The sequence below is a fragment of the Rhodothalassium salexigens DSM 2132 genome, from assembly GCF_004341375.1.
GTDB lineage: Bacteria > Pseudomonadota > Alphaproteobacteria > Sphingomonadales > Rhodothalassiaceae > Rhodothalassium > Rhodothalassium salexigens.
In genome coordinates this window covers 115343-170239 of the sequence record NZ_SLXO01000006.1, presented here as the reverse complement: position 1 = coordinate 170239, position 54897 = coordinate 115343, and the positions used below count along the sequence as shown (strand labels likewise).

Annotated in this window: 57 protein-coding genes (1 of these 57 running past the window's edge); 31 read left to right on the top strand and 26 right to left on the bottom strand. The window is 70.0% G+C overall.

Annotated elements, in window-relative coordinates:
* Nucleotides 1–1225, bottom strand: partial view of a DUF3089 domain-containing protein gene (locus EV659_RS09530; RefSeq protein ID WP_132708648.1) — the 5' portion only. Its footprint begins 101 nt before the window's first position; only the first 1225 of its 1326 coding nucleotides appear in the window; the start codon lies at nucleotides 1223–1225; the stop codon falls past the left edge of the window.
* Nucleotides 1226–1278: 53 nt separating this feature from the next.
* Nucleotides 1279–1875 (bottom strand): GNAT family N-acetyltransferase, encoded by a 597-nt coding sequence (locus EV659_RS09525; RefSeq protein ID WP_165878816.1) that lies wholly within the window; start codon nucleotides 1873–1875, stop codon nucleotides 1279–1281.
* Nucleotides 1876–1972: 97 nt separating this feature from the next.
* On the opposite strand from EV659_RS09525, the gene gatC reads away from it, so the two are divergent.
* From gatC to EV659_RS09510, 3 genes are all read left to right on the top strand, one after another.
* A complete protein-coding gene (gene gatC / locus EV659_RS09520) occupies nucleotides 1973–2260 on the top strand; it encodes an Asp-tRNA(Asn)/Glu-tRNA(Gln) amidotransferase subunit GatC (RefSeq protein WP_132708646.1) in 288 nt (95 codons plus the stop codon).
* On the top strand, nucleotides 2257–3744 hold the full coding sequence (gene gatA, locus EV659_RS09515) for an Asp-tRNA(Asn)/Glu-tRNA(Gln) amidotransferase subunit GatA (protein ID WP_132708645.1): 1488 nt from the start codon (nucleotides 2257–2259) through the stop codon (nucleotides 3742–3744). Before gatC ends, gatA begins: the two co-directional genes overlap by 4 nt.
* 157 nt (nucleotides 3745–3901) lie before the next feature.
* Nucleotides 3902–4294, top strand: coding sequence for a RidA family protein (locus tag EV659_RS09510; protein ID WP_132708644.1), 393 nt, complete (start codon nucleotides 3902–3904; stop codon nucleotides 4292–4294).
* Between the two features lie 93 nt (nucleotides 4295–4387).
* Here the strand turns inward: EV659_RS09510 and EV659_RS09505 are convergent, their stop codons facing one another.
* Entirely contained in the window at nucleotides 4388–5638 is a 1251-nt protein-coding gene (locus EV659_RS09505) for a polyhydroxyalkanoate depolymerase (protein WP_132708643.1), read from the bottom strand.
* Nucleotides 5639–5889: 251 nt separating this feature from the next.
* On the opposite strand from EV659_RS09505, the gene EV659_RS09500 reads away from it, so the two are divergent.
* Nucleotides 5890–6696, top strand: coding sequence for a 3-hydroxybutyrate dehydrogenase (locus EV659_RS09500; protein WP_132708642.1), 807 nt, complete (start codon nucleotides 5890–5892; stop codon nucleotides 6694–6696).
* Between the two features lie 22 nt (nucleotides 6697–6718).
* Here EV659_RS09500 and EV659_RS09495 read toward each other — a convergent pair whose 3' ends face one another.
* Nucleotides 6719–7138, bottom strand: a complete 420-nt coding sequence (locus EV659_RS09495; RefSeq protein ID WP_132708680.1) for a cytidine deaminase — start codon at nucleotides 7136–7138, stop codon at nucleotides 6719–6721.
* Between the two features lie 44 nt (nucleotides 7139–7182).
* Entirely contained in the window at nucleotides 7183–8568 is a 1386-nt protein-coding gene (gene pgmG / locus EV659_RS09490; RefSeq protein WP_132708641.1) for a phosphoglucomutase/phosphomannomutase PgmG, read from the bottom strand.
* A gap of 215 nt (nucleotides 8569–8783) precedes the next feature.
* Between pgmG and EV659_RS09485 the strand changes: the two genes are divergently transcribed.
* A complete protein-coding gene (locus tag EV659_RS09485; RefSeq protein ID WP_132708640.1) occupies nucleotides 8784–9557 on the top strand; it encodes an enoyl-CoA hydratase/isomerase family protein in 774 nt (257 codons plus the stop codon).
* Between the two features lie 21 nt (nucleotides 9558–9578).
* Here EV659_RS09485 and EV659_RS09480 read toward each other — a convergent pair whose 3' ends face one another.
* Genes EV659_RS09480 through EV659_RS09470 form a run of 3 tightly spaced genes read right to left on the bottom strand, consistent with a single transcriptional unit; the run spans nucleotide 9579 to nucleotide 11974 of the window.
* On the bottom strand, nucleotides 9579–10937 hold the full coding sequence (locus EV659_RS09480; RefSeq protein WP_132708639.1) for a sensor histidine kinase: 1359 nt from the start codon (nucleotides 10935–10937) through the stop codon (nucleotides 9579–9581).
* A gap of 39 nt (nucleotides 10938–10976) precedes the next feature.
* The gene (locus tag EV659_RS09475; RefSeq protein ID WP_132708638.1) at nucleotides 10977–11648 is read right to left on the bottom strand and encodes a response regulator transcription factor; all 672 of its coding nucleotides are present in this window, start codon (nucleotides 11646–11648) and stop codon (nucleotides 10977–10979) included.
* Complete coding sequence (locus tag EV659_RS09470) at nucleotides 11648–11974, bottom strand: PepSY domain-containing protein (protein WP_132708637.1); 327 nt, start codon at nucleotides 11972–11974, stop codon at nucleotides 11648–11650. The genes EV659_RS09475 and EV659_RS09470 overlap by 1 nt, the downstream gene beginning before the upstream one ends.
* A 181-nt stretch (nucleotides 11975–12155) precedes the next feature.
* On the opposite strand from EV659_RS09470, the gene EV659_RS09465 reads away from it, so the two are divergent.
* Both EV659_RS09465 and EV659_RS09460 read left to right on the top strand, forming a co-directional pair.
* On the top strand, nucleotides 12156–13019 hold the full coding sequence (locus EV659_RS09465; RefSeq protein WP_132708636.1) for a universal stress protein: 864 nt from the start codon (nucleotides 12156–12158) through the stop codon (nucleotides 13017–13019).
* A 175-nt stretch (nucleotides 13020–13194) separates the two neighbouring features.
* Nucleotides 13195–15045: an ABC-F family ATP-binding cassette domain-containing protein gene (locus EV659_RS09460; RefSeq protein ID WP_132708635.1), complete on the top strand. Its 1851-nt coding sequence runs from the start codon at nucleotides 13195–13197 to the stop codon at nucleotides 15043–15045.
* Between the two features lie 359 nt (nucleotides 15046–15404).
* Here the strand turns inward: EV659_RS09460 and parC are convergent, their stop codons facing one another.
* Both parC and recO read right to left on the bottom strand, forming a co-directional pair.
* Nucleotides 15405–17672 (bottom strand): DNA topoisomerase IV subunit A, encoded by a 2268-nt coding sequence (gene parC, locus EV659_RS09455; protein ID WP_132708634.1) that lies wholly within the window; start codon nucleotides 17670–17672, stop codon nucleotides 15405–15407.
* Nucleotides 17673–17758: 86 nt separating this feature from the next.
* Entirely contained in the window at nucleotides 17759–18550 is a 792-nt protein-coding gene (recO, locus tag EV659_RS09450) for a DNA repair protein RecO (RefSeq protein ID WP_132708633.1), read from the bottom strand.
* Between the two features lie 322 nt (nucleotides 18551–18872).
* Between recO and hisI the strand changes: the two genes are divergently transcribed.
* The 10 genes from hisI (at nucleotide 18873) to EV659_RS09400 (ending at nucleotide 30470) form a co-directional block, all read left to right on the top strand.
* Nucleotides 18873–19283 (top strand): phosphoribosyl-AMP cyclohydrolase, encoded by a 411-nt coding sequence (gene hisI, locus EV659_RS09445; RefSeq protein ID WP_420877612.1) that lies wholly within the window; start codon nucleotides 18873–18875, stop codon nucleotides 19281–19283.
* A complete protein-coding gene (gloB, locus tag EV659_RS09440; protein ID WP_200287994.1) occupies nucleotides 19280–20092 on the top strand; it encodes a hydroxyacylglutathione hydrolase in 813 nt (270 codons plus the stop codon). Before hisI ends, gloB begins: the two co-directional genes overlap by 4 nt.
* A gap of 194 nt (nucleotides 20093–20286) precedes the next feature.
* Nucleotides 20287–22443: a prolyl oligopeptidase family serine peptidase gene (locus EV659_RS09435; protein ID WP_132708631.1), complete on the top strand. Its 2157-nt coding sequence runs from the start codon at nucleotides 20287–20289 to the stop codon at nucleotides 22441–22443.
* Nucleotides 22444–22757: 314 nt separating this feature from the next.
* Entirely contained in the window at nucleotides 22758–23132 is a 375-nt protein-coding gene (locus EV659_RS09430; RefSeq protein WP_132708630.1) for a DUF6491 family protein, read from the top strand.
* Nucleotides 23133–23386: 254 nt separating this feature from the next.
* Nucleotides 23387–24820, top strand: coding sequence for a siroheme synthase CysG (gene cysG, locus EV659_RS09425; protein WP_132708629.1), 1434 nt, complete (start codon nucleotides 23387–23389; stop codon nucleotides 24818–24820).
* A 49-nt stretch (nucleotides 24821–24869) separates the two neighbouring features.
* Nucleotides 24870–25187: a DUF2849 domain-containing protein gene (locus EV659_RS14860; RefSeq protein WP_132708628.1), complete on the top strand. Its 318-nt coding sequence runs from the start codon at nucleotides 24870–24872 to the stop codon at nucleotides 25185–25187.
* A 90-nt stretch (nucleotides 25188–25277) separates the two neighbouring features.
* Nucleotides 25278–26945, top strand: coding sequence for a nitrite/sulfite reductase (locus tag EV659_RS09415; RefSeq protein WP_132708627.1), 1668 nt, complete (start codon nucleotides 25278–25280; stop codon nucleotides 26943–26945).
* Nucleotides 26932–27456, top strand: a complete 525-nt coding sequence (locus EV659_RS09410; protein ID WP_132708626.1) for a DUF934 domain-containing protein — start codon at nucleotides 26932–26934, stop codon at nucleotides 27454–27456. The genes EV659_RS09415 and EV659_RS09410 overlap by 14 nt, the downstream gene beginning before the upstream one ends.
* Before the next feature lie 24 nt (nucleotides 27457–27480).
* Nucleotides 27481–28215 carry a phosphoadenylyl-sulfate reductase gene (locus EV659_RS09405; RefSeq protein ID WP_132708625.1) on the top strand — a complete coding sequence of 245 codons (735 nt, stop codon included), beginning with the start codon at nucleotides 27481–27483 and terminating at the stop codon, nucleotides 28213–28215.
* 140 nt (nucleotides 28216–28355) lie between these two features.
* Nucleotides 28356–30470 carry a S9 family peptidase gene (locus EV659_RS09400; protein ID WP_132708624.1) on the top strand — a complete coding sequence of 705 codons (2115 nt, stop codon included), beginning with the start codon at nucleotides 28356–28358 and terminating at the stop codon, nucleotides 30468–30470.
* 153 nt (nucleotides 30471–30623) lie between these two features.
* Here EV659_RS09400 and cynS read toward each other — a convergent pair whose 3' ends face one another.
* The 5 genes from cynS to EV659_RS09375 form a co-directional block, all read right to left on the bottom strand.
* On the bottom strand, nucleotides 30624–31064 hold the full coding sequence (gene cynS / locus EV659_RS09395; RefSeq protein WP_132708623.1) for a cyanase: 441 nt from the start codon (nucleotides 31062–31064) through the stop codon (nucleotides 30624–30626).
* A gap of 160 nt (nucleotides 31065–31224) precedes the next feature.
* Entirely contained in the window at nucleotides 31225–31686 is a 462-nt protein-coding gene (locus EV659_RS09390) for a hypothetical protein (RefSeq protein ID WP_132708622.1), read from the bottom strand.
* Nucleotides 31687–31734: 48 nt separating this feature from the next.
* On the bottom strand, nucleotides 31735–32520 hold the full coding sequence (locus EV659_RS09385; RefSeq protein WP_165878815.1) for a CPBP family intramembrane glutamic endopeptidase: 786 nt from the start codon (nucleotides 32518–32520) through the stop codon (nucleotides 31735–31737).
* Entirely contained in the window at nucleotides 32510–33505 is a 996-nt protein-coding gene (locus EV659_RS09380) for a nitrilase-related carbon-nitrogen hydrolase (protein ID WP_132708620.1), read from the bottom strand. The genes EV659_RS09385 and EV659_RS09380 overlap by 11 nt, the downstream gene beginning before the upstream one ends.
* Complete coding sequence (locus EV659_RS09375; RefSeq protein WP_165878814.1) at nucleotides 33502–34587, bottom strand: alpha/beta hydrolase; 1086 nt, start codon at nucleotides 34585–34587, stop codon at nucleotides 33502–33504. Before EV659_RS09375 ends, EV659_RS09380 begins: the two co-directional genes overlap by 4 nt.
* 167 nt (nucleotides 34588–34754) lie before the next feature.
* Here EV659_RS09375 and EV659_RS09365 point away from each other — a divergent pair, with 167 nt between their 5' ends.
* Nucleotides 34755–35810: an alpha/beta fold hydrolase gene (locus EV659_RS09365; RefSeq protein ID WP_165878813.1), complete on the top strand. Its 1056-nt coding sequence runs from the start codon at nucleotides 34755–34757 to the stop codon at nucleotides 35808–35810.
* Here EV659_RS09365 and EV659_RS09360 read toward each other — a convergent pair.
* Nucleotides 35799–36458 (bottom strand): uracil-DNA glycosylase, encoded by a 660-nt coding sequence (locus tag EV659_RS09360; protein ID WP_132708616.1) that lies wholly within the window; start codon nucleotides 36456–36458, stop codon nucleotides 35799–35801. The two genes, EV659_RS09365 and EV659_RS09360, sit on opposite strands and share 12 nt — an antisense overlap.
* A gap of 39 nt (nucleotides 36459–36497) precedes the next feature.
* Nucleotides 36498–37121 (bottom strand): LabA-like NYN domain-containing protein, encoded by a 624-nt coding sequence (locus tag EV659_RS09355; protein ID WP_132708615.1) that lies wholly within the window; start codon nucleotides 37119–37121, stop codon nucleotides 36498–36500.
* Nucleotides 37122–37256: 135 nt separating this feature from the next.
* Between EV659_RS09355 and folK the strand changes: the two genes are divergently transcribed.
* The 10 genes from folK (at nucleotide 37257) to era (ending at nucleotide 45996) form a co-directional block, all read left to right on the top strand.
* Nucleotides 37257–37832: a 2-amino-4-hydroxy-6-hydroxymethyldihydropteridine diphosphokinase gene (gene folK / locus EV659_RS09350; RefSeq protein ID WP_165878812.1), complete on the top strand. Its 576-nt coding sequence runs from the start codon at nucleotides 37257–37259 to the stop codon at nucleotides 37830–37832.
* 147 nt (nucleotides 37833–37979) lie between these two features.
* The gene (gene rpoZ / locus EV659_RS09345; RefSeq protein ID WP_132708613.1) at nucleotides 37980–38273 is read left to right on the top strand and encodes a DNA-directed RNA polymerase subunit omega; all 294 of its coding nucleotides are present in this window, start codon (nucleotides 37980–37982) and stop codon (nucleotides 38271–38273) included.
* A gap of 391 nt (nucleotides 38274–38664) precedes the next feature.
* Nucleotides 38665–40821, top strand: a complete 2157-nt coding sequence (locus tag EV659_RS09340; protein ID WP_132708612.1) for a RelA/SpoT family protein — start codon at nucleotides 38665–38667, stop codon at nucleotides 40819–40821.
* Between the two features lie 84 nt (nucleotides 40822–40905).
* Complete coding sequence (gene pyrE, locus EV659_RS09335; RefSeq protein WP_132708611.1) at nucleotides 40906–41487, top strand: orotate phosphoribosyltransferase; 582 nt, start codon at nucleotides 40906–40908, stop codon at nucleotides 41485–41487.
* A gap of 115 nt (nucleotides 41488–41602) precedes the next feature.
* Nucleotides 41603–42193: a DUF2062 domain-containing protein gene (locus EV659_RS09330; protein ID WP_165878811.1), complete on the top strand. Its 591-nt coding sequence runs from the start codon at nucleotides 41603–41605 to the stop codon at nucleotides 42191–42193.
* Between the two features lie 111 nt (nucleotides 42194–42304).
* Nucleotides 42305–43048, top strand: a complete 744-nt coding sequence (locus EV659_RS09325; protein WP_132708609.1) for a pyridoxine 5'-phosphate synthase — start codon at nucleotides 42305–42307, stop codon at nucleotides 43046–43048.
* A 51-nt stretch (nucleotides 43049–43099) separates the two neighbouring features.
* Nucleotides 43100–43528, top strand: a complete 429-nt coding sequence (gene acpS / locus EV659_RS09320) for a holo-ACP synthase (RefSeq protein WP_132708608.1) — start codon at nucleotides 43100–43102, stop codon at nucleotides 43526–43528.
* Nucleotides 43529–43589: 61 nt separating this feature from the next.
* Entirely contained in the window at nucleotides 43590–44393 is an 804-nt protein-coding gene (lepB, locus tag EV659_RS09315) for a signal peptidase I (RefSeq protein ID WP_132708607.1), read from the top strand.
* A 5-nt stretch (nucleotides 44394–44398) separates the two neighbouring features.
* The gene (gene rnc / locus EV659_RS09310) at nucleotides 44399–45100 is read left to right on the top strand and encodes a ribonuclease III (RefSeq protein WP_200287919.1); all 702 of its coding nucleotides are present in this window, start codon (nucleotides 44399–44401) and stop codon (nucleotides 45098–45100) included.
* On the top strand, nucleotides 45097–45996 hold the full coding sequence (gene era / locus EV659_RS09305) for a GTPase Era (protein ID WP_132708605.1): 900 nt from the start codon (nucleotides 45097–45099) through the stop codon (nucleotides 45994–45996). The genes rnc and era overlap by 4 nt, the downstream gene beginning before the upstream one ends.
* Here the strand turns inward: era and EV659_RS09300 are convergent.
* A complete protein-coding gene (locus EV659_RS09300) occupies nucleotides 45963–46205 on the bottom strand; it encodes a hypothetical protein (protein WP_132708604.1) in 243 nt (80 codons plus the stop codon). The two genes, era and EV659_RS09300, sit on opposite strands and share 34 nt — an antisense overlap.
* Before the next feature lie 266 nt (nucleotides 46206–46471).
* Here EV659_RS09300 and EV659_RS09295 point away from each other — a divergent pair, with 266 nt between their 5' ends.
* Nucleotides 46472–47107 (top strand): TetR/AcrR family transcriptional regulator, encoded by a 636-nt coding sequence (locus EV659_RS09295; protein ID WP_132708603.1) that lies wholly within the window; start codon nucleotides 46472–46474, stop codon nucleotides 47105–47107.
* Between the two features lie 16 nt (nucleotides 47108–47123).
* On the opposite strand, the gene folE is transcribed toward EV659_RS09295, so the two are convergent.
* The gene (gene folE / locus EV659_RS09290; RefSeq protein ID WP_132708602.1) at nucleotides 47124–47774 is read right to left on the bottom strand and encodes a GTP cyclohydrolase I FolE; all 651 of its coding nucleotides are present in this window, start codon (nucleotides 47772–47774) and stop codon (nucleotides 47124–47126) included.
* A 140-nt stretch (nucleotides 47775–47914) separates the two neighbouring features.
* On the opposite strand from folE, the gene EV659_RS09285 reads away from it, so the two are divergent.
* Nucleotides 47915–48370 (top strand): iron-sulfur cluster assembly scaffold protein, encoded by a 456-nt coding sequence (locus tag EV659_RS09285; RefSeq protein ID WP_132708601.1) that lies wholly within the window; start codon nucleotides 47915–47917, stop codon nucleotides 48368–48370.
* A gap of 43 nt (nucleotides 48371–48413) precedes the next feature.
* Here the strand turns inward: EV659_RS09285 and EV659_RS09280 are convergent, their stop codons facing one another.
* From EV659_RS09280 to EV659_RS09250, 7 genes are all read right to left on the bottom strand, one after another.
* On the bottom strand, nucleotides 48414–48596 hold the full coding sequence (locus EV659_RS09280; protein WP_132708600.1) for a hypothetical protein: 183 nt from the start codon (nucleotides 48594–48596) through the stop codon (nucleotides 48414–48416).
* A 300-nt stretch (nucleotides 48597–48896) separates the two neighbouring features.
* On the bottom strand, nucleotides 48897–49331 hold the full coding sequence (locus tag EV659_RS09275) for a VOC family protein (protein ID WP_132708599.1): 435 nt from the start codon (nucleotides 49329–49331) through the stop codon (nucleotides 48897–48899).
* Between the two features lie 39 nt (nucleotides 49332–49370).
* Nucleotides 49371–49886 (bottom strand): GAF domain-containing protein, encoded by a 516-nt coding sequence (locus EV659_RS09270; RefSeq protein ID WP_132708598.1) that lies wholly within the window; start codon nucleotides 49884–49886, stop codon nucleotides 49371–49373.
* A gap of 268 nt (nucleotides 49887–50154) precedes the next feature.
* The gene (gene aroC, locus EV659_RS09265) at nucleotides 50155–51234 is read right to left on the bottom strand and encodes a chorismate synthase (RefSeq protein WP_132708597.1); all 1080 of its coding nucleotides are present in this window, start codon (nucleotides 51232–51234) and stop codon (nucleotides 50155–50157) included.
* Nucleotides 51235–51332: 98 nt separating this feature from the next.
* Nucleotides 51333–52148: an enoyl-ACP reductase FabI gene (fabI, locus tag EV659_RS09260; RefSeq protein WP_132708596.1), complete on the bottom strand. Its 816-nt coding sequence runs from the start codon at nucleotides 52146–52148 to the stop codon at nucleotides 51333–51335.
* Entirely contained in the window at nucleotides 52087–53079 is a 993-nt protein-coding gene (locus tag EV659_RS09255; RefSeq protein WP_132708595.1) for a YihY/virulence factor BrkB family protein, read from the bottom strand. Before EV659_RS09255 ends, fabI begins: the two co-directional genes overlap by 62 nt.
* Nucleotides 53080–53089: 10 nt before the next feature.
* On the bottom strand, nucleotides 53090–54070 hold the full coding sequence (locus EV659_RS09250) for a DnaJ C-terminal domain-containing protein (protein ID WP_132708594.1): 981 nt from the start codon (nucleotides 54068–54070) through the stop codon (nucleotides 53090–53092).
* Between the two features lie 86 nt (nucleotides 54071–54156).
* Here EV659_RS09250 and pdxH point away from each other — a divergent pair, with 86 nt between their 5' ends.
* Nucleotides 54157–54756, top strand: coding sequence for a pyridoxamine 5'-phosphate oxidase (pdxH, locus tag EV659_RS09245; RefSeq protein ID WP_132708593.1), 600 nt, complete (start codon nucleotides 54157–54159; stop codon nucleotides 54754–54756).
* Nucleotides 54757–54897: the final 141 nt, after the last annotated feature.

Genomic DNA, 54897 nt, shown 5'->3' with positions numbered 1-54897 from the left:
CGCCCGGCTCGGCGGCGGGGGCGTCGGTCTCCGTCGCGGGGTCGGGTGCGCCCCCCATGGCCGCCAGGGCCGCCTCGGCGCGGGCGCGCACATTGGCGGCCACAGTCTCGTAGAACAGCGCGATGTCGTAGACGTGATAGTTCTGCCCCGGCAGCAGATAGGTGGCGAAATCGCCGCCCGGCGGCTCGGTCAACGCCAGGATGCCCTCAGGGGTGCAGCGGGCGCCGGTCAGATTGGGGATCGGCTCGCCCAGCGGCGCGCTGCCGATCACCCAGCGCACGCCGCCCCGGTTCGCCGTGGCCGGGACGGTTTCGGTGTCGGTGGTCCAGGACAGCGGGTTGGTGCACAACATGGCCTCGTCGCCGCGTGGCGGCCCGGCCAGCGTCGGGCGCTCGGCGGTCCGGGCCAGAAACGCCCGGTGGAAGCCTTCGGCCTCGTCCGGCCGGTCGGCGAAGGATTGCCAGGAGATCAGGCAGCCGGTGTCGGTGGCGGTACGGCAGACATCGATGCCGGGCAGGGCGGCGGGGTCGCTGTCCACCGCCACCGGCCAGCCGACCACATAGGCGGCGACCAGCCGGTCGGCGAGCGCGGTCCCCGCCACATGGTCGGCGAGCAGGTGCAACAGGTGGCGCGAGCCCTGGCTGTGCCCGGCGAGCACGAACGGCCGGTTGGCCGCGCGCCGGTCGAGGAACGCGGCGAACGCGCGTTCCACATCGCCATAGGCCAGATCGAGCGCCCGGGCCGCCTCGTCACCGCGCTCGGGCCCGGCGAAGAAGGCACCGAAGGCGGCCTGGCGATAGCGCGGGGCGTAGATCGCGCCGGCTTGGGCGAACGCCGACGCCTGGTTCTTGAGCACCGCGCTGTCGAGCACGCGCGCGGCGTCGGGCTCGTCGATGGGGGCGTTCCAGCGTGCGGATTTGAGATAGGTGGTCGGGTGGACGAAGAAGATGTCCACGTCGAGCGGCGGTGCTTTGCTGGTGCCCGCCGGCACCATGGCGGCGAAGCCCGGGCGGCCGGGCAGGGCGGCCCAACTGGCGTCGTCGCCATAGTCGGGGGCGGCCGGCTTGGGGGCTGCGTCGAACGCCACATCCGGGACGGTCTGGCGCAGCGCGAACTGTTCCAGTTGCTTCTGGAACGCCGCGGCCAGGATGGCGAGGGCGACGATCAGCACCACCACCGCCACCACGATCCACAGAAAAATCCGTACCGCCCTGCCTTGTGCCATGGTCCTGTCCGTTTCCGTTGGTCCGCGTGGGATTCTGCCTTGGGGATGTGTGCTTAGACCGGCATGGCTGCCAGGTCGACCCCGGCGGGGTCATAGGCCGCCAGGTCGAGCCCCATGAGCACGTCGTCCATGTACCGGTCGGGGCCGTACTTGATCGCCTTGACGCGCCGGCCTTCCTCGACGAAGCCGAAGCGCCGGTAAAGCGCCCGGGCGCCTTGGTTTTCCGAATGGACGTGCAGTTCCACCTTCTCAAGCGACGGCCGGGCCTGCGCCCAGGCGAGGAAATGGGCGATCAGCGCGCTGCCCAGCCCGGCCTGGCGCCATTCGGGGTCGACCAGCACGCCGAAGGTGCACACATGGGCCAACCGCCGCCGCCGGTCGGACACCGCATCCAGGCTGGCGACCACGCGCGCGCCGGCCATGGCCAGCAACAGCGCGTCGGCGGGGCTGGCCGCCACCCGGCGCAGGATCGCGCGTTGTTCGCCCGCACTGGTGCGCAACTCGTCGGCGGTTTGGATCAGATACGGGCTGTCGGCCAGGCAGCGGCCCATGAAGGTGAGATAGGCGCGCGCGTCCGCCGGCACGCCCGAGCGCAGCGTCAGGCGGCGTCGGTCGGCCAGGATCACGTCGCAGGGCGGCAGTTTGGCCATGGGGTCTGGGTCCAGTTCCGTGCTTGCGTCGCTGTCGGTGGGGCGTATAACGTCCGGCGCATTGTTTATCGCCCACGCCCAAAATACGAGAGTCGAAATGTCAGTGGACCGGGATACGGTGCTCAAGATCGCGCGTTTGTCGCGTATCAAGCTGGAGGACGAGCGGGTCGAGCCGCTGATGGGCGAGCTCAACAACATCCTCGCCTGGGTCGAACAACTCGACGGCGTCGACACCACCGACGTGGCGCCGATGACCAGCGCGGTGGAAACCTCGCTCGCCTGGCGCGAAGACCAGGTGAGCGACGGTGAATGCGCCGAGGATGTGTTGAAGAACGCGCCCGTGTCCGAATACGGCTTTTTCGCCGTGCCGAAGGTGATCGAATGACCGACCTGACCCGATTGACCCTCGCCGAGGCGCGCGACAAGCTGCACGCTCGCGAGATTTCCGCGCGCGAGCTGACGCAGGCGCATCTGGACGCCATCGACGGCGCGGCCGCGCTCAACGCCTATCTGCTTGCCACGCCGGACCGGGCGCTGGCCCAGGCCGACGCCGCCGACCAGCGGCTGGCCGACGGCACCGCCACCGCCATGACCGGCATCCCGCTGGCGATCAAGGACCTGTTCTGCACCCAGGGCGTCGCCACCACCGCGGCCAGCCACATGCTCGAAGGCTTCGTGCCGCCTTATGAAAGCACCGTCACCGCCAATCTGTGGGCCGACGGTGCGGTGATGCTGGGCAAGACCAATCTGGACGAATTCGCCATGGGCTCGTCCAACGAACACAGCTATTTCGGCCCGGTGAAGAACCCGTGGCGGGCGCGTGGCGACAACACCGACCGGGTCGCCGGCGGGTCGTCGGGGGGCTCGGCGGCGGCGGTGGCGGCGCGCCTGGCGCTCGGTTCCACCGGCACCGACACCGGCGGCTCGATCCGCCAGCCGGCGTCGCTGACCGGCATCGTCGGCATGAAGCCCACCTATGGTCGCTGCTCGCGCTGGGGCGTGGTGGCGTTCGCCTCGTCGCTCGACCATCCCGGCCCGTTCAGCCGTACCGTGCGCGACAATGCCATCCTGCTGGCCAGCATGGCCGGCTATGACGCCAAGGACAGCACCTCGGTCGACCGCCCGGTGCCCGCCTATGAAAGCGCGCTGACCGGCGACATCAAGGGCTTCCGCATCGGCGTGCCCAAGGAATATGTGGTCGACGCCATGCCCGAGGAAATCTCCGCGCTGTGGCGCCGGGGCATGGACTGGCTGCGCGACGCCGGCGCCGAGGTGGTCGAGGTGTCGCTGCCGCACACCCAGTATGCCCTGCCGGCCTATTACATCATCGCACCGGCCGAGGCGTCGTCCAACCTGGCGCGCTATGACGGCGTGCGCTACGGCCTGCGCGAGACGGTCGAGGGTGGCGGCCTGGCCGACATGTACGAGGCGACCCGCGGCGCCGGCTTCGGGCCGGAGGTGCAGCGCCGGATCATGATCGGCACCTATGTGCTGAGCGCCGGCTATTACGACGCCTATTACCTCAAGGCGCAGAAGGTGCGCACGCTGATCAAGCGCGACTTCGACGCCGCGTTCGGCCATGTGGACGCGCTGTTGACGCCGACCGCGCCCAACGCCGCCTTCCCGCTCGGCGCCAAGCTCGACGACCCGCTGGCCATGTACCTCAACGACGTGTTCACGGTGACCGCCAATCTGGCCGGCGTGCCCGCCTTGTCGCTGCCGGCCGGGCTGTCGAGTGAGGGCCTGCCCCTGGGATTGCAGGTGATCGGCAAGGCGTTCGACGAGGAAACCGTCTACAAGGTCGGCCATGTGCTGGAGACCGCCGCCGGCTTCGTCGAGGCGCCCGAGCCCTGGTGGGCCGCCACCTAAGCGCGCTCCCGGCGCCGCCCTTGATGCGCCTGGATGCGGGGGGCATCCCCGTCCAGGCGCATTTTTACGCGCAAAAGCTTTAAATATAAAGTTTTCCTGGTCACGGGCCATGGGGGCGCTATGATGGCGGCCCGGCTCGGCAACGAAAGACAGACCCATGACGCCTTTGCAGCCCAAGGGTTGGCCCCGACCGGCCGGGTATTCCAACGGGACCGCTGCGACCGGTCGGCTGGTGTTCGTGGCCGGTCAGGTGGGCTGGGACGTTGACGGGGGCTTTCCCGACAGCTTCGCCGGGCAGTTCGAGCAGACCCTGAAGAACACGGTCGCGGTGCTGGCGGCCGGCGGCGCGCGACCCGAGCATGTGACGCGCATGACCTGGTACGTGACCGATCTGGCCGAATATCGCACCGCCATGCCGGTGTTGGGCGACATCTATCGGCTGCATATGGGCAAGGTGTTTCCGGCCATGGCCGTGGTCGGCGTCACCGGCCTGGTGGAGCTCGACGCCAAGCTGGAGATCGAGACCACGGCGGTGGTGCCCGACGCCTGACCGCGCCGCCCGGGGGCGGCCCCGCGATGACGGCGTGGCGGGCCGGCCAAGCGGGCACCGGTCGGTCAGGCCGGGCCGGTCCGTTGGGGTCGATCAGGCGGCGACGGTCAGATGGCCGCGCGCACCCTGGTCGTGCCGGCGGATGAACGTCTCGACCCGCGGCGCGATGGTTTCACGCCAGCGCCGGCCGTTGAAGATGCCGTAATGGCCCACCTTGGGCGCCAGCAGATAGTCCTTCCGGGCGTCGTCGAGCCCGGTCGCCAGGTCGAGCGCGGCGCGCGTCTGGCCGATGCCGGAGATGTCGTCGCGCTCGCCCTCGATGCACAGGATGGCGGTTTGGGTGATCTTCTCGGGCCGCACCCGGCGCCCGCGCGACACCCACTCGCCCTTGGGCAGCCGGTGGCTCTTGAACACGATGTCGATGGTCTGGAGGTAGAACGGCGCGTCCAGGTCCATCACCGAGCGGTATTCCTCATAGAAGACCCGCGTCGCCTCGGCGCTTTCGCCGTCGCCTTCGACCAGGTGGCGGAACATCTGATAGTGCTTGTTCATATGGTCGTTGATGTTCATGGCCATGAACCCGGCCAGTTGCAGAAAGCCCGGATAGACCGGCCGCAGGGCGCCCTGGTTGGGGAACGGCACATGGGTGATGACATTGTTCTCGAACCAGCTCATCGGCCGGCTTTCGGCGAACTCGTTGACCTCGGTGGGCGCTTTGCGGGTGTCGATCGGGCCGCCCATCAGGGTCATCGACGGCGGCGTTGCCTCATGGTCTTCCGCCGACATGATCGACACCGCCGCCATCACCGGCACGGCGGGCTGGCACACCGCCATCACATGGGTGTTGGGGCCCAAGGCGGTCAGCCAACTGATCAGATAGTTCACATAGTCGTCCAGGTCGAACTCGCCCTCATAAAGCGGGATGTCCCGGGCGTCGCGCCAGTCGGTGATATAGACGTCGTGATGGGGCAGCATGCGCTCGACCGTGCCGCGCAGCAGGGTGGCGAAGTGGCCCGACATGGGCGCCACGATCAACAGTCGCGGATCATCGCGGTCGGTGTGGCGCACGAAATGGCGCAGCTTGCCGAACGGTTTGCGCTCCAGCGTCTCTTCCTCGACCCGCACCCGCTCGCCGTCGATTTCGACGGTGTCAAGGCCGAAGCGCGGCTTGCCATAGCGCCGGGTGACCTGCTCGATCACGTCGAAGGCCGCCGCCATCATGCGCCCGGGCGGCGTGAAGCTGAACGGATTGTAGGGACTACGCAGCATGTATTGGCTCTGATCAACCGCATAACGCATGGGGGCGAAGGCGGTGTGCTGGAGCTCGTACAGAGAGTAAAGCATGCCTCAAGAGGTCCTTTCCGGGGCCGGCGCCGGTCAAATCGTGACAAGGCTATGACAGTTTCCGACTGTCTGGCAATCTTTTGCGCTGCACAATAGCCCGAAAGTCGCATGATTCGAAGCCGCGATCAATTGGCCGCGGGTGCCGGCATCGGCCGCCGTGGCAACCGCGCCGATCGTCGGCATTGCGTTCCGTCCGGCGAAAGCGTAAGCGCCCTGGTTCATCGCGCCGTCGCGCGCAGGAGAGGAAGTCTATGGTAAAATCGTTGACGGGTCGTAACGCGCTGGTGACCGGGTCGACTGCGGGCGTCGGCCTGGCGGTGGCACGGGTGCTGGCCGAGGCGGGCGCCAACATCATCCTCAACGGTCCGCCCGAAAAGGCCGGCGCCAATGGCCGTGCCGAGGAACGCCGCGCCGACCTGGAACAGCGCTTCGGCGTCACCGTGGTGTACGCCTCGGCCAATCTGTCGCAGCGTCGCGATATCGAGCGGATGATGCGCACCGCGCGCAGCGAGTTGGGCGATGTGGACATCCTGGTCAACTGCGCCCATGCCCACCACGACGCGCCGGTGGAAGCGGTGCCCGACGACGCCTGGGAAGCGACCCTGGCGATCAACTGTTCGGCGGCTTTCTACACCACCAAGGCCGCCCTGCCGGGCATGCGCGAGCGCGACTGGGGGCGGATCATCAACATCGCCTCGGCCCAGGGGCTGGCGGCGGTGGCCAACCAGGCTGCCGAAGTGGCCGCCAAGCACGGGCTGATCGGGCTGACCAAGGCGGTGGGGCTGGAAACGGCCGAGGCGCGCAACGTCACCTGCAATGCCATCTGCCCCGGTTATGTGAAAACCGCCGACATGGAGCGCGAGATCACCGAGCAGGCCAAGGAGCACGGCCTGACCGAAGAACAGGTGATTCGCGACGTGATCCTGGCCAACCAGCCGTCGCGCCGCTTCGTCGGCACCGACGAGATCGGCGCCATGGTGCTGTATCTGTGTTCGGATGCCGCGCGCTCGGTCAACGGCTCGGCGCTCAGCCTCGACGGCGGCTGGACCGCGCGCTAGCGCGGGCCGGCGACCGCGGCCTTTACAGCCGAAACGCGCCCGGCAACAGCCGGTCGGGGTCGGTGACCTCGACATCGCCCTCGGCGCGCACCATCAACACCCGGGTGTCGGGTCCGCCCAATTCGGCGATGCGCTGGCGACAACCGCCGCACGGCGGGCAGGCGACCGGCGCGCCGTCGGCCGGGCCGCCGGCCACCGCGATCGCCGCGAGGCGCCGGCCGCCGGCGACCACCAGGGCGCCGATGGCGTTGGCCTCGGCGCACACGCACTCGCCATAGGCGGCGTTTTCCACATTGCAGCCCAGATGCACCCGGCCGTGCTCGTCGCGCGCCGCCGCGCCCACATGGAAGTGCGAATAGGGCGCATAGGCGCGCGCCCGCACCGCCAGCGCCGCCTCGACCAGCGCGCGGTCGTCGTCGCTCAACGGCGCGGCGGCGGCCATGGCGGGCGGCGTGTGGCGGCTGTCGGTCATCGGCGCCTGGTCCTTTAAAGGTCGGCCGGCGGGGTCAGGCCGACGGCGTTCAGATGGTCGCGGGCTTCGGCGCGCAGCCGGTCGAGCCCCTCGGGCGTCCAGGCCTCGACCCGCGCGGTCAGCGCCGGCTGGGTATTGGACGCGCGCACCAGCCACCAGCCGTCGGGCGTGGTCACTCGCACGCCGTCGATGTCGACCACCTGTGCGCCCTGGTCGGCCAGCCGCCGGGCGATGTCGGCGACGGCCGAGACCTTGCGCTCTTCGGGGCAGTCGAAGCGCACCTCGGGCGTGTTGTGGGCGACCGGCAGGGCGTCCTTGAGGGCGGCCAGGTCGCCGCCCTGGTTCGACACCGCCTCCATCAGCCGCAGGCCGGCATAAAGGCCGTCGTCGACGCCGTAGAAGCGGTGCTTGAAGAAGATATGGCCCGACATTTCGCCGCTCAGCGGGCTGCCGATCTCGGCCATCTTGGCCTTGATCAGCGAATGGCCGGTCTTCCACATCATCGGCCGCGCGCCGGCCTTGGCGATCTCGTCGAAGGCGATCTGGCTGGTTTTGACGTCGGCGATCACGGTGGCGTCGGGGATCTCGCGCACCACCTCGCGGGTCAGGATCGCCAGGATCTCGTCGGCCCAGACCACCCGGCCGCGGGCGTCGACCGCGCCGACCCGGTCGCCGTCGCCGTCGAAGGCCAGGCCCAGGTCGCAGCCATGGTCGTCGACCGCCTGCTTCAACTGCGCCAGATTGGCCTCGACCGTCGGGTCGGGGTGGTGGTTGGGGAAGCGGCCGTCGATCTCGCCATTGATCACCACATGGCTGCCGGGCAGCCGGGCGACCAGCGCCGTCACCGCGTCGCCGGCGGCGCCATTGCCCGGGTCCCAGGCGACCTTGAGCGCGCCGCCGCGATAGTCGCCGGCCAGCCGCTCGATATAGTCGTCGAACACCGGCACGTCCTCGACCCGGCCCGCGCCGGTGGCATAGGCGCCGGCCGCCGCGATGCGGCCGATCTCGGCGATCTGGTCGCCATAGACCGGGCCGGCGGCGCGCACCATCTTGATGCCGTTATACTCGGGCGGATTGTGCGAGCCGGTGATCATCACCCCGCCGTCGGTGCCGAGCGCGTGGGCGGCGTAATAGAGCATCGGCGTCGGGCCCAGGCCGATCGCCTTGACCGTGCAGCCGGTGCTGGCCAGGCCGCGGGTCATCGCCGCCATCAACTCGGGCGACGAGGCGCGGCCGTCATAGCCCACCGCCACGGTCTTGCCCGCGCCGCCCAACACGGTGCCAAAGGCGCGGCCGACCGCTTCGGCGTCGGCGGCGTGCAGGGTGTCGCCGACCACGCCGCGGATGTCGTATTCGCGCAGGATGCTGGGGTGGAAGGCGTACGGGGGGGCTTGGGTCATGGGCGAGCCTCGCGAAGGGTTGCGCCGGGCAGCGCCGGCAAACGCGCCCGTGCATACCCCAAGCCGGCGTCGGCGCAAACCCCTGGCGCGCGTCGGGCGGTCGGGGGAGGGCGTGACCGCAGCGGCGGGCGATGGGGGCTGGCCGGCACGCCGACCGGACGCCTAAGCTGGCCGCCGAAACGCTCGATAAACCAACCGAATGGGAAGGAGTGACCATGGTGGCGACCTTGCGACTGGAGATCGACGCCCCGGCGGCGCGGCTGGTCTATGACCGGCCGGCGATGAAGAACGCGTTCAGCCGCGAGATGTGGGCGGCGGTGCCCGACCTGGTCGCCGAGGCGGCGGCCGCGCCCGGCGTGCGCGCGCTTGTGCTGGCCTCGGCGACGCCGGGCATCTTCGCCGCCGGCGCCGATCTGGCCGAGTTCGAGGCGTTTCGCGACGACCCGGCCGGGGCGGCGGCCAACCAGCGCGCCATCCGCGACGCCGGCCGCGCGGTCGCCGGCTGTCCGGTGCCGGTGATCGCCGCCATCGACGGCCCGTGCATCGGCGGCGGCTACATCCTCGCCGGAGCCGCCGACATCCGCCTGGCCAGCGACCGGGCGCGGTTCGGCTTTCCGCCGGCCAAGCTCGGGCTGTTGTACAATTACGAAGACCTGGTGCGGCTGGTCGACCTGATCGGGCCGGGCCAGGCCAAGCGGCTGTTGTTCACCGCGCGGCAAGTGGACGCCGACGAGGCGTTGCGCATCGGGCTGGTGGACGAATGCGCGCCCACGGACGCCTTCGACGCCCGGCTCGACGCCCTGGTGGGCGAGATCGCCGGTCTGTCGGCGGCGTCGGTCCGGGTCTCCAAGGCGCAGGTGGACGCGGCCCTGGCCGGTCAGCGCGCCGAGACCCAGGCCATCGTCGACAGCTTCGTGACCATGCACCAGGGCGCCGACCATGGCGAGGGCCTGGCCGCGTTCCGCGAAAAACGCCGCCCGCGCTTCTGAGCGCGTTCGTGACGGGCGGGGTCAGTCGACCGCCGGCAGGTCGACGGCGGCGTCGAGGCCGCCGAGGTCGGCGCGCGCCAAGGCGATCTGGCCGCCATTGAGCTCGGCGATATCGCGCGCGATCGCCAGGCCGAGGCCGGTGCCGGGCACGCTTTCGTCGAGCCGGCGGCCGCGTCGGAACAGCGTCTCGCGCTCGGCCGCCGGCACGCCCGGGCCGTCATCGGCGACCCGGATGCGCACCATGGCCCGGCGCGCGCCGGTGACCCGGTGCGCGCTGACCCGGACCCGACCGGCGGCCCATTTGCAGGCATTGTCCAGCAGATTGCCGATCACCTCTTCCAGATCCTGGTGGGTGACCGCGACCTTGAGGTCGTCGTCCAGGTCCATCTCCAGGTCGAGCCCGCGGTCGCGATAGATCTTGTCCATGGCGCGCATCAGGCTGGCCAGCGGCTTGTCGATGGCGGTCACATGGCCGAGCCCGCTGCCGGTAGCGCGCGCGCGGCGCAGATGGTGGTCCACATGGGCCTGCATGGCGGCGGTCTGCCGGCGCACGGTCTCGGCCGGCACCGTGTCGGTGGCGGTGGCGTCGTTGACCAGCACCGACAAGGGCGTCTTGAGCGCGTGGGCCAGATTGCCCGCATGGGTGCGCGCGCGCTCGACGATCGCTTCGTTGTGGCTCAACAGGGCGTTGAGTTCGTCCACCAGGGCGCGGATTTCGGGCGGGTAGTCGTCGTCCAGGCGCTGGGCGTGGCCCGAGCGGATGGCGGCGAGGCCCGACTGGACCCGGCGCAAGGGCCGCAGCCCGACCGCCACCTGCAAGCCGACAGCGGCCAGCAGCCCGACGCCCAAAAGCCCCAGGGCGCGCAGGATCAGCGCGTTGAAGCGGTCGATATCGGCCTCCACCTCGGCGATGTCGGTGGCGACCATGAAGCGTAGCGTCTCGGGCGATCCGGGCAGGGTGACGTCGCGCACCGCCGCCTTCAGCCGCTGGCCGTCGGGGCCGTCGAGCAGGCGATAGGCACCGCGTGCCGCCGGCCGGTCCCAGTCGGGGTCCAGGCGCACATCCCACAGCGACCGCGACACCGCCGGGGCGGCATCGGGGCGGGCGATCTGCCAGTAATAGCCGGAATAGGGCTCGCGAAACCGTTCGTCGCCGAGCGCGCGCGAGAAGCTGAGCGGCCCCGGCCCGCCATGTTCGGTGACGCCGATCAGGGTTTCCAGGGTCTGGGTCAGCAAGGCCTCGGCGTCGCGCACCGCATAGTCGCGGAACGCCAGCGACAAGATCGCGCCGCCGGCGGTCAGGGCGGCGACCACCCAGACCCCGGCGACCGCCACCAGCCGCAGCGTCAGCGAGCCCGGTTGCAAAATCGCCGGCCGCATCGCCTGGTCCCCTTATGGTCAAAGAGACGCCGGGCCCGGTCAGCCGGCGCGCTCATCCTCCAGCCGATAGCCCAGCCCGCGGATGGTGTGGATCAGCGGGGCGCCACCGAGTTTTTTGCGGATGCGCGTGACGAACACCTCGATGGTGTTGGAGTCGCGGTCGAAATCCTGGTCGTAGAGATGTTCGGTCAATTCGGTGCGCGACACCACCTTGCCCTGGTGGTGGGCCAGATAGCTGAGCAGCCGGTATTCGAGCGCGGTCAGGCGCACCGGTTCGCCGTCCATGGACACCCGGCCGGTGCGGGTGTCGAGGCGCAGCGGCCCGACCGTGATCTCGGCACTGGCCTGGCCCGACGACCGCCGGATCAGGGCGCGCAGCCGGGCCAGCAGTTCCTCGGTCTTGAACGGCTTGGTCAGATAGTCGTCGGCGCCCTGGTCGAGCCCCGCCACCTTGTCCGACCAACTGTCGCGCGCGGTCAGAATCAGCACCGGCGTGCGGATATCGGCCCGGCGCCAGCGGGTCAGCACCGACAGCCCGTCCATCACCGGCAGGCCGAGGTCAAGTACGATGGCGTCATAAGGCTCGGTGGCGCCCAGATGGTGGCCGTCCTCGCCGTCGGCCGAGACGTCGATGGCATAGCCGTCGTCTTCCAGCGCCGCCTTCAACTGGCGTTGCAGATCCGGGTCGTCCTCGACCAGTAGCACGCGCATCAGTCGCTTCCCTTCACGGTCAGGATCTCGCCCGTCTTGGCGTGCAGGATCACGTCGATCACCGTGCCGTCGCGCCGGATCAGCCGCAGATGATAGCGCGGCGGGCCGTCGCGGGGCTCGGCCTCCAGGCGCTGGTTGACCACCCGCGCGTCGAAGGTCCGTTCGGCGATCTTCTTGATCTCGCCATAGGCCATCAAATCCTTGTCGACCCGCTCGCGATAGGCCTCGCCGCCCTGGTCGCCCCTAAGGCCGGTCCCGGGGGTGGCAGAGGCGGCGGGCAGCAGGGTTAACAGGCCAGCAGCCAGGAGCATGTCCCTAAATGTCATCCAATGGTCCTCAATGGGGCCAGTCGTAGACCTGGCGCGCTGAATATCTTATGAACCGGGCCAGGGCCGGCACGCAACGCCGGGGCCGGCAAGCCCGGCATCCCGCGCCGTGCGCGCCGCCGCCCTCCCGAGCCCGCCGGTTCGGGTCCGCTATGCCAAGCCCGTCTTGAGGAACCCGCCCATGCTCAGAACCCTGATCCTGCCGATGACCGACAAGCCGCCCCGGACCGGCGCCCTGGCCGTGGGCACGAGCCTCGCCAAGGCCTTGACCGCCCATGTGAGCGGCCTGTTCATCCGGCCCGACCCGCGCGGCGCGATCCCGTTTTTGGGCGAAGGCATGACCGCGGACGCGATCCAGGAGCTGTGCGACGCGGCCGAGCGCGAATCCCTGGCGCTTGAAGCCGCCGCGCGCACCGAGTTCGAAGCGGTGGCGCGGGACACCGGCCTGCCCATGGAAGACGGCCTGGGCACCGACCATGCCAGCGCCGGCTGGGAAGTGGTGGTGGGGCTGATCGCCGACCATGCCGGGCGCCGGGCGCGGCTGGCCGATCTGGTGGTCGTGCCCAAGCCCGAGGGCGAGGCCGCCGACGCGCGGGGCGAGTTGCTCAACGAGGTGCTGTTCCGCGCCGGCCGGCCGCTGTTGATGGTCCCCGACGCCGCCACCTCGGCCGATTTCGGCCATGTGGTGGTGGCCTGGAACGGCCGCGCGGAAGTGGCGCGCGCGCTCGCCGAGGCGCTGCCGTTGATGCACCGGGCGGCCAAGGTGAGCGTGCTGGCGCTGGGCGAGGAACACCCCGACCGGCCGTCGCTCGACCAGGTGCGCTGCTACCTGCTGCGCCACGGCATCGACGCCGCGACGGTGTCGCGCGAGGCACCGGCCAAGCGCGAGATGGGCCAGGCGCTGCTCGCCGAATGTGCGGGCCTTGGCGGCGATTTGCTGGTCATCGGCGGCTATTCGCACAACCGCTGGCGCGAGATGGTGTTGGGCGGCGTGACCCGGACCATCGTCGCCGACGCCCAGATCCCGGTGTTCATGAGCCACTGACGCAAGCCGCTCGCGCTTGCCCGGGCGGCCCTTGACCGCCGCCGCCACGCCCCGGAGCGCTGGCCGTGGGCCGCCGCTGCCCCGACAAGGCGGGCGGCCGGGGCAGCGGTGGCGCCCGGGCCCGGCTCTGGCCCCGGCGGTCGCATCACAGTTCTGAATGGAGACACCCCCGTCCATGGCGGCACCGCTGCTTTCGGCCAATGGCCTGACCTTTCACCTGGGCGACAAGCCGCTGTTCGACGGGCTCGACCTGATGGTCCAGCCGGGCGACCGGTTGTGCCTGGTGGGCCGCAACGGCGCCGGCAAGTCGACGCTGTTGAAGATGCTCGCCGGGCTGATCGAGCCCGACGGCGGCGACATCCGCCGGCGCAGCGACGCGCGGCTGGTCTATCTGCCGCAGGCGCCCGAGCCCGGTGACGCCGCCAGCGTGCTCGACTATGTGGCCGGCGGGCTGAGCCCGGCCGAGCGTGACGCCACCCATTTGGCCGAGGAATGGCTGGATACGCTGGGCCTCGCCCATGATGCCGACCCGCAGACGCTGTCGGGTGGCGAGTTGCGCAAGGCGTCGCTGGCCCGCGCCTTGGTCGGCCGGCCCGACCTCCTGTTGCTCGACGAGCCCACCAACCATCTGGATCTGTCGGTGATCGCCTGGCTCGAAGGCCAGTTGGCGCGCTTTGCCGGCGCGTTCGTGGTGATCAGCCACGACCGGGCGTTTCTGGAACGGGTCAGCCGCGGCACGCTGTGGCTCGACCGCGGGCGCATCCGGCGCCTCGACCGCGGCTTCGGCGGTTTCGCCGACTGGTCGCAGAAGGTGCTGGAGGACGAGGCCGAGGCCAACGACAAGCTCGACAAGCGCATCGCCGAGGAAACCCGCTGGTCGCGCGAGGGCATCACCGCGCGGCGCAAGCGCAACCAGGGCCGGCTGCGGCGCTTGCAAAGCCTGCGCGCCGACCGCGCCAACCGCCCGGCGCCGACCGGCAAGGCGGTGGCCCAGACCACCGAGGCGGCCAAGTCCGGCAAGCTGGTGGTCGAGGCGCGCAATATCGCCAAACGCTATGGCGAGCGGACCATCGTCGCCGATTTCTCGACCCGCATCCATCGTGGCGACCGGGTCGGCATCATCGGCCCCAATGGGGCGGGCAAGACCACGCTGGTCAAGATGCTGACCGGCGCGCTGGCGCCCGATGCGGGCACGGTGCGGCTCGGCACCAATCTCGAAGTGCTGTCGATCGACCAGCGGCGCAGCACGCTCGACCCCGAGGCCAGCGTCTGGGACACGGTCACCGGCGGGCGCGGCGACATGGTGGGCGAGGGCGCCAAGGCCAAGCACGCGGTCAGCTACCTCAAGGACTTTTTGTTCACCGCCGCCCAGGCCAAGAGCCCGGTCAAGGTGCTGTCGGGCGGCGAACAGAACCGGCTTTTGCTGGCGCGCGAGTTGCTCAAGCCGTGCAATCTGATGGTCCTCGACGAGCCGACCAACGATCTGGACATGGAGACGCTTGAACTGCTGGAGGAGTTGTTGAGCGACTTCGACGGCACGATCGTCCTGATCAGCCACGACCGGGCGTTGCTCGACCATGTGGTGACCTCGACGATCATGGTCGACGGCCGGGGCGGCGTGGTGGAGTATGCCGGCGGCTTTTCCGACGCCGAGGCACAAGGCGCGGTGGCCGGCTGGCTGGACGGGGCCGGCGGTGCGGCGCGGCGGGCGCGCAAGAAGCCGGCGGCCAAGCAAGCGGCGCAAGCCGGCCCGGCGGCTGCTGGCGACGGCGCCAAGCCGGCGGCGGGCCGTGCGGCCAAGCTCAGCTATCAGGAGCAGCGCACGCTCGACGCGCTGCCTGGCGAGATCGAGAAGCTCGAAGGCTTGATCGCCAAGCTCGAAGCGCTGCTGGCCGATCCCTCGCTCTATGAACGCGACCCGGCCCGGTTCGACAAGGCGACCCGCGAACTGGCGCGTCTGCAAGCCAAGCTGGCCGACAAGGAAGACCAGTGGCTGACCCTGGAGGCACGCCGCGAGGGCGCCTGACGGCGCCCCACCCGGCGCCGCCGGCGTCACCCCTGTCTGGTGTCGATGAGGGGGCATCGCGGGGCGGAAGGCAGCCCGGGGGCGAGCAAGGGTCGCTTCCCTCCCTCGGGGCGTCCGTCCCTTGGGTCGTCGTGAACCAGGCGCTGCCCCCGCTTCGGTCCTTGCGAGCGCAGCGAAGCAATCCAATCGCCGCCAGCCGTGGCCGCCATCGCACCGTCTCGACGCCCGCCGCCGCCGCGCCAGCGTCCCATGGATTGCCGCGCCGCCTGGCGGCGGCTCGCAATGACCGCGGCAGGGCGGCGAACCGGGGGACGGGCGGGCCTTTCGGGGCCGGAACGGGGCGATAACCGGGCCGGCGCCTATCCGTCGAAGCGGTTGGAGCGCGGGAAGCCCTGGGGCGGGATCTTGCCGACCGCGCCGCGTCGGCCGCGCCAGGGCGTCAGGTCGGTCTCGGTGCGCACGCGGCCCGAATTGCCGCCCATGGGCCAGCTTAAGCCCTCGGCCGCCTTGAGAAGGGTCAGGTCGGACAGGGTGGCGTCGCGATACTTCTGCAGGATCACCCCGCGCCCCCGGGTCATGTACGGCACCTCGTCGAGCTCGAACACCAACAGTTTGCGGTTGCGGCCGATCACCGCCACCGTGTCCTGGCCGTCCTCGACCACCAGGCAATGGGTGGCGCGCACGCCGTCGCGCAGGTTCATCAGATGGCGCCCGGTCTTGGTCTGCGCCAGGCACTTCTCGGCCTCGACCCGGAAGCCCCGGCCCTCGGACGAGGCCAGCAACAGGTCGTGGCCCTGTTCGTAGCGCAGAAGCGCGACCAGATCCTCATCGCCGTCGAGTTCGACGATCAGGCGCAACGGCTCGCCATGGCCGCGCCCGCCGGGCAGCTTGTCGGCCAGGATGGTGTGCATGCGCCCGGCCGAGGTGAACGCCAGGATATAGTCGGTGGTGTGGGCGTGGAAGCGGAACCGCTCCTCGTCGCCTTCCTTGAAGGTCAGGTCCTTGTCGGCGTCGAGATGGCCGGCGAGCGCGCGGATCCAACCGCGGCGCGAGCACACGATGGTCACCGGCTCGCGTTCGACCATGGCTTCGAGCGGGATCTCGGCGGCGCGCGCGTCGGCCTCGGCGAAGCCGGTGCGTCGGGCGCCCAAGGGGCTGTCGGGGCCGAAGTCGGCGCGCACCGCGTCCAGGTCGCTGGCCAGGCGGCGCCACTGCCGGCCCGGGTCGGCCATCAGCGCCTGCAACTCCGCCTGTTCGGCCGACAGTGCGTCGTGCTCCTTGCGGATCTCGATCTCTTCGAGCTTGCGCAGCGCGCGCAGGCGCATGTTCAAGATCGCCTCGGCCTGGGTGTCGGTGAGCGAGAAGGCGCGCATCAACTCGGCCTTGGGCTCGTCTTCCTCGCGGATGATGCGGATCACCTCGTCCAGGTTCAGATAGGCGACCAGATAGCCGTCGAGGATTTCCAGCCGCCGGGCGATCTTGTCGAGCCGGTGGTCGGTGCGCCGCTTGAGCACGTCGAGCCGGTGGTCGAGGAACGCTTCGAGCGCCTGGCCCAGCGACAGCACGCGCGGCCGGCCGTCCAGGTCGATCACGTTGAGGTTCAGGCTGTAACGGATTTCCAGGTCGCACAGCTTGAACAGGCTTTCCATCAGCACGGTGGCGTCGACCGAGCGGCTCTTGGGCTCCAGCACCACCCGCACCTCGTCGGTGGACTCGTCGCGCACATCGGCCAGGATCGGCAGCTTGCGCTCGTGGATCAGGTCGGCGATGCGCTCGATCAGCTTGGACTTGCCCACCGAATAGGGGATCTCGGTGACCACGATATGATACTGCCCACGGCCCAGATCCTCGGTGTGCCAGCGCGCGCGCAGGCGAAAGCCGCCGCGCCCGGTGGCATAGGCCTCGGCGATGCTGGCGCGCGGCTCGACGATCAGGCCGCCGGTGGGAAAATCGGGGCCGGGCACCAGGGCGAGCAGTTCCTCATGGGCCACCGGGCCGCGCACGCCGCGCCGCGCCTTGATCAGGACCTGGCAGGCGTCGATCAACTCGGCGGCATTGTGCGGCGGGATCGAGGTCGCCATGCCCACCGCGATGCCCGAGGCGCCATTGGCCAGCAGGTTGGGGAAGGCGGCCGGCAGCACGGCGGGCTCTTCCTCCTCGCCGTCATAGGTCACGCGGAAATCGACGGCGTTCTCGTCGAGCCCCTCCATGAGTCGGATCGCCGCCCGGGTCAGCCGGGCTTCGGTGTAGCGCATGGCGGCGGCGTTATCGCCGTCCACATTGCCGAAATTGCCCTGGCCGTCGACCAGCGGGTAGCGCACGGCGAAATCCTGGGCCAGGCGCACCATGGCGTCATAGACCGCCTGGTCGCCATGGGGGTGATACTTACCGATCACGTCGCCGACCACCCGCGCGCACTTCTTGAAGCCCTTGTCGGGGTCCAGCTTCATCAGCCGCATGGCGTAGAGCAGCCGGCGGTGCACCGGCTTGAGCCCGTCGCGCACGTCGGGCAGCGAGCGCGCCATGATCGTCGACAGCGCATAGGCCAGATAGCGTTCGTTGAGCGCGTCGGCGAACGGCGTGTCGATGATGGCGTCGCCGTCGGTGGGGCTGGGCGTGTCGGTCATGGGGCGGTGGCCTTCAAGCTCGGTCGTCGGTGGCCGTGGCCGGCCGGCGCGATCGGGTCGGTTCGGGATCGGGTTTGGGCCTTGGCTTACTCTGTCCGCGCGCTCGCGTCATCCCCGCCGTCGGTCGCGGCGTCCGAGCCGACCTTGGCAGCCAGCAGGGCGGCGAGCCGGCCGCGCGCGTCGGGCAGGGTGCGGTCGGCCGGGTGCAGGACCAGCCGTTCGAGGAAGAAGCCGGTCAGGCGCAGCCCCGCGCCCGCCGTTTCGGCGGTCACCGGCCCGGCCTGACTGCCGAGCAGAAACCCCGGCAGAGGCAATAACTTGTCGCGATAGGGCCGGCCCGCTTTGCGGCTGACCGCCCGGCCGGTGCGCGGCGACACATAGACCAGGTCGGCGGTGGTGCCGGTGGCCGCACAGCGGCTGAGATCGAGGCCATAGCCCAGGTCGCCGAGCAGCCCCAGTTCAAGCCGCACCAGTGCCGCCGCCATCGCCTCGGGCGCCACCTCCAGGCCCGCCAACAGGTCGAGCACCGCTCGAAGCGCGCCGAACGCGCCGGCATGGGCCTCGCCCTCGGGCAGGGTCAGGGTCAGCAGGGTGCAGGCGGCGCTGAGCGTGGCGAGCTTGGCCGGGTCGCCCAGGAGTGGGCCGGCGCGCGCGCGCACCAGTTCCACCTGGAAGGCGCCCAGATGCTGTTCGAGCCGCGCGCGCCAGGTCAGCGCCACCTCGTTGCCCGGTTCGAGCACGCCGCGCAGCCGCCGCGACGTCGCCCCGCGCACATAGCCGCGCGTCCGGCCCCGGCCGGGGGTCAGCGCGTCGACGATCGCGTGGCCCTCGCCGTGGCGGCGGGCGGCGAGGACGATACCGGTGTCTTGCCATTCCATCGGCGGGCGCGTGGGTCCTTGTGAGCGGCTTGTGGGGCCGGGCTTTCGGCTGCCGCCGGGCTGGGCTTTGGGCTGCCGCCGGGCCGGGCCTTGGGCGGCTGAGCCCTGACCCTTGCCATGCGGTCGGCTTGACCGCGCCGCCCGGGCACCCCACAACATAAGGCGAATACCTCCGGCGATGGAAGACACCGTGACCGACCGCGACAGCGCCCCCCAAACCGCCCCCGATACTGCCCCAGAAGCTGCGCCCGAGACGCTCCCCGAGACGCCCCCCGAGGCAGCTTCTGGTGCCGGCTTCGCCCCGCGCACCGATGTCCAGGCGATCGAGCGCGGCGACCGCTTCGCGCCGCGCTTCGACGCTGCGGGGCTGATGCCGGCGGTGGTCCAGGACGCGGCCACGGGTCAGGTGCTGATGCTCGCTTACATGAACGCCGAGGCGGTGCGGCGCACGCTCGCCACCGGCGAGGCGCACTATTTCTCGCGCAGCCGCAACGCCTTGTGGCGCAAGGGCGAACGCTCGGGCCACGTGCAGAAGCTGGTGGCCATGCGCACCGACTGCGACCAGGACACCGTGCTGCTGACCGTGGAGCAGACCGGCCCGGGGGCGTGCCATGTGGGCTATCGCAGTTGTTTCTACCGCCGGCTGGCGGGCGACCCGCAGGCGCCCGGTCTGGTCACCGAGGGCGCGCCCGCCTACGATCCCGACCGGATTTATGCAAAGGAGGCTCCATGACCGACCGCAGCCCGCCGCGCGCGCCGGTGACCGTGCCCGGCACCGGCTTCGAGATGGTGCTGGTCCCGGCGCTGAACGACAATTACGTCTATCTGGTGCGCGACCCCGACACCGGCACGGTGGCGGTGGTCGACCCGGGGGAGGCGGCGCCGGTGATCGCCGCGCTCGACGCCCGCGGCTGGCGCCCGTCGATCGTCTTCAACACCCACCACCACCCCGACCATGTGGGCGGCAATCAGGCGCTCAAGGACCGCTATGGCGCGCGCGTGGTGGGCCCGGCCGCCGACGCCCACCGCATCGCCACGCTCGACGAGCCGGTGGCGGACGGCGACCCCGTGCGGGTCGGCGCCATCGCCGGCCGGGTGGTCGAGACGCCGGGCCATACCAGCGGCCATATCGCGTTGGTGTTCGAGGACGCGCGGGCGCTGTTCTGCGGCGACACGCTGTTCGCGCTCGGCTGCGGGCGGTTGTTCGAGGGCACGCCCGAGCAGATGTGGGCGTCGCTGTCGCGGTTCGCCGACCTGCCCGATGACATGGCGGTGTGCTGCGCGCACGAATACACCGCCGCCAACGCCCGCTTCGCGCTGACGGTGGAACCCGATAACGCCGCCTTGCGCACCCGCGCTGCGGAGGTCGCGGCTGCGGCCGAGGCGGGGCGCCCGACCGTGCCGTCGACATTGGGCGCGGAGCGCGCCACTAACCCGTTCCTGCGCGCCGACCGGCCGGAACTGGCTGCGGCCCAGGGCCTGGAGGGCGCGCCGGCGGCCGCCGTGTTCGCCGCGGTGCGCGCGGCCAAGGATCGTTTTTAAGCGGCGGTGTCGGCGGGGGGCGGGCGTTGGACAGACGGGGGTTTTCGCCGCATTTCGGCCCTGCGGGCGCCGCAAGCTTGGCCGCGAAGCCAGGGGCACGCTTGGGCCCTGGACCGCACAAACAGGGAAGAAGGACAGACAGGATGCCCTGGCATAAGGTATCGATGATCGCGATGGTGACGATGATGACAGCTATGGGACCCACGGCCGGTTCGGCCCAGGAGGCGACAGAGGGCGAGGCGACCCCGCAGGCCCAAGAGGCCCAAGAGGGCCAGCAGACCCAAGAGGCCGGCCAGGCCGCCGGGACGGCGGTGTCGGCCGACCCCTATCTGTGGCTTGAACAGGTGGAGGGCGAACGCGCCCTCGACTGGGTCGAGGCGCGCAACGACCGCGCGCTCGGCCGGTTGACCGGCGACAGCCGTTACGAGGACATTCGCGCCCGCGCCGAGCAGCTGCGCACCGCCGAGGACCGCATCGCCTATGGCAGCATCCAGGGCCGGCAGGTGCACCATTTCCTGCAGGACAGCACCCATGTGCGCGGCATCTGGCGCCGCTTCGAGCTGTCCGACTACCGTCGCGGCCGGCTCGACGATTTCGAGGTGTTGCTCGACGTGGACGCGCTCGCCGAGGAAGAGGGCGAGAACTGGGTCTATAAGGGCCGTACCTGCCTCGGCCCCGACTCCAGCCGGTGCCTGGTGGAACTGTCGCGCGGCGGCGGCGACGCCGTGGTGGTGCGCGAGTTCGACATGACCACCAAAAGCTTCCCCATCGGCGGCTTCCGGCTCGACGAGGCCAAGCAGTGGGCCGCCTGGGTCGACGAGGACCGGTTGCTGGTCGCCACCCCCAATGACGGCGGCAAGACCAATAGCTCGGGCTATCCGATGACCGTGCGGCTGTGGCACCGCGACCAGCTGCTCGAAGACGCCAAGCTGGTGTTCGAGGGCGAGACCAGCGACGCCTTCGCCGTGCCCATGAGCATCCGCCGTCAGGGCGAGGGGCGCTATCTGTTCGTCAACCGCGCCGCCGATTTCTTCTCCGAGGAATTGTTCCGGGTGTCCGACACCGGCGAGACCACGCGCCTGCCGCTGCCCGACGACGTGGACTTCCGTGGCGTGTTCAAGGGCCAATTGATGGCGCTGTTGCGCTCCGACTGGACGGTGGGCGAGCGCACGCTGCCCAAGGGCGCGCTGATCGCCGTGCCGCTCGACCGGTTGCAGGCCGGCGAGACCGCGGCTGCGCAGGTGGTGCTGGCGCCCGGCGACAAGGGCGCCATCGAAGGCGTATCGCTGGCCCGCGACGTGATTTATGTGTCGATGCTGGAGGACGTGAAGGGCCGGTTGATGACCGTGCGGCTCGACGACCGGGGCGGCTGGGCTTCCGAGGCGGTGAACCTGCCGACCACCGGCAGCGTCCGGGTGACCAGCACCGACGACACGCTCAACCTGGCGTTCGTCAATTATGAGGACTTTCTGACCCCCGACACGCTCTATGCGGTCGAGCCGGGCGAGGAACCGAGCGTCGCCCAGGCCCTGCCCGAACGCTTCGACCCCAGCCCGTATGTGACCGAACAGCATTTCGCCACCTCGGCCGACGGCACGGCGGTGCCCTATTTCGTCATCCGCGCCAAGGATCTGGCGTTCGACGGCACGGCGCCGACGCTGCAATACGGCTATGGCGGCTTCGAGATCGCGCTGACCCCGGGCTATGCCTCACCGATGGCGCAGGCGTGGCTCAAGCGTGGCGGCGTCTATGTGATCGCCAACATCCGCGGCGGCGGCGAGTATGGGCCCAAATGGCACCAGGCGGCGCTCAAGGAGAACCGCCAGCGCGCCTATGACGACTTCATCGCCGTGTCGGAAGACCTGATCCGTCGCAAGGTGACCAGCCCGCAGCATCTGGGCATCTATGGCGGGTCCAATGGCGGCCTGTTGGTGGGCGCGGTGATGACCCAGCGCCCCGACCTCTACGGCGCCGTGGTCAGTGCCGTGCCGCTCATGGACATGATGCGCTATCACAAGCTCCTGGCCGGGGCGTCGTGGATCGGCGAATATGGCAACCCCGACATCCCGGAAGAGCGCCAGTGGATCGCCGGCTATTCGCCCTATCAAAAGGTGTCGGCGGAGCGCAGCTATCCGAGCCTCTTCCTGACCACGTCGACCAAGGACGACCGGGTGCACCCGGGCCATGCCCGCAAGATGGCCGCCCGGATGCTCGAACAGGGCCATGACGTGCTCTACTACGAGAACACCGAGGGCGGGCACTCCGCGGCCGCCAATCTCAAGCAGATGGCGGTGCGCGACGCGCTGATCGCCACCTTCCTGCTGCAGGAACTCAAGCCCGGCGGCGCCTGACCCGCCCTGGCGGTTCGACGCCCCGCGGTTGCACCGGATGCGCCCGGCCGAACGATCGGTCGGGCGCATGTCGGTTTAGGGGTTTAGTCGTCATAAATATGTCAAACCGATATATGTTAATCGAATGGTCGATGGCGCGTGTTCATTTTCTTGAACGCGTGGTTTTGGCTTTCAAAACAACTTTTTAGTTTTTTACTTTTTCAATAGCGGGTCAACGATTTGCTAAGTGGACGCAGGAGCAGCGTGGGATCATGGTTGGAGACGCGCGGGTTGAAAGAGGCCGCGCGGCAACAATCAAAAACGGAGACCACGACATGCGAGCGACCTTCAAGACGATCCTGGCGGCGGGCCTGTTGGCCACCGCCGCGACCACCACGGCGAGCGCCGGCGACAGCGTATCCAAGCACGATATCGGCTATTGGACGGCGGTCGATGCCGACACGCTGGTGCTTTATGACTGGAGCAAGCGCAACAAGTATCGCGCCGAACTGAGCGAGCCCTGCCCGGCGGCGTTCGAGGGCAAGCCCGCCAAGTTGTCGGCGACCCATATGGGCCGGCTTCAGGGCGCGTTCCGCGACCGCATCACCTTCGGTCGCACGTCCTGCGGCATCGCCAGCATCGAGCAATTGACGCCCGAGCAATATGCCAGCCTGGTCGGCGACAAGGTGGAACTGGCCGAGGCCCGCTAAGGCACAGCGCGCTGCCGGCGGCCATCGGTGCGCCGGCAGCCCGGTCGCGCCGTCGCCAAGACGGTGAAGGCGGTCCGTCCGGCGGACCGCCGCTTTTTTGCGGCGCGATCCGGGGGGCGGGCGGCTCGATTTGGGGGCAGCTGGGGCCGGGCAATAATTTCTATGCCCGGCCTAAGAAAAGCTCGTTTGTGAGCGTTTTGGCGCGCGCCTACCTTTGTCGCACTGCACATGCCGACACAGGAGGCCCGAGCCCCATGCGTACCCTGCCGATCAATGTTCGCCTCGACGGTCGCACCGTGCTCGTGGTCGGCGACGGCGAAGCGGCGCACGCCAAGCTGCGCCTGCTTGCCAAGACGCCGGCGCGGCTGCGCGTGGTGGCGCCCGACGGCTGGGCCGGTCTCGGCGACTGGCGCGGCCGGGTCGAGGTGACCGCGCGCGCGTTCGAGCCCGCCGACCTGGCCGGCGTGGCGCTGGTCTATGCCGCCACCGAGGACGCGGCCGCCGACACCGCCGTGGCCAGCGCCGCGCGCGCCGCCGGCGTGCCGGTCAATGTGGTCGACCGGCCGGCCCTGTGCGACTTCATCACCCCCGCCATCGTCGACCGCGACCCCTTGAGCATCGCGATCTGCACCAATGGCGGCGCGCCGGTGCTCGGCCGTCGGTTGCGCGCGCGCATCGAGGCGTGGCTGCCCCAGGGCTTCGGCCGGCTGGTGGACAATGCCGCCGGGTTTCGCGACCGGCTGAAGGCGGTGCTGCCCGAGGGGGCCGACCGGCGCCGGTTCTGGGACCGGTTCTTCGACGGCGCGGCGGGCGACGACCTGCTGGCGCTGTCCGACGACGCCCTGGGCGCGCGGCTGGAGCGCCTGGCCCAGACGGCGGCCGCCGAGCGCGACCAGGGCAAGGCCGCAGGCGAAGCCGGGGGCGAGGTGCTGCTGGTCGGCGCCGGCCCCGGCGACCCCGAATTGCTGACGCTCAAGGCGCACCGGGCGCTGCAACAGGCCGATGTGATCGTCTATGACCGGCTGGTCTCGGAGGATGTGCTCGACTATGCGCGCCGCGACGCGCGCTTCGTCCATGTGGGCAAGCGCGCCGGCCACCCCTCGTGGGGGCAGGCGGCGATCAACGATCTGCTGATCCGCGAGGCGCGCGCCGGCAACCGGGTGGTGCGGCTGAAGTCCGGCGACCCGTTCGTGTTCGGTCGCGCCGGCGAGGAGGTCGAGGACCTGACCGCCGCCGGCGTGGCGGTGTCGGTGGTGCCCGGCGTCACGGCAGCGGCCGGCTGCGCGGCGCACAGCCTGATCCCGCTGACCCACCGCGACCATGCCTCGGCGGTGACCCTGGTCACCGGCCAGCTCAAGGGCGGCGGCGCGCAAAGCTGGCGCGGGCTTTATGGGCCGGGGCGCACGCTCGCGGTCTATATGGGCGTCACCACCGCGCGCGACATCGCCCAAGGGCTGACCGGCGACGGCGCGCCCGCCGACCTGCCGGTGGCGATCATCGAACGCGGCACCCAGGCGGGCGAACGGCGGGTCTATGGCCGGCTGGTGGACCTGCCGGACCTGGTCGCCGTCCACGCCATCGAAAGCCCGGCGATGATCGTGATCGGCGAGGTGGCGCGCCTGGCCCGCGACTGGCCGGCCGAAGCACTGGCGCCCCTGTTCGCCGATGCCGAAAGCCGGGCCGGCTGACCCGCCCGATCGCCCAATCCGAGCGCCCATCCAAAAGAGGACCGGACCGATGCCGAAGAAAAAGCCCCAAGGCCCGTGGATCGTCACCGCCAATGACCTGTTGACCGGCCGGGTGGTGTTCCTCACCGCCGCCGGCGACTGGCAGGGCGAGGCGGGCCAAGCCGCGGTCGCCCATAATGACGACATGGCCGACTATCTGATGGACCGGGCGCAGGCCGACGCGGTGGCCAATCTGGTGGTCGAGCCGGCGTTGATCGGCGCCGTGCTGGACGGTGAAGACCGGCCGCGCCCGGCGCGCAACCGCGAGGCGATCCGCGCCACCGGCCCCACGGTACGCCGCGACCTGGGCTATCAATCTGCCAACTGAATTGGAATCTTATCGGCCCCGCTGCCCTGGTCCGCCGCCCCCCCGGACCCGATCCGATTCGACCCGTCCGAACCGAGAGAGCGCTGCCCCATGTACCGGTATGACGAATATGACCACGCCCTGGTGCGCGACCGCATCGCCGAGTTTCGCGATCAGGTGACGCGCCGCCTGTCGGGCGAATTGAGCGAGGACGAGTTCAAGCCGCTGCGGCTGATGAACGGGCTCTATCTGCAACTGCACGCCTATATGCTGCGGGTGGCGATCCCCTATGGCACGCTGTCGTCGGCGCAGATGCGCCGGCTGGCCCGCATCGCGCGCCTTTACGACAAGGGCTATGCCCATTTCACCACCCGCCAGAACGTCCAGTACAATTGGCCGGCGCTGAAGGACGTGCCCGATATCCTGGCCGAATTGGCGGATGTGGAGATGCACGCCATCCAGACCTCGGGCAACTGCATCCGCAATGTCACGTCGGACCAGTTCGCCGGCGCTGCCGCCGACGAGATCGCCGACCCCCGGCCCTATGCCGAGTTGATCCGGCAATGGTCCATGTTGCACCCGGAATTCAGCTATCTGCCGCGCAAGTTCAAGGTTGCGGTGGTGGCCAGCGCCAACGACCGGGCGGCGGTGCGGCTGCACGATGTGGGGCTGATCCTGCACGACGACGCCGAGCACGGCCGCGGCTTCGAGGTGATCGTCGGCGGCGGCATGGGGCGCTCGCCGTTCGTCGGCCCGACGATCCGCCGCCACCTGCCCGAGGGCCAGTTGCTGCGCTATCTGGACGCGATCTTGCGCACCTACAACTGGTTCGGCCGGCGCGACAACAAGTACAAGGCGCGGATCAAGATCCTGGTCCACGAGATGGGCGCCGAGGCGTTCGCCCGCGCGGTCGAGGCGGAGTTCGAGCGGCTCGGCGACGCGAACCGGGACATCGACCGCCTGGCCGAGACCGAGATGGCGCGCCTGCAAGCCTTCTTCGCCGCCCCGGCCTTCGAGGCGGTGGCCGCCGAGCCCGCCCATGTGCTCCGCGCCTATGACCAGGACACCGGCTTCCGACTGTGGATGGACCATAACGTCATGTCGCACCGCCAGCCCGGCTATGCCAGCGCGGTGATCTCGCTCAAGCCCCATGGCGGCATCCCCGGCGACGCCACCGCCGAGCAGATGGAGGCGGTGGCCGACCTGGCCGATCGCTTCGACGCGGCCGGCGAAATCCGCGTCACCCACGAACAGAATCTGGTCCTGCCGCACGTCAAGAAGGCCGACCTGCCGGTGCTGTTCGCCGCCCTGGCGCGCCACGGCCTGGCGACCGCCAATGCCGGGCTGGTCACCGACATCATCGCCTGCCCCGGGCTCGACTATTGCGCGCTGGCCAATGCCCGCTCGATCCCGCTGGCGCAGAAGATCGCCGCGCGCTTCGACGATCTGCAACGCCTGGCCGACATCGGCGAGGTGAAGATCAAGATCTCGGGCTGCATCAACGCCTGCGGCCACCATCATGCCGGCCATATCGGCATTCTGGGCGTCGACAAGAAGGGCGACGAGGCCTACCAGCTGTTGCTCGGCGGGTCGGGCGCGGAAGACGCGTCGCTTGCCCAGATCGTCGGCCCGGGCTTTTCCGAAGACGGTATCGTCGACGCGGTGGCGACGGTGATCGACACCTATCTGTCCCTGCGCGAGGGCGGCGAGCGGTTTCTGGACACCTATCGCCGGCTGGGCGCCGACCCGTTCAAGGAGGCTCTCTATGCACCTGCTTAAGCTGACGCCGGGCCGCCGCGTCCACGACTGGCCCGAGATCGACGACGACACCGCGTTGAGCCCGCAGACCCACGGGCTGGTCAGCCTCGACCGGCTGGAGCGCGACGGCGAGGCGGTGGTGCGCGCGTTCGGCGCGGTCGGCGTGCGCGTCGCCGGCGACACCGAGCCCGCGCGGCTTGCCCCCTGGGTCGACCGGCTGCACTTGGTCGAGATCGCTTTTCCTGACTTCAAGGACGGGCGCGGCTTCACCCTGGCCATGCGGTTGCGCAAGGATCTGGGCTATCGCGGCGAGGTGCGCGCGGCCGGGCCGCTGCTGCCCGATCAGGCGCGGTTCCTGGCCCGCTGCGGCTTCGACAGCCTGGCGGTGTCGTCCAACCGCGAGCCGGTGGCGCGCGCCGCGCTCGCCCGCTTCGAGGTGCCCATGCAGTCCACCGCGCTCGACCAGGTGCGCGCCGACCGCCCGGCCACCGCGCTCGAACGCCGTCACGACGCCAAGTTCGCCGTGGCCTAGACCGAAAGGGAAAGGGCCGTGACCATGACCATGATCGATTTCACCGACTATAAGGCCGCCAAGGCGCAGATCCTGTCGGCCGAGTTTGAAGATGCCGACCCGCGCGACGTGTTGCGCGCGGCCTTCAAGACCTTGTTCGTGGGCGAACGGGTGGCGCTGGTGACCTCGTTCGGCGCTGAGTCGGCGGTGCTGCTGCACATGGCTGCCCAGGTGGACCGCACCATCCCGGTGGTCAGCGTCGACACCGGCAAGCTGTTCGGCGAGACCCGGCGCTATCGGCGCAAGCTGGTCGAGCGGCTCGGCCTGACCAATCTGCGCGTCGTCGAGCCCGAGCCCGAGCCGCTGGCCCAGGCCGACCCCAAGGGCGTGCTGTGGCACCAGGACGCCGACGCCTGCTGCCATGTGCGCAAGGTGGTGCCGCTGGCGCGGGCGCTCGACGGCGTCGATGTGTGGCTGTCGGGGCGCAAGCGCTATCAGGCGTCGAGCCGCGAACGGCTGCCCATGTTCGAGGCCGAGGAGGGCCGCATCAAGGTCAACCCGCTGGCCAATTGGACCCGCGACGATCTGGACGGCTATTTCGACGCCCACGACCTGCCGCGCCACCCGCTGGAGGCCGACGGCTATCTGTCGATCGGCTGCCAGCCGTGCACCGAGCCGGTGGCCCCGGGCGAGGACCCGCGCGCCGGGCGCTGGCGCGGCCAAGCCAAGACCGAATGCGGTATTCACACCGTGCTTTACAGCCAGGGCGGCGGTATCTGAGCGCCGCTGCGGTCCCGCGATCGCGCATAACAGGTGACCCGCAGCAGACAATCGCCCATGTGTCGAGTGACCCGGACCCGGCCGATGGGTTACCGTCGCCTCACCGTTGGTTTCGCGGCGGCCTATGAGGGAGGGTGATCATGACGACATGGCGACGGGTCGGATTGGCGGCGATGGCCTGGGCACTTCTGCCCGGCTTGGCGGTGGCCGAAGACGCGGCCCAAGACACAGTTCGAGACACAGCCGAAAACGGCGCCGCGGCCGAGGCGCCCGAGCCGCTCAAGATCGAGCACTGGCTCGATTGGGAGCGGGCCTCGGCGCCGCAGATCTCGCCCAACGGCGAACGGATCGTCTACGCGCGGTCGAGCGTCGACAAGTACACGGACCGCTGGGTCACCCGGCAGTGGATCATGCGCGCCGACGGCAGCCGGCCGCGCGAGCTGGTCGAGGGCAGCGACCCGCGCTGGTCGCCCGACAGCACCCGCCTGGCCTATGTGGCTGAGGACGCCGACGGCAACGCGCAGCTGTTCGTGCGCTGGGTCGACGATGGTGCCACCAGCCAGATCACCTGGGGGCGCACGGCACCGTCGCGGCTCCAGTGGTCGCCCGACGGCAAACGCCTGGCGTTCGTCTCCGAGGTGGCGATGGAACCGTCCTGGACCATCGCGCTGCCGCGACCGAAGGACGCCGAGTGGACGCCCGACCCCGCGGTTATCGACACGCTGCACTATCGCCGCGATCGCCAGGGGCCGAAGACCGGATACGATCATCTGTTCGTGGTGCCGGCCACCGGCGGCACGCCGCGCCAGATCACCGACGGGCCGTGGGATGTGGAAGGCCGCCCGCAGTGGCGCCCCGACGGTAGCGAGATCCTGTTCGCCGGTGACATGGTCGACGATCCCGATGCCGCCGACCCCTGGACCTCGCACATTCTCGCCGTGTCGCCCTCGGGCGGCGCGGTTCGCCAACTGACCAGCCAGGATGGCGGTTGGGGCAGCCCGCGCGTATCGCCCGACGGCCAGACGGTGCTGTACAGCGGCGCGGTGGCGGTGGAGACCAACTATCGCCCGACCGTGGTGCGCGCCGTGGATATCGACGGCGGCAATGATCGGTTGGTGCTGGCCGGGCTGGCCAATGCGCCCCGGTCGCTGCTGTGGGCGCGCGACGGCAAGCGTTTCTTCTTCACCCTGGCCGCCGAGGGGCGCACCCAGATCCACGAGGGGCGCCTCGACGGCGGCCACGAGCCGGTGACCGAGGGCATGCACAGCCTGACCCTGACCGCGATCAGCGACGGCGGCGTGGCGGTGGGCCATCGATCGGCTCCGCAGGCGACCACCAACATCTACCGCCTGACCCTCAAGCGCCGCGCCGACCCGCTGATGCTCACCGACGTCAACGCCGATATCCTCGACGGCGTGGCCCTGGGCACGGTGGAGGAGTTCACCGTCGGGTCGAGCGACGACGCCCGGGTTCAGGGCTGGATCGTCACCCCGCCGGACTATGACGCCACGCGGCGCTATCCGCTCCTGCTGGCGATCCATGGCGGGCCGCACGCCATGTATGGCGTCAATTTCCGGCCGATGTTCCAGATGTTCGCCGGCCTCGGCTATGTGGTGGTCTATGCCAATCCGCGCGGTTCGACCGGCTATGGCAGCGATTTCGCCAACGCCATCGACAACCGCTATCCCGGCCGGCGCGACTTCGACGACCTGATGGCGGCCACCGACGCGGCGATCGAGCGGCGCAGCATCGACACCGACCGGATGTTCGTGCAGGGCTGTTCGGGCGGTGGCGTGTTGACCGCCTGGACGGTGATCAACACCGACCGGTTCGCCGCCGCGGCGTCGCGCTGTCCGGTGATCAACTGGATCAGCTTCGCCGGCACCGCCGACATCGCCGAATGGGCCTATACCCGCTTCCGGCCGGACTTTTTCGACGACCCGGCGCGCTGGCTCGACCATTCGCCGATCATGCACGCCGACCGGGTGACCACGCCGACGCTGTTGATGACCGGGGTCCGGGACCTGCGCACGCCGCTGGCCCAGGCCGAGGAATTCTATGCCGCGCTCAAGCGCCGCGGCGTGGCCACCAAGTTGATCCCGATGAACGACGAATGGCACGGCACCAGCCGCAAGCCGTCCAACATGCTGCGCACCGTGCTCTATATGGACAAATGGTTCCGCGAGCATTCGTCGGGCTGGGACGACGCTGGCCCGGCAGGGGCCGACACCGGCGCCTCGGGCGCGGGCCAGTAGCGACCATGTCGCGGGCCGGTCACGCCACTGGCCCGCGTCTGGCCGGCGCCTGGCCCGTCACTGGCCCGTCACTGGCCACCGCCTTCGCCGCTGCCGCCTCGTCCCTTGCGACCGCGCCCCCGCCCGCGCCTGTGGGGTGGGGCGGCGCGGGGTTCAGCTTTTCTTGTAGGGCAGGAATTTGCCGGTCATCTCCACCTTGACCCGGTCGCCCTTGGGGTCGGGCTGGCGCGAGATCGCCATGTCGAAGTCGATGGCCGACATGATGCCGTCGCCGAATTCCTCTTCGATCAGCGCTTTCAAGGTGGTGCCGTAGACCTGGACGATTTCGTAGAAGCGATACATCAGCGGGTCGGTGGGCACGGCCATGCCCAGCGACCCGCGCGACGGGATGCGCGCCAGCCCCGTCGCCGCCTCGGGCAGGTCCAGCAGGTCGGCGACCCGCGCGGCGGCGTCGGCGGGCAGCGCCATCTGGCCCAGCAGGGCTGCGGTGGTGAATACCGGCGACAGGCCGGCGGCCTCGGCCACCCAGGCATAGCTCAGCCCCTTGGCGGCCATGGCGTCCTGGATGTGGTGGGTCAGTTGGTCTCGATCCATGCTCTGGCTCCCGTCGCAATCAGATCCGAGGGTGAGCATAGCCTGTCACTGGAGGCATTCAAGAAAGCCGCCGCCGGCGCGGTGTGCCGGCCGGCGTGCCGGGAAGCCAGGGGGTGGCGGGATCCGGGGCGGGGCAAGGGCGCGACCCGCGCGGGCGGCCTTAGCGGGGCGGCTGGGCCGGCAGCGGGCGCATCTGGCCGTTGACCACCAGGCGCTCGCGGCCCCGCTCGTCGACGGTGATGAACACGTTGGGCGGCAGATAGCCGCTCGGCCCATAGGCGCCATGGGGGATCGGCTGGCCGCGAAACTCCTGGATCTCGGCCGGGACCGAGCGGCAGCGCGGCCGGGTGATGCCGCAGTCCCAGACCCAGCGGTCGGGCAGGCCGCGCGCCGGCACCGCCTGGCGAAATCCGCATTCGCACACCCGGTTGGCCTGGCACGACAACTGGCCTTCAAGCTCGGCCCGGCAAACCGGCGCGGCGGGTGCCGGTGCGGCCGGCATGGTTTGCTCTTGCGTCTCGACCGGGCCGGGGCGCGAGCCCATGCTCTGCCCGCCGGCCCCATGGGCGACAGCGAGGGTCAGGCACAGGCCGACCAGAAAACGGAAACCGAACCATGTCATGGGCGCACTATAGCACAAGTCCCGGGTCGCCCCAAGCGGATCGCACGCTCAGGCCGGCCCGAGCCCCACATAGAGTGCGGTCAGCGACACCGTATTAGTGACCCCGTGGGCCAGGATCGGCACCAGCAGATTGCGCCCGGCAAGCAGATAGCCGATGGCGAAGACCAGGCCCAGAAAACCGGTCAGGATCACCCCTGCCGGGCCTTGATAGGCGTGTGCGGCGCCGAACAGGGCGGCTTGCAGCACCAGGGCGAGCACCAGCCCGCCGCGCGCCGAGGGGATCAGCCGCGCCAGCCGGTCGAGCAGGAAGCCGCGCGCGATCATCTCTTCGCCGAACGCCGCCATGACCCAGGAAAAGGCCAGCAGCGCGAGCCAGCTTGCGGTGTCGCCCTCGACGCCGCTGAACGCGCTGACGTCGGGGGCGCCGAGGCCGAGGGCCGTGAGGGCGGGTTGCAGCACACCGGTGACCAGCACCAGCACGGCGCCATAAAGCACCGTGGATTGGCCGAGGGTGGCCCACGGCCGCGCCGGCCGGGCGAGGCCCAGCGACGCCCAACTCTGCCCCGAACGGGCCAGGAACAGCGTCGCCGCCGCGACCCCGAACACGGCCGAGAACAGCCCCAGCGCCGGGGCGATGAACGGCGGCACGGTAACGGTCAGGATCACCGCCAGCGCCTCGGCGCCGGCGCGGCTTCCGGTGGGCGGGCACGGGCCGGGCGGCGGGCCGCCGTCGGGCACGCGCAGGCTGCTTGCCCCACCAGACGGCGTCGACCCGGGCGCAGCCGGCGGCGAGCCGGCGTCGGGGGCGGGGCGGTTGGGGCGGTCACTCGTCATGGGGGGTGGGATACTCAGGGCCGTCGCCTTCGGACAGGGCGGGCGGCGGGCCGCCATTGGTGCGCGCTACCGGGCGTTGCGGGCGGGTGTTGACGTGCAGTTGAAACAGGTCCGGGCGGGCATAGTGGCCGACCACGTCCAGGTCGTACTTGCCGCGCGCGATCTGGTCCAGGTCCAACTCGGCGACCAGCACGCCCTCAGCGTCGTAGAGCGGCCCGGCCAGCGTCTCCCCGAACGGCGAGACGATGACGCTGCCGCCGTGGATCAGCAGCGCGTCGGGATCATTGTCGCCGAGCGCGTCATAATCGTCTGGATAGTCGCGCCGGCGCATCACCTGGGCCGCCGACAGCACAAAGCAGCGGCCTTCATAGGCGATATGGTGCATGGCGTGCTGCCATGTCGGGCGGTCGTCGACGGTCGACGCGCAGTACAGCTGCACCTGGTCGCCATAAAGCGCCATGCGCAGCAGCGGCATATAGTTTTCCCAGCAGATCGCGCCGCCGACCCGGCCATGTTCGGTATCGAACACCGGCAGGGTCGAGCCGTCGCCGAAGCCCCAGATCAGCCGTTCGCTGGCGGTCGGCATGGTCTTGCGGTGTTTGCCCAGAAACCGCCCGCGTCGGTCCAGATGGACCTGGGTGCAGTAGAGCGTGCCGCCGTCGCGTTCGACCACCCCGACCACCAGATAGACCCGATTGTCGGCGGCGATGCGGCTCAACCGCCCCAGCGCCGGACCCGGCAGGTCGACGGCGGCGGCATGGTAGCGCTGAAAGGCGTCGCGGCCACGGTCGAGCCGCAGCCCGACCCGGGCGCCGAAGTCGAGCCCCTTGGGATAGCCGCCGAGCAGCGCTTCGGGCAGCACGGCGATCTCGGCGCCCTGGGCCGCCGCCTCGGCGACGCGGCTTGAGATGCGCCCGAGCGTGGCGTCCACGTCGAAGCCGGTCGAGCCCATCTGGATCACCGCCGCGCGCACCGGCCGGCTCATCGGCCGGCTCCCGATGGGTCGGGGGTGGCGTCGGCGTCGGCGGTGGCCTGGATCAACGCCGGCAGCAAGGCGGCGATGCGGTCGGCGGTGTCGCGCCGCCAGGGTTCGCCGATCAGCCAGTGCCCGGCGTCGGGCAGCACGGTCAGGGTCGCCCGGTCGCCATAGGCGCGCGCGGTGTGGCGCGCGAAGCCCAGCGGCGTGATCCGGTCGCGGCGGCCGGCGAAGATGTGCACCGGCCCGGTCACGCGGGCGGTGTCGACCCGGGTGGCGCGGCCGGGGTCGGCCCACCAGAACGCCAGTTCGGCGAGCGCGCGGCCCGATTCCCACACATAGGCATTGTACCAGGCGCGCGCCTCGTCCTCCGGCACGCCGTTGAACACGCCCCAGCGCACCCGGCCCCAACCGGGCTTGTGCGGCCGGCGCCAGAAGCCCCAGCGCGCCAGATGGGGCAGGAAGATGGCGCTTGGCGAAGGGTGGGTGGTGTTGGCACCGGCCATCGGCGCCGGCGCCAGCAGGATCAAGCCCCGGCCCAGGCCGCGCGCCGCCAGCAACTGCGCCAACAGCCCGCCCATGGAGTGGCCGACGATGATCGCCCGGGGGTCGAAGGCGCGCATCTCGGCCTCCAGCGCGTCCACATAATCGGTCATCGACAGTCGCCCGAGCCCCTCGGGCGGCGGGCAGGCGGGGTCGACGTCATGGCCCGGCAGGGTCGGCGCGTGGCAGCGATAGCCGAGCGCGCGCAGATCGCCGGCGAGCATGTCGAAACACGCGCCGGTCGACCACATGCCGTGACAGAAGAACAGGCTGGCCCGATGGGCGCCCGTCGCGCCGGCCCTTGATGACGGGTGCGCAGACCGGCCGGTCTCGGGTGTGCCGGTCTCCGGTGGGCCGGTTTGGGGCGTGTTGGCCTGGGGTATGCTGGCCGGGGGTGTGCCGGTCTCGGGTGTGCTGGCCTGGGGCTGTTCAGTGTCGGGCTTTGCCGCGTCGGGGCTTCCTGGTTCGGGCGTTCCGGTTTCGGTGCCCTTGGGCGTAGTGGGCGCGGTGGGCGGTTGCCCCTTGCGAGTGTCGGGTTTGTCGCTCATGCCTTGGCCTCCCGGTCGCGGGCCTGGCCCTTGGGGTGCCGGTCGCGCCGCTGGGGCGCGGCGATCGGCAGCGGGCCGGACGCTCGCCCCGACCTTGCCCCAAGCCGGGGCCGGTCGCATAGTCCCCGCGAGACGATTTGTTGCGACTAAGACTAAGGAGGGCGGGCGTGATCAAGGCGGTGGCGCGCATCATCGGCTATGGACTGCTGGCGGCGTTGGTGCTGCTGGCGGTGGCGACGGCGGTTCTCTACACGCCGAGCCTGAGCCGCGAGGCGGCGGTCGCGCGGTATGCGGCGCCGGGGTCGCGGTTTCTGGACCTGGGCGAGGCGGGCGTGGCCCATGTGCGCGTGCAGGGCGCGGCAGCCGCGCCGCCGGTGGTGCTGCTGCACGGCAGCAACGCCAATCTGTTTACCTGGCAGCCCTGGTCCGACCATCTCGACGGCATCCGGCTGATTACCCTGGACCTGCCCGCCCACGGCCTGACCGGGGCGACGCCGGCGGGCGACTATAGCCGCGCCGGCGCGGTCGATTTCGTCGCCGCGGTGCTCGACCGCCTCGGCGTCGAGCGCGCGGTGATCGGCGGCAATTCGCGCGGCGGCGCGGTGGCGGCGGCGTTCGCCGCACAATTCCCCGAGCGGGTGGCGGGCCTTCTGCTGGTGGACGCTTCGGGGCTCTATACCCAGGCTTATCTGGACAGCCAGGAGGGCGGCGACGACCCGGCGTTGATCTATCGCCTGGTCACCTTGCCCGGGGTGCGCCACCTGATCACCCGGCTGACGCCCAAGTTCCTGATCCGCGACGGCCTGGAATCGGCGGTGGTCGACCCCGCGGTGATGACGCCCGAGCGGGTGACGCGCTACTATGACATGATCCGCATGGCCGGCACGCGCCGGGCGACCTTGGCGCGCTTCGGCGGCGCCCTGCCGCCGGCGGTGGACGCCGATCGGCTGACCATGCCGACATTGATCCAGTGGGGCGCGCAGGACCAGTTCATCCCGGTGTCGCTGGCGCACCTGTGGCACGCGCGGCTGGCCGACAGCCGGCTGGCGATCTACGAGCGGGTCGGCCATCTGCCGATGATCGAGATCCCGGCCCGCAGCGCGGCGGACGTGCAGGCGTTCCTCGACGAAATCGGCTGGGTCGCGCCAAGGCCGGCCGGGGCCACCCCCGGCACCGCGCCGGCGCCGCTGGACGAGGCCGAGGCGGCGCGCTCAGGCCAGTAGGGCTTTGGCCCGGTCGACCACGGTCTGGAACATCGTCTCGGTCAGCCGGCCGGTATTCACATTGTAGCGCGAGCAGTGGTAGCTATCGACCAGGACGCAGCCGCCCAGATCATGCTCGGCCCCGTGGCCGAAGGGGTGGTCCTTGAGCCGCTGGCCCAAGGCGCGCAGCGTGTTGTCATGGGCGATGCGGCCCAGGGCCAGGATCACCCGCAGCCGGGGCAGGGCGGCGATACGTGCCGCCAGGAACGGTCGGCAGGCGTTGGTTTCCTGGCCGATCGGCTTGTTTTCGGGCGGCACGCAGCGCACCGCGTTGGTGACCATGGCGTCGTCGAGCACCAAGCCGTCGTCGGGGCGGGCGTCGAAGGTGCCGTGGGCCAGGCCGGCGCGCACCAGGGCGGGATAGAGCGTGGCACCGGCATAGTCGCCGGTGAACGGCCGGCCGGTGCGGTTGGCGCCCTTCAGCCCCGGCGCCAGGCCGACCACCAACAGCCGTGCCGTCTCGGGCCCGAAACTCGGCACCGGGGCGTTGAAGAAGTCGGGGTGCGCGGCCTGGTTGGCCGTGCGGAACGCCACCAGACGCGGGCACAGCGCGCAGTCGAGCGGCGCTTCGGCAGCGGCGGCCGAGCGGGGCGGGGGCGGTGGCGGCATCGACGCGGACGACCGGGAAGGATCAGCGAAGACGGCCGCTCAGACCGTCTCGCCCTCATAGTCGTCGTCATAATAGTCGTAGTCGTCGTCTTCGTCGCTGTCGTCGACCTGGGCGCGGCGCGCTTGCTGGCCGCTGCGCTGACGCGACACCTTATCGCGCAGTTCTTCCAGGTCGATGAACTGGTCGGCCTGGCGGCGCAGGTCGTCGGCGATCATGCTCGGCTGGGTCGAGTTGGACGACACCACGGTGACCCGCACGCCCTTGCGCTGCACCGCCTCGACCAGGCGGCGGAAATCGCCGTCGCCCGAAAACAGGATGATATGGTCGAGCGCGCTGGCGATGTTCAACATGTCCACCGCGATCTCGATGTCCATGTTACCCTTGACCTTCCGCCGGCCCTGGTCGTCGGTATATTCCTTGACCGGCTTGGTGACCAACGTGAAGCCGTTATAGTCCAGCCAGTCGATCAGCGGGCGCAGCGGCGAATATTCCTGGTCTTCGATGATCGCGGTGTAATAGAAGGCACGAACCAACTGCGACCGGTCGGCGAAATGCTGGCGCAGCCGTTTGTAATCGATTTCGACCTGTAGCGACCGCGCCGTCGCGTAGAGGTTGGCTCCGTCGATGAACAGCGCCGTGCGCTCGTTGGGATAAAAGTACATCTGAAAAATGCTCGTTTTTTAGTGAGTTGTCATATGGATGCGGAGACCCCCCCGACATCTGCCCTTCCAGGTAAGCGTTTGCCCCCGGCCTGGCAAGTCTTTCCGGTTTCACACAGTTATCAGAATGATGAGGCTGTGGCCTTTGTCGCACTGGGCGCCAATCTGCCATCGGCGCACGGATCGGCGGCGGACACGCTGGCGGCGGCGGTTGCAACCCTGGCGGGACGGAACGGCTTCGACCTGGTCGGCCAGTCGTCGCTGTACGAGAGCGCGCCGGTACCGCCCAGCGACCAGCCGCCGTTTCGCAATGCGGTGATCGCGCTTCGCACCGGTTTGGCTCCCGATCGGGTGTTGGCGGCGCTGCACGAGGTGGAGCGCGGCTTCGGGCGGACCCGCGCGGTCCGTTGGGAGGCACGCTTGCTGGATCTGGACCTGATCGCCCATGGCCATCGGGTGCTGCCGGACCGGGCACAGTGGCAGCGGCTGGCCGCGACGCCCGACCAGAGCCCGGCGCCCACCGAGGCGGTGGGTCCGTGCGTGCCGCACCCGCGCGCCCATCTGCGCCGGTTCGTGCTCGCGCCCCTGGCCGAGATCGCCCCCGACTGGCGCCACCCGGTCTGGGGGGCGACAGCCGAGGCTCTACCCGGGTTCGCCGCACCCGACCAGCCGTGCCGGCGGATCGCCGCGACGCCGGGGCAGGGCGCGGCATGATCGCCGTGCCCGATACCGCCCCGCCAGGGCCTTGATGCCGATCCGGCCGGGCGCGGCCGGGGGGCGTCGGCGGCTTCGCGCTTTACAGCGCCCGCGCGCCGTTCTATGATGGACGCTTGATCCCCTGACAAAACCCGAAGGACGCCCATGGCCCGCGTGACCACGGAAGATTGTGTCGACAAGGTTCCCAACCGGTTCGAACTGGTGCTCGAAGCCGCGCACCGTGCCCGGCAGGTGTCTGCCGGCGCGCCGCTGACGGTGGATCGCGACAATGACAAGAACCCGGTGGTTGCTTTGCGCGAGATCGCCGAGGGGACGGTGTCGCCCGAGGTGCTTCGGGAATCCATCGTCACCGGCATGCAGCGCCACGTGGAAGTGGACGAGCCGGAAGAAGACGACATGGCCGAACGGCTCAAGGCCGAACTCGGCAAGCAGGGCTGACCGCCGCGCTGCCGCTCCTTGGGGCGGAACCCGCGCGCCTGGACCCGTGCACCTGGGGCCCCTTGCACCGATGAGTGCCTAGGGGCGTCTGGGGTGCCCAGGGGTGCCAGGGAGCGTGCTTGGGGTAGAAAGTGCATCCAGGGGTGTCGCCGCGCCGATGACGCCCGGGATGGCCGCCCTTGAGTGGGGCGCCCGGCCGGAAAAGGCGGTGTTCCGCCTCGATTCCGCCGGCCCCTGAGCGTCTGCCTCGTCGTCACGTCTGTGCCGGTCGTCGCCATGCGGCCGGCATTCGTCGTTTCGACCTTGGGGACGCCGGGCCTTGTCGCGGGCGGCCGGCGGGTCAATACTCAGGGATAGTTTGTGGTTTTTTTGAAGGTCCGTCGGCACCGCCGTGATACGCCAGTATGAACTTGTCGAGCGGGTCAAGGCTTATGACCCCGAGCTGAACGAAGCCCAGCTCAACCGGGCCTATGTGTTTTCCATGAAGGCGCACGGCAGCCAGGTGCGCGCCAGCGGCGACCCGTATTTCTCGCATCCGCTCGAAGTCGCCGGCATCCTCACCAAGATGAAGCTGGACAGCGACACCATCGTCACCGCGCTGCTGCACGATGTGGTCGAGGACACGGTGTCGACCATCGACGAGATCGAGGGCCTGTTCGGGTCGAAGATCGCCGAACTGGTCGACGGCGTTACCAAGCTGTCGCGCATCGAGATGCAGACCGAAAGCCAGCGCCAGGCGGAGAATTTCCGCAAGTTCGTGCTGGCCATGTCCAACGACATCCGGGTGCTGCTGGTCAAGCTGGCCGACCGGCTGCACAACATGCGCACCCTGCACTACATCAAGAAGCCCGAAAAGCGCCGCCGGATCGCCCGCGAGACGCTCGACATCTATGCGCCGCTCGCCGAACGGGTCGGCTTGCGCTGGATGAAGGACGAGTTGGAGGAACTGGCGTTCGCGCAGCTGGAGCCCGAGGGCTTTGAATCGATCACCACCCGGCTGGCCTATCTGCGCGAGCAGGGCGGCGACCTGATCGGCCGGATCATCGAGGAATTGCGCAAGACGGTCAGCACCTACGGGTTGCAGGCGGAGATTTCCGGCCGCGAGAAGCGCCCGTTCGGCATCTGGAAGAAGATGCAGGAGCGCCATGTGCCGTTCGAGTCCATGTCGGACGTGATGGCGTTCCGGCTGGTGGTCGACGATATCCCCCAATGCTATCAGGCGCTGGGGATCGTCCACGCCCGCTGGCCGATGGTGCCGGGGCGGTTCAAGGACTATATCTCGACGCCCAAGCGCAACGGCTATCGCTCGCTGCATACCACGGTGATCGGGCCGCAGCGCATGCGCATCGAGATCCAGATCCGCAGCCGCGAGATGCACGCGGTCGCCGAACATGGCGTCGCCGCGCACTGGAGCTACAAGCAGAGCAACGACCACGCGCCCTTGGCCGATTCCGAGCGCTATCGCTGGCTGCGCGACCTGCTGGACATTCTGGAGAACGCGTCGAGCCCCGAGGAATTTCTGGAACACACCAAGATCGCCATGTTCCAGGACACCGTGTTCTCGTTCACGCCCAAGGGCGAGTTGATCACCATGCCCAAGGGCTCGTCGATGATCGACTTCGCCTATGCCGTGCACACCGAGGTCGGCAATCGCTGCGTCGGCGCCAAGGTCAATGGTCGTATGGTGCCGCTGCACCAGCGCATCGCCACCGGCGACCAGATCGAGATCTTGACCCAGGACGACCAGACGCCGTCGCCGCGCTGGGAGACCTTCGCGATCACCGCCAAGGCGCGCTCGGCGATCCGGCGGTTCGTGCGCCAGCGCGAGCAGAGCGAATATGCCCAACTGGGCCGCACGCTGTTGACCCGGCTGTGCGAGGTCGAGGGCGTCGACCTGGCCGCCGACGCGGTCGAAACCGCGGCCAAGGCGCTCGGGCTCGCCGGTCCGACCGATCTTTATGTGGCCGTCGGCCGGGGCGACAAGACCGAAGCCGAGGCGATCCGCGCCGCCTTTCCGTCGATCCAGTTGAGCTCCGACCGGCGCCCGCCGACCGCCCGGCGCATCGACTGGCAGCGCAAGGGCCTGGCCGGCGACGGCGCGATCCCGATCAAGGGGCTGACGCCGGGCATGGCGGTGCACCTGTCGGAATGCTGCCACCCGCTGCCCGGCGACCGCATCGTCGGCGTGTTGAGCCCGGGCCAGGGCGTGCTCGTCCACACCATCGATTGCGAGGCGCTCGAAGCGTTCAACGATGTGCCCGAACGCTGGGTCGACGTGGCGTGGACCAATGGCAGCGACAGCCTGGGCTTCTTCACCGGCCGGCTCAAGCTGGTGGTGTTGAACGAGTCCGGCGTGCTGGCAGCGGTCGCCAATATGTGCGCGCGCCACGAGGGCAATATCTCCAACCTCAAGATCACCGACCGGGCGCCCGACTTCTTCACCATCATGCTGGACGTGGAAGTCAGCGACGTGCGACACCTGCATTCGATCATTTCGGCCCTGCGCGCCAACCGGGTGATCAGCTCGGCCGAGCGGTTGCGCGGCTAGGCATCGGCCGCTGCGTCGCCGGCCGGACCCGGCTGGCCGCGCCGGGCTGTCTCTCCCCCCCCCTGTCTGTTGGAGCCTGGTTGCGTGGATACCGAAACCGTTCTCGATCATTTCCGGCGCCATGACGCGCTGCTCGAAGGTCATTTCCTGCTGTCGTCGGGCAAGCACAGCCCGGTCTATCTGCAATGCGCGCGGGTCATGGCCGAGCCCGAGACCGCGGCGCTGTTGTGTCACGCTTTGGCCAAAAAACTGCGTGATAAGGACATGGTCGTAGACATGGTGGTGTCGCCCGCCATGGGCGGCGTGGTGGTCGGCTATGAGATGGGCCGCCAATTGGGGGTGCCGGCGATCTTCGCCGAGCGGGTCGAGGGGCGGCTGGTGCTGCGACGCGGCTTTACGATTCCCAAAGGCGCGCGTGTTCTTATGGTCGAAGACGTGGTCACCACCGGCCTGTCGTCGCGCGAATGCCTGGACTGCATCGCCGCGATGGGCGGGCAGCCGGTGGCGGCGGCCTGCTTGATCGACCGGTCGGGCGGGCGCGCGGCGCTGGGCGTCGATCTGGTCGCCTTGGCGACCATCGACGCGCCGGTCTACGACGCGGACGCGGTGCCCGAGGCGCTGGCGGCGATCCCGGCGGTCAAACCCGGCAGCCGGGGGCTGGCCTAACCGCCCGACGCCCGCGATAATGGGGCGAAGTGCCCCCGGGGGGCTAGGGTCGGTCCAGGGTTGGGCCAAGCCCATGGTCCCGGGGGCTAAGGCGGTGAAGACGGGTCGTCAGGTCATGTTGTTCAAGCGCCGGCGGGCGCCAAAACGCATCGAACGCATTCGCGACTGGCTGTGGCCGCGGCGCGGCTGGCGCCGGGCCGGGCAGTATCTGTGGCACCGGCTGGCGCGCCTGCCGGCGAGCCCGCACGCCATCGCTGCGGGCCTGGCGTCGGGGGCGGCGATCTCGTTCACGCCGTTCCTGGGCTTCCATCTGCTCGGCGCCTGGCTGTTGTCGCTGCCCATGCGCGGCAATTGGATCGCCGCTTGGCTCGGCACCGTGATCGGCAATCCGTGGACGTTTCCGTTCATCTGGCTGGCGATCTATAACACCGGCATCGCGGTGGTCGGCGAGCGCGGGTCCGGCAGCGTCGACGACGCGGTGATCGCCAGCCTGTCGTTCCAGGCCATCGTCGCCGCGCCCGGGCGGCTGGTGCCCGATGTGATCTGGCCCATGGCGGTCGGCGGATTGCCCTATGCGGTGGCCGTGTTCGCGCTTACCTATTGGAGCAGCCGCGGCCTCGTGCGCCGCTATCAGGACCGCCGCCGCGCCCGGCTCGACCGGGCCGCCAAGGCGCGCGGTCGGCGCCTGCGCCCGGCCGGACACTGACCCGCCGGCGCCCGCAAAACCGGCCCGGCAGGGGCGGTGGCGACGACACCGCAAACGGGCGACACCGCAAACGGGGTCGCAGACGACACCGATGACGAGGAGAGTTGAGCCATGACCCTGCGCCTGGGGGTGAACATCGACCATGTGGCGACCATTCGCAACGCGCGCGGCGGCGTGCACCCCGACCCGGTGCGCGCCGCGCGGCTGGCAGCGGCGGCCGGCGCCGACGGCATCACCGCGCACCTGCGCGAAGACCGGCGCCACATCTCCGACCATGACATCGCGCGCCTGGCCCGGGAGGTGGCGCTGCCGCTCAACCTGGAGATGGCGGCCACCGACGAGATGCTGGCGATCGCCCTGAGCCACCGCCCGCACGCCTGCTGCATCGTGCCCGAGCGGCGCCAGGAGGTGACCACCGAGGGCGGGCTCGACGTGGCCGGCCAGCGCGAGGCGCTGCGTCCGTTCGTCGCCCGGCTGGGCGAGGCCGGCGTGCGGGTCAGCCTGTTCGTCGACCCCGACGAGGCGCATCTGGCGGCCGCGCGCGAGATCGGCGCGCCGGTGGTGGAGTTGCACACCGGCGCCTATGCCGACGCCAGCGGCGCGGCGCAAACGGCCGAACTCAAGCGGCTGACCGATGCGGCCGAGGTGGGCGCCGAACTGGGGCTCGAAATCCATGCCGGCCATGGCCTGACGCTCGCCAATGTGGCGCCGGTGGCGGCCCTGCCGCAGGTGCGCGAGCTCAATATCGGCCATTTCCTGGTCGGCGAGGCGATTTATGTGGGGCTCGACCAGGCGATCGGGCAGATGCGCCAGGCCATGGTCGCGGCGCGCGGCGGCGTTGCCCGGCGCGCCTGAGGCCGGGTGGCCGCCTTCCAGCCCATAAAGTAACAGTAGAAAGGACCGTCGATGCACGTGCTCGGGCTCGGCAACGACATGATCGACATTCGCCGCATCCAGGCGTCGCTCGACCGCTTCGGCGAGCGTTTTATCCGCCGCGTCTATACCGATATCGAGATCGCCAAGTCGGAACGGCGCGCCGCCCGTGCGGCCAGCTACGCCAAGCGCTTCGCCGCCAAGGAGGCGTGCGCCAAGGCGCTTGGCACCGGTCTCAGGCACGGCGTGTTCTGGCGCGACATGGGCGTGGTCAATCTGGCCACCGGCCAGCCGACCATGGCGCTGACCGGCGGCGCGGCGGCGCGGCTGGCGGCGATGACGCCGGCGGGCCATGTCGCGCAGATCAGCCTGACCATCACCGATGACGACCCCTGGGCTCAGGCGATCGTGCTGATCACCGCCACGCCCGAGGCGCTGATGCCCGCAGGGGTCGGCGCGTGAGCACGGAGCGCGTGAGCACGGGGCGCGGTCGGCCGGACGTCCGCCGGGCGGGGCGTCGGTCATGAGCGCCGCCGCCGGCCGGCCGGGCGCCCGGCTGTGGCGCGAGGCGCGGCCGGTGGTGGCGTTCGCCGCTGTCGTGCTGGTGCTGGCGCTGCTGATCCGCAGCCTGCTGGTCGAACCGGTGGCGCTGACCGGGCGTTCCATGCTGCCGACGCTGCTGCCCGGCGACCGGCTGTGGGTGACCAAATACGCCTATGGCTACAATCGCTATTCGCTGCCGGCGGGGCTGGTGCCGGTCGACGGCCGGCTGTTCGCCCGGCCGGTGGCGCGCGGCGACCTGATCGCGTTTCGCCTGCTGCGCGGCGGCGGCGATACCTTCGTCAAGCGGGTCATTGGCCTGCCCGGCGAGACCGTGCGGCTCGACCGGGGCCGGGTGTTGATCGACGGCCGGCCGGTGGCGCGCACCGCGCTGCCGGCGCTGGTCTGGCCCGCGTCGTCGGGTCTGTGCCCCGAAGGCGTGGCGGTGTCGGACGGTCAATGCCGGGTCGACCGGTGGCGCGAGGCATTGCCCAACGGGGTTGCCTATCAGGTGTTGGACGTGCAGAAGGATGGATCGGATGAGACGACCCGGGCCTTTCAGGTGCCCGCCGGTCACTTGTTCGTTCTCGGTGACAATCGCGACCGGTCGAAGGACAGCCGCCATCCCTTGTCGGTGGGGGCGGGCTATGTGCCGTTGGATCGGGTCTTGGGTCGGGTCGACCGCGTGCTCTATTCGCGCCCCCCGCAGGCTGCACCGGTGTGGCGGCTGTGGGGTCAGCGCGACGAGCGGGCCTTTCGGCCGGATCGATGGTGGAAGGAGTTATGAGGGCCATGAACAGGCGCGACGCTGTCGAGGCACTGTCGGCCATCGTCGGCCATGGGTTCGCGGATCGGGCGCTGGCCGAGGCGGCGCTGACCCATCCGAGCCTGGCCGGCCGGCCGAGCTATCAACGGCTGGAGTTTCTGGGCGACCGGGTGCTCGGCCTGTGCGTGGCCGAGATGGTCTATTCGGCGTTTCCCGACGTGCCCGAAGGGGTGCTCAACCGCCGCTATGCCGCCCTGGTGCGCAAGGAAAGCCTGGCCGAGGTGGCGCGCACCTCGGGCTTGCAGCCGCTGATCCAGTTGGAATCCGGTGCCGAGACCGAGGGCGCGCGCGAGCAGCCGGCGGTGCTGGAGGATGTGTGCGAGGCGGTGATCGGCGCGATATTCCTGGACGGCGGCTTAGCGCCCGCCAAGGCGTTCGTCGAGCGCACGCTGGGCCCGCGCCTGGCCGAGGGGCCGAGCGTCGACAAGGACGCCAAGACCGCCTTGCAGGAATGGGCGCAGAAACGCCGTCTGGCGCTGCCGGTCTATCAGGTGATCGGCCGCACCGGCCCTGACCACGCGCCGCGCTTCCGGGTCCGGGTGTCGGTGGGCGAGGAAGAGCCGGCCGAGGCCGAAGCCACATCCAAGCGCCAGGCCGAACAAGCGGCGGCGCACAACCTGTTGTCGGCGCTCGGTCTGGGCGGTGGCAGCGCGGAGATCGGATCATGACGACCCCAACCCGCTGCGGCTTCGTCGCCCTGATCGGCGCGCCCAATGCCGGCAAGTCGACGCTGCTCAACCAGTTGGTGGGCCAGAAGGTGGCGATCGTCACCCACAAGGTGCAGACCACGCGCACCCGGATCACCGGCATCGCGCTCGACGGTGCGGCGCAACTGGTGTTCCTCGACACGCCGGGGATCTTCCGGCCCAAGCGCCGGCTCGACCGTGCCATGGTCAGCGCGGCCTGGGAAGGCGCCGGCGACGCCGACATGGTGGTGCTGCTGGTCGACGCGGCGGCCGGCCTCACCGACGAGGTGCAGGCGATCCTCGACCGGTTGGCGGAAACCGATCGGCGCGTCGTCCTGGCGCTCAACAAGATCGACCGCATCCGCCGCGACAGCCTGCTGGCTCTGTCGCAGCGCCTGTTCGATACCGGTCTGATCGACGCGGTGTTCATGATTTCGGCGCTGACCGGCGACGGCGTCGAGGATCTCAAGCACCATCTGGCGGGCCGTGCGCCCGAAGGCCCGTGGCACTATCCCGAAGACCAGGTCACCGACGTGACCCAGCGTCTGCTGGCCGCCGAGATCACCCGCGAGAAGGTCTATCTGCGCCTGCACCAGGAACTGCCCTATGCGGTCACCGTGGAGACCGAAGACTGGCAGGACCGGGCCGACGGCTCGGTGCGCATCGAGCAGGTGATCCACGTGACCCGCGACACCCACAAGGGCATCGTCATCGGCAAGGGCGGGCGCACGCTCAAGGCGCTGGGCGAGGCGGCGCGCGCCGATCTTGGCGCGTTGCTGGAGCGCCCGGTGCACCTGTTCCTGCACGTGCGCGTGACCCCCGACTGGGCCGACAAGCGCGACCATTATCGCGATATGGGGCTCGACTGGGTCGAGTAGTCGTCGGCCGGGCGCGCCGCGTCGCACACCGGTGTGCCGGGGCGGTCGGGCCCGGCGGCCGGGACGGCGGCGGTGTCGTCGCCACAGCCGATCGCCGACGGCATGGTCTGGCACTGGGCCAGACCCAGGGCGGCGCTGAACGATACCGCAAACGGCAGCAGCCAAAGCCGGTGCCGATGGGGCCGGGGGTAGGCACGGCGAAGCGCCATGGTCGATCCTCCGCGGTGTCGGTTCGACCGCCCGGCCCGGGGGTCTGAAGGTCTGCTAGACCCAGGGCCGGGCGGTCGCCGTGCCGCCTGTCGTGTCTCGGGCTGGTGGGCGCAATGCCGTCCGCAGAGACCTATGGTATATTATTTCCTGTACCATTGAGCGGAATTTTGCTTGTGTCAAGTCTTGGTAGACGGTTAATTCTACTAAAGCGCGACGGCCTGGTCGGTATCGATTGTGTCGGCCCGGGCGGGTAGGGGGGCAGCATATGACTCTGGCGGACTATCAGGCAGCCAAGGCGGCGGACAGCCGGCAGCGCATCACCAAAGCGGCGACCCGCTTGTTTCTGGCCAACAGCTACGACCGGGTATCGGTGGCCGAGGTGACCAAGCAGGCCGATGTGTCATTGCGCACGCTCTACAAGCATTTCGACAGCAAGGCGGCGCTTTATGCGTCGGTGGTGGTCGCCAAGGCCGAGGAATTGACCGACGACCTGTCGGCCTCGATCGATGACGAGGCGCCGGCGCTGGCGGCGGTCGCGGCGTTCGCGCTGCGGGTGATGCAGATCGGCACCCGGGATGACGTGTTGGCGCTGTGGCGCACGATCATCATGGAGGGGCGCCGGTTTCCCCAGATCCTCGACGCCTATCTTCAGGCCCGCGAGGAGTTCACCGCCCTGGTGCGGGACTTTCTCCAACGGCTGGAGGCGCGGGGCGATTTGCGGTTGGACGACCGGGACGCGGCGGTGACGCTGTTTATCGGCATGCTCGACTACCGGTCGTCGCTGCCGGCCTTGATCGGCGAGCCGGGGTTGGATGCCGCTGGTCAGACCCGGCTGGCACACCAGGTTGCCGAGGCGGTGCTGGCGCGGTTCGGCGCTGCTGGCGGTCGCAGCGCCGGTTAGCCAACCGGGCCTTGTGTCAGCGCCCCCGGCCGGTTTGGGACGCGGCATCAAGGAAGCGCCGTTCGAGCCGCGCGTCGGTGCGGAACAGGCCGCGCATCACCGTGGTCACCGTGTCGGCACCCACCTTGCGCACGCCGCGACAGCTCATGCAGCCATGGGTGGCTTCCACCTGCACCGCGACGCCCAACGGGGCGAGGCTGTCTTCCAGTGCGTCGGCCACTTGCGCGGTCAGCTTTTCCTGCACCTGGAGACGCCGGGCATAGAGTTCGACCACACGGGCCAGCTTGGACAGGCCGACGATCCGGCCCGACGGCACATAGGCCACATGGGCCAAGCCCTGGATCGGTGCCAGATGGTGTTCGCAATGGCTGTCGAAGGCGATACCGCGCACCAACACCATGTCGTCATAGCCGGCCACTTCCTCGAAGGTGCGGCGCAGATGGTCCGCCGGGTCCTCGTCATAGCCGCAGAAATATTCCTCATACGCCTTGACCACTCGGCGCGGCGTGTCGAGCAGGCCCTCGCGGTCGGGATTGTCGCCGGCCCATAACAACAGGGTCCGCACGGCGCTCTCGGCCTCGGCACGGGTTGGGCGGGCGATCTCGGGCGTCTCGGTGGCGGCCAGGTCGGCGCACGGCCGGTCGCGGTCGGGGGCGATAGACTCCATCGGTGGTCCTCGGATGATGGGAAAAAGGCTTGGGGCCGAACGGCCCTGCGACTGTCCAGAGAGGTTTACGCACACGCCGGGCCGATGGATCGGTCCAACGCGGGCTTCACAGCGGCCGCCGCGCCGCCTATGTGTCGGCCATGGACGACACGCTCTACACCCGCGACGTGCTGCGCCTGGCGGCGAGCCTGGACGACCGGCGTCTCGACGCGCCCGACGTGACCGTGGCGCGCACCGGGCGCCCGTGCGGCAGCCGGCTGACGCTCGATCTGCGCTTCGACGCCGCCGGCCGGATCGCCGAGGTGGGCATGGCGGTCAAGGCGTGCGCCCTGGGTCAGGCCAGCGCCGCCTATGCCCTGGCGCGGCTGACCGGGCAGAGGGCGGACACGCTGGCACCGGTGGAGCGCTCGCTGCGCGCCATGCTGGCGGGCGAAGCGGCGACCCTGGAGGCGGCCGACTGGCGCGACGGTGTGGGCCAGGATTGGTCGGGGCTTGGGGTTTTTGCGCCGGTGGCGGCGTTTCCGGCCCGCCACGGCGCGGTGTTGTTGCCGTTCGACGCCGTGCGCGCTGCCTTCGATATGCGTCAAGCCGCCTGAGCCGCGGCCCGCCGACAGATCGGCCCGCCCCCGACGGCCGGTCTTACTCGTCTCCGCGGGCGGTGTCGTCTTCGGTCAGGGCGGTGCCGGTGAAGATCGCGAACGTCATCGCCCGCACCCCCGTCTCGGCGGTGTCAAACAGATGTTCGGGCGGCGGTGCGGCGAAGGTGCGCTGGTAGACGCGGCACAGTCGCTCGTAATCCAGCTTTCGACGGCGGTTGCGCATGATCGACCCTCCGGCAAACCCCCTTGTCTGTTCAAGGGTGCGGCGAAAGCGGGGGCGGCGCAAGCGTTGAATTGGAGTGCCAGGGTCCAGGGGACGGACAGCCCCCATCGCCGTGGTGGCGCCGTCATTTGCCCCCCTATCGCGGCCGCTGCCGGGTCGCTCGGTGGCGGAGAACGGCGGGAAAACGGTGATTTGAGCCGGCGACTCGGCAACCGCCGGCGCGCGGCCCGGACGCCTTCGCTGCGTCCGGCCGGCCCTGCACGGTTGCCGACGGTATCGCCCCAGTGGCGGCGCGCGGTTTTACCAGCTGCCGGTTTTTTCCATCGACGCCCAGGGTTCCCGGGGCGGCAGCGGCGCGCCCTTCTGCAACAGCTCGATGGAGATGGCGTCGGGCGAGCGGACGAACGCCATGTGGCCGTCGTGCGGCGGGCGGTTGATGGTCACGCCCGCGTCCATGAGTTTCTGGCAGGCGGCGTAGATATCGTCGACCTGGAACGCCAGATGGCCGAAATTCCGGCCGCCGTCATACGTTTCGGGGTCCCAGTTGTAGGTCAGCTCGATCTCGGGCTGGGGCTGGGGATTGTCCAGGTCTTCGGGCGCGCGCAGATAGACCAGGGTGAAGCGGCCTTGCTCCGACTCGGTGCGGCGCACCTCCTGCAGCCCGAGCAGGTCGCAATAGAAACGCAGCGACCGGTCGAGGTCGGCCACGCGGACCATGGTGTGCAGATACATCATGCGGCGATCTCCTTGGTTTGGATGGGCGGACGCGGGCGCTCAAGGCTGCGGGATTGAGGCCGGTTGGGCGAAGGTTTGCGCCAGGATCGCTTCCAGCCCGCGCGCGTCGGTCTCGTCGAAACTGTTGTAATCGCTCGAATCCACGTCGAGCACGGCGATCAAGCGGCCCTGGGCGTCGCGCACCGGCACGACGATTTCGGAATTGGAGCGCGCGTCGCAGGCGATGTGGCCGGGAAAGGCGTGTACGTCGCCGACGATCTGGGTCTGGCCGGTCTGGGCGGCGGTGCCGCACACGCCCTTGCCGAACGGGATGCGCAGGCAGCCGAGCGTGCCCTGATAGGGGCCGACCACCAGTTCGTCGCCCTTGGTCGGGTCGACCAGGTAGAAGCCGGTCCAGAAGAAATGCTCGAACGCGGTCGCCAGGATCGAGGTGACGGTCGCCATGCGGGCGGTGCGGTCGGGTTCGCCCTCGACCACGGCGGCGATCTGGCGGGCCAGGTCGCTGTAGGTCTGGTCCTTGCTCGCGGTCGGGTCGACGGTGACGGTTTCGGCCATGGCACACCTCCTTGTTCGCGTTGTCGCCAAGTATGGTCTGCCGGGGCGCGATGCAAGCCCCGGTGGTCGAGGCGGCCGGTTGTACCGGCTCCCGGCACGGTCCGGGGGCGCGGGTCTTGGCCGCCAGCACGGCGCGCCGGCGGAGATGGCTGCGTTTGCGCGCGCCATGACGGCCGCCGGATCGGGCGGGCTCGGATCGGCGTGGTTCCGGGCGCTGGGGGTGGCGCAGGTCGGGCCAGGTCGGTGCAGTTCGGGGCGTTGGCGGCGGTCAGCCGTCGCCGCACTGGGCGCGGTGCAACAGCATCTGATCGGCCAGCACCAGCGCCATCATGGCCTCGCCCACCGGCACCGCGCGGATGCCCACACAGGGGTCGTGGCGGCCGCGGGTGACCACCTCGGTCGCGGTGCCTGAGCGGGTGACGCTGGCGCGCGGCGTGGTGATCGAACTGGTCGGCTTGACCGCGAAACGCACCACCACGTCGGCGCCGGTGGCGATGCCGCCCAAGATGCCGCCGGCATGGTTGGAACGGAAGCGCGGCCGGCCGTCGGGGCCGGGGTCCATCTCGTCGGCGTTCTCGATGCCGGTCAGGCGCGCGGCTTCGAACCCGGTGCCGATCTCGACCCCCTTGACCGCGTTGATCGACATCATCGCCGAGGCTAGCTCGGCGTCGAGCTTGGCGTAGAGCGGCGCGCCCCAACCCGGTGCCACGCCCGAGGCTTCCACCTGGACGATGGCGCCGAGGCTGTCGCCGCGTTCGCGCGCGGCGTCGACCGCCCCGGCCCAGGCGTCGACCACGCCGGGGTCGGGGCTGAAGAACGGATTGTCGCCGGTGGCCGCCCAGTCGAGCCGCGCGGGATCGATGGCGATGCCGCCCAGTTCGACGACCCCGGCGCGGATCGTCACCCGGTCGCCGAGCACCGCGCGCGCCACCGCGCCGGCGGCGACCCGTGCCGCCGTCTCGCGCGCCGACGACCGGCCGCCGCCGCGCGGGTCGCGCAGGCCGTATTTGGCGTCATAGGTCAGGTCGGCATGGCCGGGGCGGTAGGTCTCGGCGATGGCGGCATAGTCCTTGCTGCGCTGGTCGGTGTTCTCGATCAGCAACTGCACCGGCGTGCCGGTGGTCAGGCCCTCATAGACGCCCGACAGGATGCGCACCCGGTCGGGCTCGCGGCGCTGGGTGGTGAACCGCGACTGGCCGGGCCGGCGGGCGTCCAGATAGGGCTGGATATGCTCTTCCGACAGCGCCAGGCGCGGCGGCACCCCGTCGACCACACAGCCAAGCGCCGGCCCGTGGCTTTCGCCCCAGGTGGTCATGCGCAAAAGGTGACCGAAGCTGTTGTGGGACATGGGGCACGCGCTCGCGGCAAGGGGAGGGGAGAAGCGGGAGGGCAGGGGCCACCGGCGCGGGCGCGGTCAGGCACCGTCCGCGCCGGTGGCCCGACGGGTCAGACCTGGGTGGCGATATCGGGCGCGTCGTGCGCCTTCATGCCGACCACGTGATAGCCGCCGTCCACGTGCAGGCACTCGCCGGTCACGCCCGAGCCCAGGTCGGACAGCAGGAACAGGGCGGCGCGGCCCACATCGTCGATGGTGATGTTGCGGCGCAGCGGGCTGTTGAACTCGTTCCACTTGAGGATCAGGCGGAAGTCGCCGATGCCTGAGGCGGCCAGGGTTTTCACCGGGCCGGCCGAGATCGCGTTGACGCGGACGTTGCGCGGCCCGAGGTCGGCGGCCATGTACTGCACGCTGGCTTCGAGCGCGGCCTTGGCGACGCCCATGACGTTGTAGTGCGGCATGACCTTTTCGGCGCCATAGTAGCTCAGCGTCAGCATCGAGCCGCCGTCGCCCATCAGCTTCTCGGCCCGGCGCGCCGCCGCGGTGAACGAGTAGCACGAGATATCCATGGTGTTGAGGAAGTTCTCGCGGCTGGTGTCCACATAGCGCCCGCGCAGTTCGTTCTTGTCGGAAAAGCCGATGGCGTGGACCAGGAAGTCGAGCTGGCCCCATTGCTCGGCGATGGTGTCGAACGCGGCGTCGAGCGAGGCGGGGTCACTCACGTCGCACGGGGTCATCAGGGTCGAGCCGAGCTTCTCGGCCAGCGGGCGGACGCGCTTTTCCATCGCTTCGCCCTGGTAGGTGAGGGCCAGGTCGGCACCATGGTCGGCCAGCGCCCGGGCGATCCCCCAGGCCATCGACCGCTCATTGGCCAGCCCCATGATCAGGCCGCGCTTGCCCGCCATCATCGTTGAAGACGTCGTCATTCTGTATCCCTCGGCTTGTCGCATCGCGCGTACCCGTCCGCCCCGCGCGCGCGGCGCGGCGTCGGCGGGTCACCGCAGCATTGATTTCGGCGCCGAAAATAAAGCCCGACGATCCCAACAGGAAGAACAACTGCGTGACCACCGCGCCCGACAGGCTGCCGTAGGTAGCGTCATACTGCCCAAGGTTGCGCAGGTAAAGGGACAGCCCCCAGCCGATCGCCAGCCAGGCCAGCGCGGCGAACAGCGCGCCCGGCGCCACAGCACGGTCGCGCTTGGCCCAGCCGGGCAGGCAGATGCGGTAGAACACCCAATGCACGGCGAACAGCAGCGCCGGGCTGAACAGATATTGCGTCAGCGCGGCGAACCGGAATACCGGCTTGGGGATCGCGGCATAGCTCTCGACCAGCGCGATCGCCGCCGGGGTCAGCACATAAAGCGCGATGCCGCCGGTGGCCGTGATCGACAGCAGGATCACCAGGCCCAGGGTCTCGATGCGGCGGCGGATTTCGCGCCGGGTGCTGGTCGGCGCCTCGAACGCGCGCAAGACGGTGACCCGCGCCGCATGGACGCCGGCCGAGGCGGTCCACAAGGCGACCAGCACGCCGCCGGTCAGCAGGTCGGTGCGGGCGCCGCCGATGATCCGCTCGATCGGGCCGCTCAAGGTGTCGGCGACCCGGTCGGGCACCGTCTCCAGCAGCATCTCGACCAGCAGCGCGCCGGTCTCGGTCTGGCCGAACAGGCCGCTCAGCGAAACCAGGAACAACAAAAACGGAAACAGCGCCAACATGCCGAGAAACGCCATGTTGGCGGCGTAGACGGGCCCATTATGGGCGAAATAGTGCCGGGCGGCGTCGTTCAGCACCGCCGCGGTCGCACGCGCGGCACGGCGCGGCAGAGCCAAAGGCCCGCTGGGCGGCGGCACGGCGGTCATACGCCCCGCCTCACAGCTTCAGATGGTCGCGAACGGGGTAGCTGTGGTGGCGGGCCCAGTCCTCGATGGCCTCTTCCAAGGCCGGGTCGGGGGTGTCCGGCAGGACGATCTTGAGCACCACATACTGGTCGCCGCGCTCGCCCTCGCCGCCGACGCCCTTGCCCTTGAGGCGCAGCTTGCGGCCGCTCGACGAGCCCTTGGGCACGGTGATGGTCACCGGCCCGTCGAGCGTCGGCACCTTGATCTTGGCGCCGCGCACCGCTTCGTCGACGCGAATCGGCAGGTCCAGATAAACGTCCTTGTCGTCGCGGGTGAAATAGGGGTGCTCGGCCACTTCGACGCGGACCAGCGCGTCGCCGGCCGGCCCGCCGTCGCGGCCGGGGCGGCCCTGGCCGGTCAGGCGGATGGTCTGGCCGTCGGTGACGCCGGCGGGGATGCGCACGTCGAGGGTGCGCCCGGTGGTCAGGGTCACCCGCTTGGTGCCGCCGCGCGCCGCGTCGCTGAAGCTGACGCTCAGCCGGTAGGTCTGGTCGGCGCCCTTTTGCGGTTGTTTCGCCCGGTTCTGCTGGGTGCGGCCGCGCGAAAAGCCGAACAGGTCGGCGAACAGGTCTTCCACATCCTCGCCGCCCACGGTCTCGTCATAGGTGCCGCCGGCAAAGCCGCGGAAGTCGTCGCCGCCGAAACCGCGCGCGCCGGCGCCGCCGAAGCCCGCGGCACCGCCATAAGGTCCGCGACTGCGCGCGCCGAACCCGGCGGCGGCGCGTTCCTGGCCCTGTTCGTCGATCTCGCCACGGTCGTATTTGGGGCGCTTTTCCTTGTCGCCGAGGATGGCATAGGCGGACGACACCTCCTTGAACCGGTCGGCGATCTTCTGGTCGCCCGGGTTGCGGTCGGGGTGCAGTTCCTTGGCCAGCTTGCGGTAGGCCGATTTGATCTCGGCCTCGCTGGCGCTTCGGTCCACGCCCAGGATCTGATAGAGGTTCTTCGTCATGTCGCGTTGCTTTCCCGGCGGTTTGCCGTCACCTACATAGTCGGCCGCTCTGCCGCGTCAAAGCCCAACCAAGATGGAGCCTGTGTATGTCGTTCGTTCCGGACGCTTCAACCGATCCGTTCACCGCTTTCGAGCGCTGGTTCGCCGAGGCCGAGGCCAGCGAGCCGTCGGACCCCAATGCGATGATCCTGTCGACGGCCGACGCCCGGGGCCGGCCGGCCGCGCGGGCCGTGCTGCTCAAGGGCTGGGACCGGAGCGGATTCGTCTTCTATACCAATTTGCGTTCCGATAAAGGGCATCATCTGACCGAAAATCCGCAAGCGTCGCTGTTGTTCTACTGGAAGATCGCCTATCGCCAGGTGCGCATCGAGGGCCGCGTCGAGCCGGTGCCCGCCGCCGACGCCGACGCCTACTTCGCCAGCCGGCCGCGCGGCAGCCAGATCGGCGCCTGGGCGTCGGACCAGTCGCACCCCTTGCCCGGCGGTCGTGTCGAGCTGGAACAGCGCATCGCCGACATGGAAAAGCGCTACGAGGGCCAGGAGGTGCCGCGACCGCCCCATTGGTCCGGCTATTGCGTGATCCCCGATCGGTTCGAGTTCTGGCAGGGACAAGAGTACCGGTTGCATGACCGGATGGTCTACAGCCGAGATGGCGAGCGCTGGACCTTCGGCCTGCTGTTTCCTTAAGCGACCGGTTTGGCCCGGCCGAGGCTGGGCTGTGGGGTGTTGGAGCGCGTCTGAACCGTCTTGGGCGGTGGCCGGGGCGGGCTCGGGCCGCGCGTGCGTGGTGCCGCGCCCGGGACCACGCGGCCCCGGGCGAGCGGATGC

Bases quoted from the DNA above. Each gene is read 5' to 3' on its own strand.
- EV659_RS09525 (WP_165878816.1), bottom strand. From the start codon at position 1,875: ATGGCCAAACTGCCGCCCTGCGACGTGATCCTGGCCGACCGACGCCGC.
- gatC (WP_132708646.1), top strand. From the start codon at position 1,973: ATGTCAGTGGACCGGGATACGGTGCTCAAGATCGCGCGTTTGTCGCGT.
- gatA (WP_132708645.1), top strand. From the start codon at position 2,257: ATGACCGACCTGACCCGATTGACCCTCGCCGAGGCGCGCGACAAGCTG.
- EV659_RS09510 (WP_132708644.1), top strand. From the start codon at position 3,902: ATGACGCCTTTGCAGCCCAAGGGTTGGCCCCGACCGGCCGGGTATTCC.
- EV659_RS09505 (WP_132708643.1), bottom strand. From the start codon at position 5,638: ATGCTTTACTCTCTGTACGAGCTCCAGCACACCGCCTTCGCCCCCATG.
- EV659_RS09500 (WP_132708642.1), top strand. From the start codon at position 5,890: ATGGTAAAATCGTTGACGGGTCGTAACGCGCTGGTGACCGGGTCGACT.
- EV659_RS09495 (WP_132708680.1), bottom strand. From the start codon at position 7,138: ATGGCCGCCGCCGCGCCGTTGAGCGACGACGACCGCGCGCTGGTCGAG.
- pgmG (WP_132708641.1), bottom strand. From the start codon at position 8,568: ATGACCCAAGCCCCCCCGTACGCCTTCCACCCCAGCATCCTGCGCGAA.
- EV659_RS09485 (WP_132708640.1), top strand. From the start codon at position 8,784: ATGGTGGCGACCTTGCGACTGGAGATCGACGCCCCGGCGGCGCGGCTG.
- EV659_RS09480 (WP_132708639.1), bottom strand. From the start codon at position 10,937: ATGCGGCCGGCGATTTTGCAACCGGGCTCGCTGACGCTGCGGCTGGTG.
- EV659_RS09475 (WP_132708638.1), bottom strand. From the start codon at position 11,648: ATGCGCGTGCTACTGGTCGAGGACGACCCGGATCTGCAACGCCAGTTG.
- EV659_RS09470 (WP_132708637.1), bottom strand. From the start codon at position 11,974: ATGACATTTAGGGACATGCTCCTGGCTGCTGGCCTGTTAACCCTGCTG.
- EV659_RS09465 (WP_132708636.1), top strand. From the start codon at position 12,156: ATGCTCAGAACCCTGATCCTGCCGATGACCGACAAGCCGCCCCGGACC.
- EV659_RS09460 (WP_132708635.1), top strand. From the start codon at position 13,195: ATGGCGGCACCGCTGCTTTCGGCCAATGGCCTGACCTTTCACCTGGGC.
- parC (WP_132708634.1), bottom strand. From the start codon at position 17,672: ATGACCGACACGCCCAGCCCCACCGACGGCGACGCCATCATCGACACG.
- recO (WP_132708633.1), bottom strand. From the start codon at position 18,550: ATGGAATGGCAAGACACCGGTATCGTCCTCGCCGCCCGCCGCCACGGC.
- gloB (WP_200287994.1), top strand. From the start codon at position 19,280: ATGACCGACCGCAGCCCGCCGCGCGCGCCGGTGACCGTGCCCGGCACC.
- EV659_RS09435 (WP_132708631.1), top strand. From the start codon at position 20,287: ATGGGACCCACGGCCGGTTCGGCCCAGGAGGCGACAGAGGGCGAGGCG.
- EV659_RS09430 (WP_132708630.1), top strand. From the start codon at position 22,758: ATGCGAGCGACCTTCAAGACGATCCTGGCGGCGGGCCTGTTGGCCACC.
- cysG (WP_132708629.1), top strand. From the start codon at position 23,387: ATGCGTACCCTGCCGATCAATGTTCGCCTCGACGGTCGCACCGTGCTC.
- EV659_RS14860 (WP_132708628.1), top strand. From the start codon at position 24,870: ATGCCGAAGAAAAAGCCCCAAGGCCCGTGGATCGTCACCGCCAATGAC.
- EV659_RS09415 (WP_132708627.1), top strand. From the start codon at position 25,278: ATGTACCGGTATGACGAATATGACCACGCCCTGGTGCGCGACCGCATC.
- EV659_RS09410 (WP_132708626.1), top strand. From the start codon at position 26,932: ATGCACCTGCTTAAGCTGACGCCGGGCCGCCGCGTCCACGACTGGCCC.
- EV659_RS09405 (WP_132708625.1), top strand. From the start codon at position 27,481: ATGACCATGATCGATTTCACCGACTATAAGGCCGCCAAGGCGCAGATC.
- EV659_RS09400 (WP_132708624.1), top strand. From the start codon at position 28,356: ATGACGACATGGCGACGGGTCGGATTGGCGGCGATGGCCTGGGCACTT.
- cynS (WP_132708623.1), bottom strand. From the start codon at position 31,064: ATGGATCGAGACCAACTGACCCACCACATCCAGGACGCCATGGCCGCC.
- EV659_RS09390 (WP_132708622.1), bottom strand. From the start codon at position 31,686: ATGACATGGTTCGGTTTCCGTTTTCTGGTCGGCCTGTGCCTGACCCTC.
- EV659_RS09385 (WP_165878815.1), bottom strand. From the start codon at position 32,520: ATGACGAGTGACCGCCCCAACCGCCCCGCCCCCGACGCCGGCTCGCCG.
- EV659_RS09380 (WP_132708620.1), bottom strand. From the start codon at position 33,505: ATGAGCCGGCCGGTGCGCGCGGCGGTGATCCAGATGGGCTCGACCGGC.
- EV659_RS09375 (WP_165878814.1), bottom strand. From the start codon at position 34,587: ATGAGCGACAAACCCGACACTCGCAAGGGGCAACCGCCCACCGCGCCC.
- EV659_RS09360 (WP_132708616.1), bottom strand. From the start codon at position 36,458: ATGCCGCCACCGCCCCCGCCCCGCTCGGCCGCCGCTGCCGAAGCGCCG.
- EV659_RS09355 (WP_132708615.1), bottom strand. From the start codon at position 37,121: ATGTACTTTTATCCCAACGAGCGCACGGCGCTGTTCATCGACGGAGCC.
- rpoZ (WP_132708613.1), top strand. From the start codon at position 37,980: ATGGCCCGCGTGACCACGGAAGATTGTGTCGACAAGGTTCCCAACCGG.
- EV659_RS09330 (WP_165878811.1), top strand. From the start codon at position 41,603: ATGTTGTTCAAGCGCCGGCGGGCGCCAAAACGCATCGAACGCATTCGC.
- EV659_RS09325 (WP_132708609.1), top strand. From the start codon at position 42,305: ATGACCCTGCGCCTGGGGGTGAACATCGACCATGTGGCGACCATTCGC.
- acpS (WP_132708608.1), top strand. From the start codon at position 43,100: ATGCACGTGCTCGGGCTCGGCAACGACATGATCGACATTCGCCGCATC.
- lepB (WP_132708607.1), top strand. From the start codon at position 43,590: ATGAGCGCCGCCGCCGGCCGGCCGGGCGCCCGGCTGTGGCGCGAGGCG.
- rnc (WP_200287919.1), top strand. From the start codon at position 44,399: ATGAACAGGCGCGACGCTGTCGAGGCACTGTCGGCCATCGTCGGCCAT.
- era (WP_132708605.1), top strand. From the start codon at position 45,097: ATGACGACCCCAACCCGCTGCGGCTTCGTCGCCCTGATCGGCGCGCCC.
- EV659_RS09300 (WP_132708604.1), bottom strand. From the start codon at position 46,205: ATGGCGCTTCGCCGTGCCTACCCCCGGCCCCATCGGCACCGGCTTTGG.
- EV659_RS09295 (WP_132708603.1), top strand. From the start codon at position 46,472: ATGACTCTGGCGGACTATCAGGCAGCCAAGGCGGCGGACAGCCGGCAG.
- folE (WP_132708602.1), bottom strand. From the start codon at position 47,774: ATGGAGTCTATCGCCCCCGACCGCGACCGGCCGTGCGCCGACCTGGCC.
- EV659_RS09285 (WP_132708601.1), top strand. From the start codon at position 47,915: ATGGACGACACGCTCTACACCCGCGACGTGCTGCGCCTGGCGGCGAGC.
- EV659_RS09280 (WP_132708600.1), bottom strand. From the start codon at position 48,596: ATGCGCAACCGCCGTCGAAAGCTGGATTACGAGCGACTGTGCCGCGTC.
- EV659_RS09275 (WP_132708599.1), bottom strand. From the start codon at position 49,331: ATGATGTATCTGCACACCATGGTCCGCGTGGCCGACCTCGACCGGTCG.
- EV659_RS09270 (WP_132708598.1), bottom strand. From the start codon at position 49,886: ATGGCCGAAACCGTCACCGTCGACCCGACCGCGAGCAAGGACCAGACC.
- aroC (WP_132708597.1), bottom strand. From the start codon at position 51,234: ATGTCCCACAACAGCTTCGGTCACCTTTTGCGCATGACCACCTGGGGC.
- fabI (WP_132708596.1), bottom strand. From the start codon at position 52,148: ATGACGACGTCTTCAACGATGATGGCGGGCAAGCGCGGCCTGATCATG.
- EV659_RS09255 (WP_132708595.1), bottom strand. From the start codon at position 53,079: ATGACCGCCGTGCCGCCGCCCAGCGGGCCTTTGGCTCTGCCGCGCCGT.
- EV659_RS09250 (WP_132708594.1), bottom strand. From the start codon at position 54,070: ATGACGAAGAACCTCTATCAGATCCTGGGCGTGGACCGAAGCGCCAGC.
- pdxH (WP_132708593.1), top strand. From the start codon at position 54,157: ATGTCGTTCGTTCCGGACGCTTCAACCGATCCGTTCACCGCTTTCGAG.